General features: G+C 53.1%; 64 protein-coding genes and 1 tRNA gene (1 of these 65 running past the window's edge). 36 read left to right on the top strand and 29 right to left on the bottom strand.

What is annotated here, in order from left to right; translation table 11 throughout:
- Positions 1-15: 15 nt before the first annotated feature.
- Positions 16-600, bottom strand: a complete 585-nt coding sequence (locus NL64_RS08835) for a hypothetical protein (protein ID WP_253277069.1) — start codon at positions 598-600, stop codon at positions 16-18.
- A gap of 591 nt (positions 601-1,191) precedes the next feature.
- Positions 1,192-2,148, bottom strand: a complete 957-nt coding sequence (locus NL64_RS08840; RefSeq protein WP_034147759.1) for a tyrosine-type recombinase/integrase — start codon at positions 2,146-2,148, stop codon at positions 1,192-1,194.
- Between the two features lie 542 nt (positions 2,149-2,690).
- Here NL64_RS08840 and NL64_RS08845 point away from each other — a divergent pair.
- A complete protein-coding gene (locus tag NL64_RS08845; protein WP_034147760.1) occupies positions 2,691-2,909 on the top strand; it encodes a hypothetical protein in 219 nt (72 codons plus the stop codon).
- Positions 2,910-3,027: 118 nt separating this feature from the next.
- Here the strand turns inward: NL64_RS08845 and NL64_RS29145 are convergent, their stop codons facing one another.
- Positions 3,028-3,330 (bottom strand): integrase, encoded by a 303-nt coding sequence (locus NL64_RS29145; RefSeq protein ID WP_216594565.1) that lies wholly within the window; start codon positions 3,328-3,330, stop codon positions 3,028-3,030.
- A 717-nt stretch (positions 3,331-4,047) separates the two neighbouring features.
- Here NL64_RS29145 and NL64_RS08860 point away from each other — a divergent pair.
- Positions 4,048-5,283: a sulfotransferase family 2 domain-containing protein gene (locus NL64_RS08860; RefSeq protein ID WP_080757904.1), complete on the top strand. Its 1,236-nt coding sequence runs from the start codon at positions 4,048-4,050 to the stop codon at positions 5,281-5,283.
- The gene (gene cysC, locus NL64_RS08865; RefSeq protein WP_034147763.1) at positions 5,280-5,870 is read left to right on the top strand and encodes an adenylyl-sulfate kinase; all 591 of its coding nucleotides are present in this window, start codon (positions 5,280-5,282) and stop codon (positions 5,868-5,870) included. Before NL64_RS08860 ends, cysC begins: the two co-directional genes overlap by 4 nt.
- Positions 5,871-6,629: 759 nt before the next feature.
- On the opposite strand, the gene NL64_RS30060 is transcribed toward cysC, so the two are convergent.
- The gene (locus NL64_RS30060) at positions 6,630-6,830 is read right to left on the bottom strand and encodes a hypothetical protein (protein ID WP_155292738.1); all 201 of its coding nucleotides are present in this window, start codon (positions 6,828-6,830) and stop codon (positions 6,630-6,632) included.
- A 193-nt stretch (positions 6,831-7,023) separates the two neighbouring features.
- Entirely contained in the window at positions 7,024-7,308 is a 285-nt protein-coding gene (locus NL64_RS08875) for a DUF6555 family protein (RefSeq protein WP_034147765.1), read from the bottom strand.
- Positions 7,309-7,667: 359 nt separating this feature from the next.
- Between NL64_RS08875 and NL64_RS08880 the strand changes: the two genes are divergently transcribed.
- Positions 7,668-7,862, top strand: a complete 195-nt coding sequence (locus NL64_RS08880; protein WP_034147766.1) for a hypothetical protein — start codon at positions 7,668-7,670, stop codon at positions 7,860-7,862.
- A 149-nt stretch (positions 7,863-8,011) separates the two neighbouring features.
- Positions 8,012-8,467, top strand: a complete 456-nt coding sequence (locus NL64_RS08885) for a DUF2214 family protein (RefSeq protein ID WP_034147767.1) — start codon at positions 8,012-8,014, stop codon at positions 8,465-8,467.
- Positions 8,468-8,685: 218 nt separating this feature from the next.
- On the opposite strand, the gene csrA is transcribed toward NL64_RS08885, so the two are convergent.
- Positions 8,686-8,880, bottom strand: coding sequence for a carbon storage regulator CsrA (gene csrA, locus NL64_RS08890; protein ID WP_007938114.1), 195 nt, complete (start codon positions 8,878-8,880; stop codon positions 8,686-8,688).
- A 250-nt stretch (positions 8,881-9,130) separates the two neighbouring features.
- On the opposite strand from csrA, the gene NL64_RS08895 reads away from it, so the two are divergent.
- Positions 9,131-9,496 (top strand): hypothetical protein, encoded by a 366-nt coding sequence (locus NL64_RS08895; protein ID WP_034147768.1) that lies wholly within the window; start codon positions 9,131-9,133, stop codon positions 9,494-9,496.
- Between the two features lie 119 nt (positions 9,497-9,615).
- On the opposite strand, the gene NL64_RS08900 is transcribed toward NL64_RS08895, so the two are convergent.
- The 3 genes from NL64_RS08900 to NL64_RS08910 all read right to left on the bottom strand — a co-directional run bounded on the left by NL64_RS08900 (position 9,616) and on the right by NL64_RS08910 (position 11,849).
- A complete protein-coding gene (locus NL64_RS08900) occupies positions 9,616-10,305 on the bottom strand; it encodes an endonuclease (RefSeq protein WP_034147769.1) in 690 nt (229 codons plus the stop codon).
- Positions 10,306-10,309: 4 nt separating this feature from the next.
- Positions 10,310-10,600, bottom strand: a complete 291-nt coding sequence (locus tag NL64_RS08905; protein ID WP_034147770.1) for a DUF1654 domain-containing protein — start codon at positions 10,598-10,600, stop codon at positions 10,310-10,312.
- 160 nt (positions 10,601-10,760) lie between these two features.
- Entirely contained in the window at positions 10,761-11,849 is a 1,089-nt protein-coding gene (locus tag NL64_RS08910; protein WP_034147771.1) for an asparaginase, read from the bottom strand.
- A gap of 352 nt (positions 11,850-12,201) precedes the next feature.
- Between NL64_RS08910 and NL64_RS08915 the strand changes: the two genes are divergently transcribed.
- From NL64_RS08915 to NL64_RS08950, 8 genes are all read left to right on the top strand, one after another.
- Positions 12,202-12,657: a hypothetical protein gene (locus NL64_RS08915; RefSeq protein ID WP_034147772.1), complete on the top strand. Its 456-nt coding sequence runs from the start codon at positions 12,202-12,204 to the stop codon at positions 12,655-12,657.
- 192 nt (positions 12,658-12,849) lie between these two features.
- Positions 12,850-13,806 (top strand): sugar ABC transporter substrate-binding protein, encoded by a 957-nt coding sequence (locus tag NL64_RS08920; RefSeq protein WP_034147773.1) that lies wholly within the window; start codon positions 12,850-12,852, stop codon positions 13,804-13,806.
- A gap of 55 nt (positions 13,807-13,861) precedes the next feature.
- Positions 13,862-15,415, top strand: a complete 1,554-nt coding sequence (locus NL64_RS08925; RefSeq protein ID WP_034147774.1) for a sugar ABC transporter ATP-binding protein — start codon at positions 13,862-13,864, stop codon at positions 15,413-15,415.
- Positions 15,412-16,389, top strand: coding sequence for an ABC transporter permease (locus tag NL64_RS08930; RefSeq protein ID WP_034147775.1), 978 nt, complete (start codon positions 15,412-15,414; stop codon positions 16,387-16,389). Before NL64_RS08925 ends, NL64_RS08930 begins: the two co-directional genes overlap by 4 nt.
- A 3-nt stretch (positions 16,390-16,392) precedes the next feature.
- Entirely contained in the window at positions 16,393-17,412 is a 1,020-nt protein-coding gene (locus NL64_RS08935) for a LacI family DNA-binding transcriptional regulator (protein WP_034147776.1), read from the top strand.
- A 24-nt stretch (positions 17,413-17,436) separates the two neighbouring features.
- Entirely contained in the window at positions 17,437-18,354 is a 918-nt protein-coding gene (rbsK, locus tag NL64_RS08940) for a ribokinase (RefSeq protein WP_034147777.1), read from the top strand.
- Positions 18,351-18,755, top strand: coding sequence for a D-ribose pyranase (gene rbsD / locus NL64_RS08945; protein WP_034147778.1), 405 nt, complete (start codon positions 18,351-18,353; stop codon positions 18,753-18,755). Before rbsK ends, rbsD begins: the two co-directional genes overlap by 4 nt.
- Before the next feature lie 43 nt (positions 18,756-18,798).
- Complete coding sequence (locus NL64_RS08950) at positions 18,799-19,827, top strand: nucleoside hydrolase (protein WP_034147779.1); 1,029 nt, start codon at positions 18,799-18,801, stop codon at positions 19,825-19,827.
- Between the two features lie 3 nt (positions 19,828-19,830).
- Here the strand turns inward: NL64_RS08950 and NL64_RS08955 are convergent, their stop codons facing one another.
- Positions 19,831-20,040 (bottom strand): hypothetical protein, encoded by a 210-nt coding sequence (locus NL64_RS08955; RefSeq protein WP_034147780.1) that lies wholly within the window; start codon positions 20,038-20,040, stop codon positions 19,831-19,833.
- A 133-nt stretch (positions 20,041-20,173) separates the two neighbouring features.
- Here NL64_RS08955 and NL64_RS08960 point away from each other — a divergent pair, with 133 nt between their 5' ends.
- Both NL64_RS08960 and NL64_RS08965 read left to right on the top strand, forming a co-directional pair.
- On the top strand, positions 20,174-20,479 hold the full coding sequence (locus tag NL64_RS08960) for a hypothetical protein (RefSeq protein ID WP_034147781.1): 306 nt from the start codon (positions 20,174-20,176) through the stop codon (positions 20,477-20,479).
- 167 nt (positions 20,480-20,646) lie between these two features.
- Entirely contained in the window at positions 20,647-20,967 is a 321-nt protein-coding gene (locus tag NL64_RS08965; RefSeq protein WP_034147782.1) for an I78 family peptidase inhibitor, read from the top strand.
- Between the two features lie 71 nt (positions 20,968-21,038).
- Here NL64_RS08965 and NL64_RS08970 read toward each other — a convergent pair whose 3' ends face one another.
- On the bottom strand, positions 21,039-21,251 hold the full coding sequence (locus NL64_RS08970; protein WP_003179963.1) for a cold-shock protein: 213 nt from the start codon (positions 21,249-21,251) through the stop codon (positions 21,039-21,041).
- 291 nt (positions 21,252-21,542) lie between these two features.
- Complete coding sequence (locus tag NL64_RS08975) at positions 21,543-21,845, bottom strand: hypothetical protein (RefSeq protein ID WP_034147783.1); 303 nt, start codon at positions 21,843-21,845, stop codon at positions 21,543-21,545.
- Between the two features lie 373 nt (positions 21,846-22,218).
- Here NL64_RS08975 and thrS point away from each other — a divergent pair, with 373 nt between their 5' ends.
- The 9 genes from thrS to NL64_RS09020 all read left to right on the top strand — a co-directional run bounded on the left by thrS (position 22,219) and on the right by NL64_RS09020 (position 29,675).
- On the top strand, positions 22,219-24,141 hold the full coding sequence (gene thrS / locus NL64_RS08980) for a threonine--tRNA ligase (RefSeq protein ID WP_034147784.1): 1,923 nt from the start codon (positions 22,219-22,221) through the stop codon (positions 24,139-24,141).
- Positions 24,141-24,692 carry a translation initiation factor IF-3 gene (gene infC / locus NL64_RS08985; RefSeq protein WP_172668659.1) on the top strand — a complete coding sequence of 184 codons (552 nt, stop codon included), beginning with the start codon at positions 24,141-24,143 and terminating at the stop codon, positions 24,690-24,692. The genes thrS and infC overlap by 1 nt, the downstream gene beginning before the upstream one ends.
- A gap of 60 nt (positions 24,693-24,752) precedes the next feature.
- On the top strand, positions 24,753-24,947 hold the full coding sequence (rpmI, locus tag NL64_RS08990; RefSeq protein ID WP_002553160.1) for a 50S ribosomal protein L35: 195 nt from the start codon (positions 24,753-24,755) through the stop codon (positions 24,945-24,947).
- 28 nt (positions 24,948-24,975) lie between these two features.
- Complete coding sequence (rplT, locus tag NL64_RS08995) at positions 24,976-25,332, top strand: 50S ribosomal protein L20 (RefSeq protein WP_007905879.1); 357 nt, start codon at positions 24,976-24,978, stop codon at positions 25,330-25,332.
- 109 nt (positions 25,333-25,441) lie between these two features.
- Positions 25,442-26,458 carry a phenylalanine--tRNA ligase subunit alpha gene (pheS, locus tag NL64_RS09000; RefSeq protein WP_034147785.1) on the top strand — a complete coding sequence of 339 codons (1,017 nt, stop codon included), beginning with the start codon at positions 25,442-25,444 and terminating at the stop codon, positions 26,456-26,458.
- 26 nt (positions 26,459-26,484) lie between these two features.
- Positions 26,485-28,866, top strand: coding sequence for a phenylalanine--tRNA ligase subunit beta (pheT, locus tag NL64_RS09005; protein WP_034147786.1), 2,382 nt, complete (start codon positions 26,485-26,487; stop codon positions 28,864-28,866).
- 3 nt (positions 28,867-28,869) lie between these two features.
- Positions 28,870-29,172, top strand: coding sequence for an integration host factor subunit alpha (ihfA, locus tag NL64_RS09010; protein WP_002553164.1), 303 nt, complete (start codon positions 28,870-28,872; stop codon positions 29,170-29,172).
- Positions 29,153-29,509 (top strand): MerR family transcriptional regulator, encoded by a 357-nt coding sequence (locus NL64_RS09015; protein ID WP_003179985.1) that lies wholly within the window; start codon positions 29,153-29,155, stop codon positions 29,507-29,509. Before ihfA ends, NL64_RS09015 begins: the two co-directional genes overlap by 20 nt.
- 89 nt (positions 29,510-29,598) lie before the next feature.
- A tRNA-Pro gene (locus NL64_RS09020) sits at positions 29,599-29,675 on the top strand.
- A gap of 89 nt (positions 29,676-29,764) precedes the next feature.
- Here NL64_RS09020 and NL64_RS09025 read toward each other — a convergent pair.
- From NL64_RS09025 to NL64_RS09060, 8 genes are all read right to left on the bottom strand, one after another.
- Positions 29,765-30,877, bottom strand: coding sequence for a tyrosine-type recombinase/integrase (locus tag NL64_RS09025; RefSeq protein WP_034147787.1), 1,113 nt, complete (start codon positions 30,875-30,877; stop codon positions 29,765-29,767).
- Positions 30,877-31,089 carry a hypothetical protein gene (locus NL64_RS09030; RefSeq protein ID WP_034147788.1) on the bottom strand — a complete coding sequence of 71 codons (213 nt, stop codon included), beginning with the start codon at positions 31,087-31,089 and terminating at the stop codon, positions 30,877-30,879. Before NL64_RS09030 ends, NL64_RS09025 begins: the two co-directional genes overlap by 1 nt.
- Before the next feature lie 42 nt (positions 31,090-31,131).
- The gene (locus NL64_RS30065) at positions 31,132-31,281 is read right to left on the bottom strand and encodes a hypothetical protein (RefSeq protein WP_155292739.1); all 150 of its coding nucleotides are present in this window, start codon (positions 31,279-31,281) and stop codon (positions 31,132-31,134) included.
- Positions 31,278-31,667, bottom strand: a complete 390-nt coding sequence (locus NL64_RS09035; protein ID WP_034147789.1) for a DUF7694 domain-containing protein — start codon at positions 31,665-31,667, stop codon at positions 31,278-31,280. The genes NL64_RS30065 and NL64_RS09035 overlap by 4 nt, the downstream gene beginning before the upstream one ends.
- Before the next feature lie 49 nt (positions 31,668-31,716).
- On the bottom strand, positions 31,717-32,091 hold the full coding sequence (locus tag NL64_RS09040; RefSeq protein ID WP_034147790.1) for a hypothetical protein: 375 nt from the start codon (positions 32,089-32,091) through the stop codon (positions 31,717-31,719).
- 73 nt (positions 32,092-32,164) lie between these two features.
- Positions 32,165-32,449: a hypothetical protein gene (locus NL64_RS09045; RefSeq protein WP_034147791.1), complete on the bottom strand. Its 285-nt coding sequence runs from the start codon at positions 32,447-32,449 to the stop codon at positions 32,165-32,167.
- Positions 32,446-32,772: a hypothetical protein gene (locus NL64_RS09050; RefSeq protein ID WP_034147792.1), complete on the bottom strand. Its 327-nt coding sequence runs from the start codon at positions 32,770-32,772 to the stop codon at positions 32,446-32,448. The genes NL64_RS09045 and NL64_RS09050 overlap by 4 nt, the downstream gene beginning before the upstream one ends.
- Positions 32,773-33,158: 386 nt before the next feature.
- Positions 33,159-33,590, bottom strand: a complete 432-nt coding sequence (locus NL64_RS09060) for a hypothetical protein (RefSeq protein WP_034147794.1) — start codon at positions 33,588-33,590, stop codon at positions 33,159-33,161.
- Between the two features lie 307 nt (positions 33,591-33,897).
- Between NL64_RS09060 and NL64_RS29455 the strand changes: the two genes are divergently transcribed.
- A complete protein-coding gene (locus NL64_RS29455; protein WP_172668655.1) occupies positions 33,898-34,569 on the top strand; it encodes a DUF2971 domain-containing protein in 672 nt (223 codons plus the stop codon).
- Between the two features lie 27 nt (positions 34,570-34,596).
- On the opposite strand, the gene NL64_RS09065 is transcribed toward NL64_RS29455, so the two are convergent.
- Positions 34,597-34,959 (bottom strand): hypothetical protein, encoded by a 363-nt coding sequence (locus tag NL64_RS09065; RefSeq protein WP_034147795.1) that lies wholly within the window; start codon positions 34,957-34,959, stop codon positions 34,597-34,599.
- A gap of 223 nt (positions 34,960-35,182) precedes the next feature.
- Here NL64_RS09065 and NL64_RS29150 point away from each other — a divergent pair, with 223 nt between their 5' ends.
- From NL64_RS29150 to NL64_RS09095, 5 genes are read left to right on the top strand one after another with little or no spacing between them, the layout of a single operon-like run.
- On the top strand, positions 35,183-36,478 hold the full coding sequence (locus NL64_RS29150; protein ID WP_080757909.1) for a DNA circularization protein: 1,296 nt from the start codon (positions 35,183-35,185) through the stop codon (positions 36,476-36,478).
- Entirely contained in the window at positions 36,471-37,478 is a 1,008-nt protein-coding gene (locus NL64_RS30475; RefSeq protein WP_052321225.1) for a phage baseplate assembly protein, read from the top strand. The genes NL64_RS29150 and NL64_RS30475 overlap by 8 nt, the downstream gene beginning before the upstream one ends.
- Entirely contained in the window at positions 37,385-37,762 is a 378-nt protein-coding gene (locus NL64_RS09085; protein WP_253277070.1) for a baseplate J/gp47 family protein, read from the top strand. The genes NL64_RS30475 and NL64_RS09085 overlap by 94 nt, the downstream gene beginning before the upstream one ends.
- 8 nt (positions 37,763-37,770) lie before the next feature.
- Positions 37,771-38,361 (top strand): YmfQ family protein, encoded by a 591-nt coding sequence (locus tag NL64_RS09090; RefSeq protein ID WP_034147798.1) that lies wholly within the window; start codon positions 37,771-37,773, stop codon positions 38,359-38,361.
- Between the two features lie 3 nt (positions 38,362-38,364).
- A complete protein-coding gene (locus tag NL64_RS09095; RefSeq protein WP_216594567.1) occupies positions 38,365-39,315 on the top strand; it encodes a hypothetical protein in 951 nt (316 codons plus the stop codon).
- A 261-nt stretch (positions 39,316-39,576) separates the two neighbouring features.
- On the opposite strand, the gene NL64_RS09100 is transcribed toward NL64_RS09095, so the two are convergent.
- Together NL64_RS09100 and NL64_RS09110 are read right to left on the bottom strand one after the other, a co-directional pair.
- A complete protein-coding gene (locus NL64_RS09100; RefSeq protein WP_034147799.1) occupies positions 39,577-40,689 on the bottom strand; it encodes an acyltransferase family protein in 1,113 nt (370 codons plus the stop codon).
- Positions 40,690-41,020: 331 nt separating this feature from the next.
- Positions 41,021-42,466, bottom strand: a complete 1,446-nt coding sequence (locus NL64_RS09110; RefSeq protein WP_034147801.1) for a hypothetical protein — start codon at positions 42,464-42,466, stop codon at positions 41,021-41,023.
- A 346-nt stretch (positions 42,467-42,812) separates the two neighbouring features.
- Between NL64_RS09110 and NL64_RS09115 the strand changes: the two genes are divergently transcribed.
- Both NL64_RS09115 and NL64_RS09120 read left to right on the top strand, forming a co-directional pair.
- The gene (locus NL64_RS09115; RefSeq protein WP_034147802.1) at positions 42,813-43,238 is read left to right on the top strand and encodes a cell wall hydrolase; all 426 of its coding nucleotides are present in this window, start codon (positions 42,813-42,815) and stop codon (positions 43,236-43,238) included.
- 41 nt (positions 43,239-43,279) lie between these two features.
- Entirely contained in the window at positions 43,280-43,747 is a 468-nt protein-coding gene (locus NL64_RS09120; protein WP_052321227.1) for a lysis system i-spanin subunit Rz, read from the top strand.
- A gap of 178 nt (positions 43,748-43,925) precedes the next feature.
- On the opposite strand, the gene NL64_RS09125 is transcribed toward NL64_RS09120, so the two are convergent.
- Both NL64_RS09125 and NL64_RS30070 read right to left on the bottom strand, forming a co-directional pair.
- Positions 43,926-45,803, bottom strand: coding sequence for an acyltransferase family protein (locus NL64_RS09125; protein ID WP_253277071.1), 1,878 nt, complete (start codon positions 45,801-45,803; stop codon positions 43,926-43,928).
- Between the two features lie 490 nt (positions 45,804-46,293).
- Positions 46,294-46,440, bottom strand: a complete 147-nt coding sequence (locus NL64_RS30070) for a hypothetical protein (protein ID WP_155292740.1) — start codon at positions 46,438-46,440, stop codon at positions 46,294-46,296.
- Positions 46,441-47,914: 1,474 nt separating this feature from the next.
- On the opposite strand from NL64_RS30070, the gene NL64_RS29460 reads away from it, so the two are divergent.
- The 3 genes from NL64_RS29460 to NL64_RS09140 all read left to right on the top strand — a co-directional run bounded on the left by NL64_RS29460 (position 47,915) and on the right by NL64_RS09140 (position 50,274).
- Entirely contained in the window at positions 47,915-48,958 is a 1,044-nt protein-coding gene (locus NL64_RS29460; protein WP_080757913.1) for a YaaC family protein, read from the top strand.
- 12 nt (positions 48,959-48,970) lie between these two features.
- Entirely contained in the window at positions 48,971-49,495 is a 525-nt protein-coding gene (locus NL64_RS09135; protein WP_034147804.1) for a hypothetical protein, read from the top strand.
- A 107-nt stretch (positions 49,496-49,602) separates the two neighbouring features.
- The gene (locus tag NL64_RS09140) at positions 49,603-50,274 is read left to right on the top strand and encodes a DUF2971 domain-containing protein (protein ID WP_034147805.1); all 672 of its coding nucleotides are present in this window, start codon (positions 49,603-49,605) and stop codon (positions 50,272-50,274) included.
- A 151-nt stretch (positions 50,275-50,425) separates the two neighbouring features.
- Here NL64_RS09140 and NL64_RS09145 read toward each other — a convergent pair whose 3' ends face one another.
- From NL64_RS09145 to otnC, 4 genes are all read right to left on the bottom strand, one after another.
- On the bottom strand, positions 50,426-51,262 hold the full coding sequence (locus NL64_RS09145) for a restriction endonuclease (protein WP_034147806.1): 837 nt from the start codon (positions 51,260-51,262) through the stop codon (positions 50,426-50,428).
- Positions 51,263-51,708: 446 nt separating this feature from the next.
- Entirely contained in the window at positions 51,709-52,656 is a 948-nt protein-coding gene (locus NL64_RS09150; protein WP_034147828.1) for a DUF2971 domain-containing protein, read from the bottom strand.
- A gap of 183 nt (positions 52,657-52,839) precedes the next feature.
- Positions 52,840-53,049 carry a hypothetical protein gene (locus NL64_RS09155; protein ID WP_034147807.1) on the bottom strand — a complete coding sequence of 70 codons (210 nt, stop codon included), beginning with the start codon at positions 53,047-53,049 and terminating at the stop codon, positions 52,840-52,842.
- Between the two features lie 298 nt (positions 53,050-53,347).
- Positions 53,348-53,597 carry the 3' end of a 3-oxo-tetronate 4-phosphate decarboxylase gene (gene otnC / locus NL64_RS09160; protein WP_034147808.1) on the bottom strand. 389 nt of this gene lie beyond the right edge of the window, so the window shows 250 of its 639 coding nt (coding positions 390-639); its start codon lies off the right edge, out of view; its stop codon occupies positions 53,348-53,350.

The raw sequence follows: 53,597 nt of genomic DNA on the forward strand, positions 1-53,597 counted from the left end.
GTGTTCGCCGGCCCCTTACGCAGTAGGGGTATCGAAGTGGCCAAGGTCTTTCGCATTGCCATACCTTGAAATCCGGGCAACAAAGCCTAACCCGCTGAAGTGGACGTATACGCCACGCGGGAGTCTTGCTCGCAGTTTTCGAGAGCCCTTGAAAATCAGGTTGAGGCTCTTTGGGACTACCGTGCAATGCTCGGGTGAGTACGTTGTGTTCAGCGGGTCCAAAATGTCTTTGTCCAGCTCGGCGTCAGCCTCGAACGCGTAGGGCTGCATGGAGTACCACGCTGCGAACTCTTGATAGTCCCACCACTTGATACAGACACTGCAACCTTCATAGGCAGCGGCCTTCTTGGGGCCGTAGGAACGCCGCATCATGTTGGACCAAGTTTTGTGTGGGGTGCCCTTGCCTGTCTTGAAGTAGGGCATACCCATGGCCTTACGTCGATCCCGACTGTTATAGCCGACGCCGTAGGTCAACTTCTTATCCTTAGGTGCTCCGAACAGCGGCAGTTCTTCCCCGAGGGTGTAGTCGAGGCGGACGCCTGCCAGTTGTGGCAGTACGTAGATGGTCTTAACACGGTCATGCATGAAATCTTGGTTCATTGATACCTCCATAGGTTGAATTTTGGGCGAAAAAAAACCGACACGTTGGTCGGCATCATCGGCAGCATTTCTCTCTACAGAGGAGTAAATGAACTCAGCTTTCGGATGTCGTCGACCTCGAGGTTGGTTTTGCTTTCATTGCAATGGTCATGGCTATTTCTCATGGTTTGCATTGACCGTCGGTGGTGGTCAGCCAGTTTGCAGACAAAGCAACACCGATCATCTGGCACTGTATGGGTGCGGGACGTATTCGGTATGTTTTGTCGATTTGAGAATTATCAGTCAAAGTGCCATCACTTGTCAAGCGTTATTTCTTGCATGTGCCAGCTGAATGCTGTAGGCGTACCGCAAAGACGATGGTTTAGCCGCATCTAATATCCCGCTCGTACGAAACCAATTTTCAGCGGAGAGAAAGCATCCTGCTTAGTCCAGTCAGCGATGTAAGCCCGTAAACACTGGACTGAGCGACAGTTGTTCCTCAGAACATGACGAATCCAGTGCAGGTTATGCTGGGGTTTATCGATGGTTTCTAACGAGTTTTCGGGGCTGCCAACCTTTCAGTTAATCGAGGCTGGCGGCCCATCCGATTGGTCAATCAATAAGGTGCAGAACATCCCTGACATTCAAATGGGAGTACCGGGCAACGGATCGTGTATCCCGGTGGCCTGAGACGATCATGATCTGTGCGTTGTTGAAGCCCTTCTTGGCGACATTGGTGATTCTGGTGTGCCTGAGCTGGTGCAGCCGGACACTACTGTCTAAGCCAGCCTTGACTCGTGCCAGTCGCACTGCCTGAGATACGGCATGTGGAGTGACCGGGAAAATCAGGTTGCTCGGGTGATGTTCTACAGTGGCGCACAATTGGGCGATCTGAAGGATTTCCACTGCACGGTGGGTGAGGGGGACTGACCGTGTACCGTTCTTTCCATCGATCACATCGGCAATTCGATCCTTGAGGTGCAGGCAGTCTTTGGTCAGCTTCAGGATTTCAGAGCGCCGCATGGCAGTCTCATATGCCAGTTCGACAATGGGTTTCATGATGGGTGACAGCTTCGCCAGTAACCGCTCAAGCTCGCTTACACTAATCACCTTGTCTGAAGACCGATCAGGTTTGGGGAGTGCGATATCACTGACAGGGTTCTGGATGTCGATCAGTAGCCCGCGTTTGGCGAACCTGTAGAAGCGGGACATGAATGCAAGTTGCGTCCTGCATGTGGACGGCTTCACCTTCTTCAATCGCATAATCTTGAAGTCATTGATCATCTGCGGCGTGATTTCGTGAATGGGCTGCGTGAAGTGTCTGCCCAGATGCTCCACGACTTTCAGTGCGTGGTCGTAGCTGCCTTTCCCCTTGAGCATGGCTTCGCAGTAGGTCATGCCCAGCGTATAAATGGTGTGGTGCTTGCGATCCATCGTCACGGCTTCGAGCTGGTTCGCCCATGACTCTGCTTCAGCTTTGTTGCTGAAAGTTTTCGACTGGGGAGGTTTGCCCTTTATCCGTACCTGAGCATTCCAGTTGCCGGACGGAAGTAAGCGGAAATTGGCCATTTTTGACGCCTCATAATGTGAATGGGCGTTCTGTGAAACCCTTGAGCACCAAGGCTTGCAGCTTGCTCAAGCAGACATTGACATGGTGGGGGTCGTTGGTTCGAGTCCAATCGCGCCTACCAAACAAAATCCGCTCTGCTGGGCGGTCTAGAAGGGCTCACCGAAAGGTGGGCCCTTTTTTGTTGTCTGGTGTTTGAGAAAACGTTGGGAATATTTTGGGCAAACGTCCACCGCGCTACATCTTCAGGTCGGCTTTTACCTTCATGTAAACCAGCGCGTCATCACTGTGCCCTGCCTGGTAGTATTCGCGCTCGGCCCATCACAATCTCCAAGTGCACGGGCTTTTAGTAGTTTTGCGTCTTCCCGGGCGATACCGCCCACCTCCATCTTTTTGGCTGCCACCATGAGACGCGGCAACCGAGCCGTAATTTGGGTAATGACTTTTTGCCATAAAGAGGTTGGGCTAACCGTTCGTCGGGGCTCGCGCACGATCCGCAGATTGAAAAGTCGATGAAGTAGCCAAAAAAAAAGACAGGTTTCTTATGCGATCACTAATCCTCGATTTGCCGAATGGGCGTGAGCTCGCAAATGAACTTGATCTTGCAATCGAGCAGATGATGGCCATCCCGGTCGAACTAGTCGGTGGCGAAGATTGGCTGGCGGCCTCCACCAGGCAGCAGCAAGCTTTCCAAAAATGGCGAGAGTATCTTCAGCTCATGGCTGATGGACGGGTACGCGTGGAGCCATTAAAGGTCGCCTGAATTTTGGCCCACCTGTAGTTAGCCAGAGTATGTACAGCGAGTATGCGTGAGAAGTTCGGCAGCACTGTTGGGGGGGGGGGCTACTCGACCTGCCGGTAACCTGCGTAACGCGCGAGCATCATGATGAATGGCTCACCGAAAGACCTTTTTTGTCGGATGGCGTTTGGAAAAACGTTGGAAACGATTTTGAAAAACGAACCACCTTTTCAAATATCAAGTCTGCCTTCACCTTCATATAAGTCATCTCGTCTTCACCATGGCGAGCATGATAGTGCTCGGGCATTTTCTCGTCGGCGTGCCCCATCAAACCCTGCATGAACTCCTGCTCGAAACGTTGCTGCTTGTACAGCCAGGCACCGATTGCGCGGGTCTCATGGAAGGTAGGGTTCTTAACTGTCGGCAACTCGTCGTAGGCCTTCAAAGCGTCTGGCGCTTGGGTGAAGGAATTGGTCAGGAAGCCCCTCCGTCACCGCGTTCCAGTGTAATTTTGCGTCGAGTTGAGGCCGTTTACTTGCCTTCGGTGAGTGGTAGACCAACTACGGGCAGACGACTGGCGAGTCCATGCACTCCAAAACCGCCTCCCGCAGCGCCTGGCCTGTGAAAATCTCCAGGTGCGCGGGTGGTCTGGGCAGTGATCAATGAGCCGCTGTACTGACAGGTTTCGGCTCGAGAAGCAGGAGAGTCCCAAGATCGTTCTGAGCGCTGACCGGATATTTCGAGATGAGCTTCGCATCACCTCGATATTTTCCGCATTGCTGGTTGGCCTCAGCGTTCATTTCCAGCCGCTTGAAGATGTTTGCCGATCTGGCGCAGCTGAAGGTCCAATTCTTCTACTTTGTTCTCAAGCATTCGCAGCTGATGCCGATAGATTTCGGATGGAGCCGGGCAGCCAGGCCGAGCGCTTGTCTTTCGATTTCGTCGGAAGCCATCGAGAAACCCTTTGGCTTTGAGGGCTCCATCAAGTCAAGGCTGTCAGGTATGAAACGATGGGCGGACAGTCACCAGTGCGCCAAGTAGGACTATTGTAGTAATTAAGGGTAAAGAGCGTGGAGTTAGAAGTTTGTAAGATCTTGGAAGTGCCTAGAAAACTTGCTACGAATTTTTTAAATTTTGACCGAGATTTTGATCGGTTGACTACATGATTAATTTGATTTCTAGATTTTGGTTAACAATGAACAAGCCACTTTATTATCTTCATATTCCAAAAACCGCCGGTACATCATTAACGTCATTTTTAGATGCGCAATTTGACCGCTCTCAGATATGCCATGCTCAATTGCTTCCAGAGCTTTTCAACTTGGATAGTGACTCCATTTCCAAGTATGATTTTTTTCGCGGGCATCTATGGTTTGACTTGAATAACTATGTGGGGAAGGAGCTCAACTACATAACGATGTTGCGAGATCCTGTGCAGCGTACGATTTCGTGGTATTCACATGTCAAACGTGACATAAATGCCTATCGCCATGATCGCGTCGTGGAAGAAAATTGGTCATTGTTCGACTTTGTTACTGATAAAGAAACTCACTGGGATATGGTGAACGCTCAAACTATATTTCTTGCCGCGGATCTGGATTTTGAGAAGCTTGCTAATGATCCAGTCGGTTATGGTAGGGCTGTTATAAAGAGTTATGCTGCACGTAACAATGATCGAGAACTTCTGGATTTGGCGAAATCCCGGCTTGAAAAGTTTATGTTCTTTGGTATCGCCGAGCGAATGAGTCAGTCATTGCAATTGTTGTCACACGCCTTGGATGTTTATCCGAAATTTTCCCGGCAAAAATTGAATGTGTCAGAAAATCGACCATTGGATGATGAGATTTCAAATGAAACAATTCAAGCCATAAGAGAAATTACTTCGTTGGACCAAGAGCTTTACGATTGGGCAGTGAAGACTTTTGAGTCTAGGTATGACGAATTGGTGAATTCGTTACTCATGCATAATTATATCTCTAGCCCCAAGCACGCGGACAAGGCTTGTAATATTCAACTGTCTGCGGTGGAAAGGAAGGCGCTGCAAATCAATACAATATCCTTCCCGGATGCTGTTGAGCAGGGCGCTCATTTTGAAGTTGAAGTCGAGGTAACCAATAACTCGAAATACCGTATCCAGAGTAGTGGTCCCTATCCTGTTAATATTTGCTACCACTGGATAGATCCGATCACAGATGAGGTCATTATCTTTGATGGGGTTAGGACCAAGATTGAGCCGACTTTGCTTTCAGGGGAAAGCCTCAAACTTAATGTAGAGGTTATCGCTCCTGAACGGTTAGGACTATCAACTCTCCGGCTGACGTTTGTTCAGGAAGGAGTGTCGTGGTTTGATGAGTCGCAGAGTGCGATTTTTTCGGATATTGAGGTTCTTGTAAAATGAAAACAAGCGGGGAAGACCTCACTTGGCATTTGGGAGCCTTGACCCGGGAAGATCGGGAACTGCATTTGGGGCAGCAAGCCATTACCGTTTGGCTCACAGGGCTTAGTGGGTCTGGAAAATCATCCTTGGCTTTTGCCTTAGAAAAAAAGTTATCAGCGCAGGATAAAAGTTGTTTTGTTCTAGATGGTGATAACGTTAGGCACGGTCTTAATAAGGACTTAGGATTTAGTCTGTCCGACAGATCGGAGAATATAAGGAGGATAGCTGAAGTTGCCAGGCTCATGAATGATGCTGGCCTGATAGTCATCGTAGCGATAATTTCTCCGATGATTGAAGACCGGGCTTTAGCGGTCGAGATAATTGGTGTCGATCGCTTTCATGAGGTTTTTGTAAGTACTCCTCTCAGTATCTGTGAAGAAAGAGATCCCAAAGGACTGTATCGAAAAGCGCGCTGTGACTCTTTAGAAAACTTTACGGGTATCTCTTCGCCTTATGAACCACCGTTGGCACCCGCTTTAGTTATAGATAACACCAGGCTATCTGTGGAAGACAATGCAAACAAAATCCTCCGATACTTGAAGGGATAGTGCGTTCGGTCTTTATAAACGACGTTTTTGTCGGGATCCATGTTTCACTCCAGCTTAGGAGTTGCCTTGACGAGGAGGGGCCGTTGGTTCGGTTTCAATGGTGCCAACCCAAAAAAATCCGTTCTGCTTATCTATAAGGGCTTACCGAATGTGGGCCCTTTTTTGTGCTTCCGATTTACTGCGGAGCGTTCGTATATATCGGCTTCGTTCAGGTATGAAGGTCTCTTCGCCGATGACGCGTCTTTCTTTCGAGTTGGGCCGTTAACGCCGATTTCAATTTCAGTACCTCGTCAGTGAATTTTTGAACTGTCTCAAGGTCGTATCTCCGACTTTTGCCTTGAGCACATCAAATGAAGCGTGTAGTAATAATGTTCATGACCCTTTCAACGACGCTGCTCGTGGCTGGGTGCGGCCCTCGTTGGGATGAGGGGGATAGATACGGTCGTGATCGTGGCTATGATCATGATCGTGGATACGACCGAGTGCATGACCGAGATTATGACGATTATCGAGGTCACGATCGTAGGTATGATCGTCGCGACAATGATCAGGGATATGAGCGCAATCGCGATCATGATCGTAACGATAGAGACGACTAGCCCGCGCTGATCTACCTTTCGCTTTCCGAGTTGAGACGAGTTGCGATGGTTGAAGAACGGTCGTACATGATTGCGGATATCGCAGTTTCCGTCATCTGATAGAGCGTAGCGTTCTTGCAAACGACGAGGACTGGGTGCGGCAGGATGAGGCGCAGATGACTCACGGTCGATTTCCGGTTTTCCCGTTATTATCAGCTCCTTTCGAAAAAATATAGAGTTCTTCTTCCAGATACATAGCAGCCGGACTGGGTGCCCCGGCTGCAATCAACTCTAGCTCTCTGGATACAGCTATAAGTCGTCTGCCATCCCTGAATTCAGAATCTTGTGCAGAAGACTGGGCATTTTGCTTTGCGCCTGACATGCTGGCTTCCTTGTTTGCGCTTGAAAAGTCATGAATACCGCCAGGCCGTTGCTATTTCAATCCTTTGAGTTGTCTTAACTGAGACATTTTGTGACAGCAAATCAATCAAGTTTGGACAACTGAGCGGCTTCTATTGAGTCAGGCTCAGTTCGGCACGGGTTGGGTGCGAATTACTGTTCGAGATACATCCGGGTTACTCGATACTTTTCACGCCTACCGTGTTCCGCGCCAACTTTGCTCTTTCGCTCCAGGTTATGGTGTGGCTCGCCTTATTCCACCGAACATTCCTTATCCCGCGACGTAGGGCTTTTTCAACGACGTCGAAGATATTGTGAATAGTGAAAGTGGCACCTGCGCACTCGCCGTGATGAAGCAGGGCCGTCTTCCAGGCCTCAATGTCGCTCATGCCTGATCTTTCGATAACCATGACTTTCTTAAATCCATTGGCCACAAAGTGGATCTCGTAGAGTTCTGTCATTACTCAGCGTCCTGCTTACATGCTTCCATATGCGAAACATTATCATTTGCTGCGGGTTTTAGGTACTGTGCCTGATCAATGAGATGTATTCCGACGACATTGAACTGTGGGCATTGATTCGCATCCAAGCAAAACGGGCGACCACGCGTCAACTGCGAATACTCAAGCGGGAGAACATTGATGGGGAGGCGAGCGATGATCAAATTTTTTGCGGCTTACCTGTCTGTTTGCCTTCTGCTGCAATGGACTGTGGTTGAGGCATCTCCCTGGATCGCCTCTCATGTCCTTCTGAGATGGATCCTCTAACGCAGCCGTTCAGGCGTAAAATGGGCGTGCTACCTCATGTAAAGGAGTCGAATATGATCTCCGACCAGTTGAACCAACAAGCACCCGAAACAAAAGCAGTGTGGGATCAATATTTCTGCGCGGCGTTGATTGCCGAAAGCAATTTGACTGCGCCCGTCGTAGGCGGGGCTACGCACGACGACAGACAGAATCTATTGATCGAGAGAGCCAAAGCGCTCGCCGACAAGATGATGGAAAACAGAAAATAACCAGAGCCCAGCCATCGCGCTGGGCTTTTCACATCGGGAGTATTTCGAGGTTACGTCGAGAGATAACGAGTGGCATCGCGGTGCAAAGCGCTAATTCATGGGCTACTACTGACAGGCTGATTCAATCTCATCCTGGCAGGAGCGTCGCGATGCTGACTCACTGGTTTCTTGCGGCAGTTCATCTTTTGGCATTTGCACTGGGGTTCTGGGCCGTTCTTGCTCGTGGCACGGCCTTTCGGCGTCTGGTTGACGGAGTGGGTCAAGCTCGCAGCGTGTTGGTCGCGGATAATATTTGGGGAATCTCTGCGCTTATCCTGCTCGTGACCGGTGGCATGCGCGCCTTTGGCGGGTACGAAAAAGGCAGCGATTACTACCTGCATCAACCGTTGTTCCACCTCAAAATGACGTTGTTCGTCCTGATTCTGCTACTTGAAGTTGCACCGATGGTGACATTGATCAAATGGCGGGTTGCGCTGGCGCGGGGTGCGGCTATCAATTCCAGGCGAGCAAAGCTATTCGCGCGTATCAGTCATATTGAGGCGCTGCTGGTGTTGCTGATGGTTGTTGCGGCTACGGGAATGGCGCGGGGCGTTGGGACCGCTTAGGCAACTGGCATCAGGCACTTCCTCGGTGTTGCGCGGAAATGTCTGACAGTCATGACTTGCGGCTTGCCGCTAATATGGGTCTGCCTGCAACACAGAGAGGGATGGCGTGGATCACCCAGCATTGGGCCGAGCGAACATACGAAGGTTAGAGCGGCGATTGAATCTTTAGCCAGCCGTCGTTCCGGGGCGAACGGGCTGGCTACTGACTGCAGCAGGATTCAAGGGGTTTGCGGTTTGTCCGGTGCGGTCAAGCCAGCCTGAATGCGCTGATAGATTTCTTCGCGATGCACCGCAACGTCTTTCGGGGCGTTGATGCCAATCCTGACTTGCTGGCCGCTTACGCCCAGGATGGTGATCGTAATGTCATCACCAATGTTTATGCTTTCACCGACTTTGCGGGTGAGTATCAGCATGGTCTTCTCCTTGATTGCTTTGTGGGGCACCTGATTCGGACAGTGCAGAGGTCGGTGGTATGTATAGATTAGTGCGAAGTCTCACGGTTTGGGTGCCTCTTTCTGACGCGCAGATGCAGCATTAATTCCCAAGGCGTAACTATACAGAGGCTGCAACCATCATTCTCGTTGTTTTAAGCCCATTTTGCGGCGCTCGGGAAGTATTCATGAATGATAAAATCCCCGCTTTAAGCATTCAGAGGGAAACGCTGTGCGCAAAATGATCATGGTAATCGCGGTAATGGCGCTGGCGGGATGTGGTGAGGGCAAGAGCGTCGATGCACCGAAGCCACAAGTGGCAGCGGTCGTCGCGCCAGCACAGGTTTCTGGACCTCAATGGGATCTCGAAGTGCGAGGGGCAACCCCTCAGGCTGTCAGCGATCTCAGTGGCTGGTTGATCGAGCACAGTTTCATGTCCAGCGTCGTCAAGGAAGACGGCAAGGTGCGGATTCTGATGGGGCCTTACAATTCGAAAGCAGAAGCAGAGGCCAAGCAGGCCGAGGTGGCGGCAGCCATTACCAAGGCGAAAAAGCAGAACATCGAGTTGCTTGTTCTTGAGCGTCCAACTGCCCAGTAACGAGTACGCTGGTGCTTTTTAGCCCAGTCGTTAAACGTGGCGCCAGAGCACAGCTAACGGCTAGAAAGGACAAAGGCCCCGGGTGGTAAACCCGGGGCCTTGTTGTTTTTAGCGGCAGCTCAGCCGCAAGCTTTCATGTCCACCGGGCCGACGAAATCGTTGCCACGCCCCATGACGCACGCCACGCTCTGGTTACGCTGACGTTCCCAGGCCTGAACCGGATAAGTCTTGTTCCAGGCGTCGTACAGTTGCCGATCCTGTTTCGACAGGCGCAATCCATATTGTTTGCTCATGTAGAAATAAGTCCGGGCGATCATGCCGCGAATGGATGGGCGCGGCATGACCTTTTTCGCCTTGAAGTCGACCTGAGTCAGGCACGAGCCGTACTGGCCGGATTGCTCCGGCAACCAGCCGAAACTGAAGTTGCTGCGATCGCCATTGACCTCGCCGATGCTGGGTACAAGGTTATGCAGATCGGCCTCGGCTTTCTGATAGGTCGGATCGTACCGGGTGCAGTTCTTGCGTCCGCCTTCTTGCCAGCATTGGCGCTGATGACCGATCTGCCAGGCCGGAACGATGTGCTCCCATTCAATACGAGAGGCGCGCTTGGCATTTTTGCGCGGGACATAGCCGCATGCTGCGAGGTTTACCTTGTTGCCGGTGTATTTGCAGCCGCAGTAAAACTCGGTGGATTGTGGTGCATATAGCTTCCAGGCGACTTTCTTGGCTTCGTTAAAGGTGCGTGGTGCATCAGCCTGGGCGCCCATGGCGAACAACAGAAGCATTAAAGCAAAACAACGGACACTCATTGACTCAGTCTTCCTTCGGCACAACCCAGAAAATCTGCACGCCGCCATCGTCGCGATAGGCGAGGGTAACGTTGTCGTTCTCGTCGATTTCTTCGAGCAAGCGTTCCCACTCATCCACGGGTTCGTCTGGAAGACGGAAGACCAGGGCTGCCTTGGCTTTTTGAGCAGTGGGGGAGTTGATGATTTTCTGAACGCGCAGGCCCATGCGTACATAGGAGTCAGGAGAGGCAGAGGTTGTGTCCACGGAATTATCCTTATTAAGCTGTACGTGCATACAGTATTTAACTGTAGGCATTTTCGCAACTGCTTAAAATTCAAGAAAATCCTCTGACAGCACCTTTTTCATTTTGGTGTAGGACGGTGGAATTTTTTTTGTCGGATGTGAAGCGCGAGCGTGCCATTAAAGCGGGCGATACGGTGCCCGACCGGAACCGGTCGGGCGAGGGTGGGGCTAATCAGTATTCCCAGAACATCCGTTGCAGCTCTTTGCTGTCATTGGTCTTGGTCAGTGCGACCATGGCCAGGATGCGCGCCTTCTGCGGATTCAAATCATGCGCCACGACCCAGTCGTACTTGTCGTCTGGTTGTTCGGCGTTACGCAGTACGAAACCACCAGCGTTGACGTGGGAAGATCGAATGATTTGCACGCCGTCCTTGCGCAAGGCCTGCAAGGCTGGAACGACTCGCGAGGAAACCGAGCCGTTTCCAGTGCCTGCGTGGATGATGGCCTTCGCGCCTGACTGAGCCAGCGCCTTGTAGGCGGTATCGCTGACGTTGCCGTAGGAGTAGGCGATTTCCACGTCAGGCAGGCTCTTGATGGTTTTGATGTCGAATTCTGAATCCATGGTGTGACGCTTGGCGGGCAGGCGGAACCAGTAGGATTTACCTTCAACCACCATCCCGAGCGGGCCCCAGGCACTTTTAAACGCCTCGGTCTTGATGTTGATCATTTTGCTGACGTCGCGACCCGACTGGATCTCATCGTTCATGGTCACCAGTACGCCTTTGCCACGCGCATCTTTACTGCTGGCAACGGCCACGGCGTTGTACAGGTTAAGCATGCCATCGGCCGACATCGCAGTGCCTGGACGCATGGAGCCGACGACGATGATTGGCTTGTCGGTTTTTTCTACAAGGTTCAGGAAGTAAGCGGTTTCTTCCAGGGTGTCGGTACCGTGGGTAATCACGATGCCATCGACGTCCTTGCTGTCGGCCAATTCCGCCACGCGACGACCCAGTTGCAGCAAGTTCTCGTTGGTAATGCTCTCGGAGGCGATCTGCATGACTTGTTCGCCGCGAACATTGGCCAGTTGGCTCAGCTCTGGAACGCCGGCAATCAATTGTTCGATGCCGACTTTCGCCGCTTGATAAGTCGCGCTGTTCGCAGCACTGGCGCCTGCACCGGCGATGGTGCCGCCAGTGGCGAGGATGACTACGTTCGCCAGTTTCTGTTGGGTTTCCACTTCTTTTGCTTGAAGGGCAGTCGGCAGGAGTAGCAGGAGGGCCAAGGCGCCCGGAACAAAGGTCTTGAAAGCAGATGTCATTATTTTTCTCTTCTAGTAGTGAGACGGTGCTGATGCAAGTTCATCTAGATGCGCCCCAGACGGATCTGAACGTTTGGGGTGCAGGAGAGGAGCAGGATCTGTACCAGTCACACACGGTGTTGAGAAAAATGTTTAACTTATTGATTTGTTTGTTTATTTAAACCCGCCCGTCACTTCGTTATCGCATTTCTTCGTCCGGGTTTCCGACTGTGTGCAGCTTTTTCGTTCGGTACTCCGAAAATGAATGGGGGGTCTGTTTGAGCCATTTGTTTCAGCGGGTGAAAAACTGTCGTTAAAGAAACCCGTGCCCAAGTCGATGATCCTTTAAAGGATGTTTTTTTCAGGAGTTCACATGTCGTTTTCTGTTGGTCTTCCAAATGCTGCTGGCATCACCATAAGCGGCAAGTCGGCCGCAACGGTCCGTGCATTGAGCGACGCAACAGCTGATGCGGCTGCTCAAGCGCTGAGTACAAAGGAAAGTGACGGCAAACAAGTCAGGACCGGTCCTGTTGGTTTGGATAAAACTGCAGGAACTGAGGAGCCGGCCAACGACAACACCAGCATCGCGGTGAAAGTCTTGCTCAAGCGCCTGAAGGAGTTGCAAGAACAACTGCGTCAGCAACAGCAACAATTGGCGGCGGCTCAGTCCGCGGCCTATTCCACGCCGGAAGCCAAAATGACGGCGGTGTCGGCAATTCAAGGGCAAATAGCTGAAACCAACGGCGCCATCCTGCAAGTCAGCGCCAGCCTGATCAAAGAGGTGACCAACGGAGCCAGCACTGGATCGATGGTCAATACGACGGCGTAAGGTGAATGCCGGTTCTCGCAATGAACTGCACGGCTTTTCTGGCCGTTGACAAATATCAGCAGGGTTCGCATAGTTCGGTTTACGCAAACGTTTGCGCGGCATCAGCTGTGGATTAATAGTCCTCAATGACGGTCGTGAAACTTTAGCGAGTACAAGCGTTGCTCACAATAATCATAAGACCGGAGTGAACCCATGAAGCTGCCATTCGCTGGACGTCTTCTCGCTGTCGCTATGCTGGCTGCCGCTGCCGCCGCGCTACCTGTTTCTTCGGCCTTCGCCGAGAGTCCTGAAAAACCCAAAGTCGCGCTGGTCATGAAATCCCTGGCCAACGAATTCTTCCTGACCATGGAAGACGGTGCCAAGGCCTACCAGAAAGACCATTCCGGCGAATTCGAGCTGATTTCCAACGGTATCAAGGACGAGACGGACACTGCCAACCAGATCCGTATCGTCGAGCAAATGATCGTCTCTAAAGTCGATGCATTGGTCATCGCGCCCGCAGACTCCAAAGCCATGGTGCCGGTGATCAAGAAAGCGATTGATGCCGGGATCACCGTGATCAACATCGACAACCAACTGGACCCGGCAGTGGTCAAAAGCAAAAACATCAACGTGCCGTTCGTAGGTCCGGATAACCGCAAAGGTGCGCGTTTGGTGGGCGAGTACCTGGCCAAGCAACTGAAGGCCGGTGACGAAGTCGGGATCATCGAAGGCGTGTCCACCACTACCAATGCCCAGGCCCGAACTGCAGGCTTCAAGGATGCGATGGAAGCCGCGCAGATCAAAGTGGTGTCCGTGCAGTCCGGCGATTGGGAAATCAACAAGGGCAACCAGGTTGCCTCCGCCATGTTGAGCGAATACCCGCAAATCAAAGCCCTGCTGGCCGGTAACGACAGCATGGCGGTCGGTGTGGTGTCTGCCGTGCGCGCTGCGGGCAAGGCCGGCAAAGTACAGGTGGTCGGTTACGACAACATCAATGCCATCAAGCCGATGCTCAAGGACGGCCGCGTGCTGGCCACTGCGGACCAGTTTGCTGCCAGGCAAGCCGTATTCGGCATCGAAACTGCGCTGAAAATCATCAAGGGCGAGAAAGTCGACAGCAGCGCCAACGGCGTGATCGAAACTCCGGTAGAGCTGGTTACCAAGTAATCCTCTGGCGACACAATGGCGCTCGCCCGACCGGGCGAGTGCATGGAGAGTTTTTATGTCAGTTTCTGCCCCGAACGCGGTCCTTTCGGTCAGTGGTATCGGCAAGACCTACGCCCAACCGGTCCTGACCGGTATCGATCTGACGCTCATGCGCGGTGAAGTGCTGGCGCTGACCGGTGAGAACGGCGCTGGCAAAAGCACCCTGTCAAAAATCATTGGCGGGTTGGTTACTCCGACCACCGGCCAGATGCAATTCCAAGGGAAGGATTACCGCCCTGGTAGTCGCACCCAGGCTGAAGACCTGGGTATCCGCATGGTCATGCAGGAGCTCAATCTGTTGCCGACGCTTTCGGTGGCGGAAAACCTGTTTCTCGACAACCTGCCCAGCAACGGTGGCTGGATCAGCCGCAAGCAACTGCGCAAGGCAGCAATCGAAGCCATGGCTCAGGTCGGGCTCGACGCCATCGACCCGGACACCCTGGTCGGCGAGCTGGGCATCGGTCACCAGCAAATGGTCGAGATCGCCCGCAACCTGATCGGCGATTGTCATGTACTGATCCTCGACGAGCCGACCGCAATGCTCACGGCCCGTGAAGTCGAAATGCTGTTCGAGCAGATCACCCGCCTACAAGCGCGTGGCGTATCGATCATCTATATCTCCCATCGTCTTGAGGAGTTGGCTCGCGTGGCCCAGCGCATTGCCGTGCTGCGCGACGGCAATCTGGTGTGCGTCGAGCCGATGGCCAATTACAACAGCGAGCAACTGGTCACGCTGATGGTTGGCCGCGAACTGGGCGAGCACATCGACATGGGGCCGCGCAAGATCGGCGCTCCAGCATTGACGGTCAAAGGGCTGAGCCGCTCCGACAAAGTTCGGGATGTGTCGTTTGAAGTCCGCGCCGGTGAAATCTTCGGGATTTCCGGTTTAATTGGGGCAGGGCGCACAGAGTTGTTGCGGCTGATCTTCGGTGCGGACGCTGCGGACAGCGGCACCGTAGCGCTGGGTTCACCCGCGCAGGTGGTCAGCATCCGCTCACCGGTGGATGCGGTCGCTAACGGCATCGCACTGATCACCGAAGACCGCAAGGGTGAAGGCCTGCTGCTCACACAATCGATTGGCGCCAACATCGCGCTGGGGAACATGCCTGGCATTTCCAGCGGCGGTTTCGTCAACAATGGCGACGAGGCTGCTCTGGCCCAGCGTCAGATCGATGCCATGCGTATCCGCAGTTCTGGTCCGGCGCAATTGGTCTCCGAGTTGTCCGGTGGTAACCAGCAGAAAGTCGTGATCGGCCGTTGGCTGGAGCGTGATTGCTCGGTACTGCTGTTTGACGAACCCACCCGCGGCATCGATGTTGGCGCCAAGTTCGACATCTATGCACTGCTCGGTGAGCTGACCCGCCAGGGTAAAGCGCTGGTGGTGGTCTCCAGTGACCTGCGCGAATTGATGTTGATCTGCGACCGCATTGGCGTGCTGTCGGCGGGGCGCCTGATCGACACCTTCGAGCGCGACAGCTGGACACAGGACGAGTTGCTTGCCGCCGCTTTTGCCGGCTACCAAAAACGTGATGCGCTGCTCAACGAAGCAGCGCCTAGGGATCTTCCATGAATACCGCATCTTCCGCCGGCAAACGCAGTGGCAACTTTTACGGCCTCGGCACCTATCTGGGCCTGGCCGGTGCCTTGCTGGCGATGGTGGTTCTGTTCTCGGTGCTGAGCAGCCACTTCCTGTCTTACGACACGTTCAGCACCCTGGCCAACCAGATTCCGGACCTGATGGTCCTGGCGGTCGGCATGACGTTTGTCCTGATCATCGGCGGCATCGATTTGTCCGTGGGCTCGGTGCTGGCGCTCGCCGCATCGACGGTCAGTGTGGCGATTCTCGGATGGGGATGGAGCGTCCTGCCGGCGGCGTTGCTCGGTATGGCGGCGGCCGCACTCGCCGGCACCATCACTGGCTCGATCACCGTGGCCTGGCGGATCCCGTCGTTCATCGTGTCCCTTGGCGTGCTGGAAATGGCTCGTGGCGTGGCGTATCAGATGACCGGTTCGCGCACGGCCTACATCGGCGACGCGTTCGCCTGGTTATCCAACCCGATCGCCTTCGGTATTTCGCCCTCGTTCCTGATTGCGTTGCTGATCATTTTCATCGCCCAGGCCGTTTTGACCCGCACCGTGTTCGGTCGCTACCTGATCGGCATTGGCACCAACGAAGAGGCCGTGCGCCTGGCGGGGATCAATCCGAAGCCCTACAAGATTCTGGTGTTCAGTCTGATGGGATTGCTGGCCGGTATCGCCGCTTTGTTCCAGATTTCTCGCCTGGAAGCGGCGGACCCAAATGCCGGTTCCGGTCTGGAGCTGCAAGTGATCGCAGCAGTGGTAATTGGCGGTACCAGCCTGATGGGCGGCCGTGGATCGGTCATCAGCACGTTCTTTGGCGTATTGATCATTTCCGTGCTGGCGGCCGGTCTGGCGCAGATCGGTGCGACCGAGCCGACCAAACGTATCATCACCGGCGCGGTCATCGTGGTCGCGGTGGTACTCGACACTTATCGCAGTCAGCGCGCAAGCCGGCGGACCTGAGTCATGGCAACGATCAAGGATGTAGCGGCGCTCGCGGGGATTTCCTACACCACGGTGTCCCACGTGGTAAACAAGACGCGGCCGGTCAGCGAGGAAGTGCGGATCAAGGTCGAGGACGCGATCAAGACCCTCGACTACGTTCCCAGTGCCGTGGCGCGATCCCTCAAGGCCAAAACCACTGCGACCATCGGATTGCTGGTGCCCAATAGCCTCAACCCGTACTTCGCCGAACTGGCCCGAGGCATCGAGGATTACTGCGAACGTAACGGCTACTGCGTGATCCTGTGTAACTCCGATGACAACCCGGACAAGCAGCGCAGCTACCTGCGCGTGCTGCTGGAGAAGCGCATCGACGGGCTGATCGTCGCATCCGCTGGCGGTGATAGCGGGTTGGCGCAAGGTCTGGCGGCTGTGCGTACGCCGATGGTGATTGTCGACCGTGGGCTGGAAGGTGTCGATGCGGATTTGGTGCGTATCGATCACGAATACGGCGCCTACCTGGCGACCCGGCACTTGCTGGAGTTAGGCCATCGGGATATCGCCACGATCAGCGGGCCCGCGACGACCAGCGTGGCGCAGATGCGTCTGGCCGGATTTTGCCGTGCACTGGAAGAGGCGGGTATCGAAGTGCCGCGCGATCGCATGCTGGAAAGCGACTTCACCAGCACCGGCGGTTACAGTGCCGCCGCGACCCTGCTGGAACGCAATCCGCCGAGCGCCATTTTCGCCGCCAACGACATGATCGGCATCGGCGTGCTGCGTGCCGCCGCCGAGCGCCATATTCTTGTACCGACGCAATTGTCGGTGATCGGCTTCGACGACATCCAGATGAGCCGTTACGTCTACCCGGCATTAACCACGGTGGGCCAGTCGATCCTGCAGTTGGGCGAGATGGCGGCGGAAGTCCTGCTACGACGGATTGGCACGCCAGCGTTGGCCACCGAACATCGAATCGTGACCCCCAGCATCGTTTTGCGCGAATCAACCGCGCCGGTGGCCGGTGTGTTTGCCGAATACCGTTGAAATCGAATTTATGAGTAGTGATGTATGCCAGCAAAAGTAGTGGTAATAGGCAGCCTGAACATGGACCTGGTGACCCGGGCGCCACGGCTGCCACGGGGTGGCGAAACGCTGATTGGCGAATCCTTTGCCACGGTCTCGGGCGGCAAGGGTGCGAATCAGGCTGTGGCCGCCGCGCGATTGGGTGCGCAGGTGTCGATGGTGGGTTGCGTGGGCAGCGATGCCTACGGCGAGGCGTTGCGCGGGGCGTTGCTGGCCGAGCAGATTGATTGCCAGGCCGTCAGTATCGTGGACGGTTCCAGCGGTGTGGCGTTGATTGTGGTCGATGACAACAGCCAGAACGCGATCGTGATCGTCGCCGGTGCCAACGGTGCACTGACGCCTGCGGTGATTGGCTGCTTCGATTCAGTCCTGCAGGCAGCCGATGTGATTATCTGTCAGCTGGAAGTCCCGGATGCCGCGGTCGGCCACGCGCTCAAGCGCGGTCGTGAACTGGGCAAAATCGTGATTCTCAACCCGGCGCCGGCCAGTCAGCCGTTGCCGGCGGACTGGTACGCGAACATCGATTACCTGATTCCGAACGAAAGCGAGGCGTCGGCGCTGAGTGGTTTGCCGGTGGATTCTCGACAAACCGCGGAAGCCGCCGCGACCCGTTTAATCGAGATGGGCGCTGGCAAGGTGATCATCACCCTCGGCGCTCAAGGGTCGCTGTTTGCCGATGGCAAAAGTTACGCGCATTTCCCGGCGCCGACCGTTAAAGCGGTAGACACCACGGCGGCCGGCGATACGTTTGTCGGCGGTTTCGCTGCGGCACTGGCGAGTGGCAAAAGCGAAGCCGAAGCCATTCGTTTCGGGCAAATCGCCGCGGCGTTGTCAGTCACCCGCGCAGGTGCACAACCCTCGATTCCAACCTTGTCCGAAGTGCAGGCGTTTAAAACACCATGAAAAAGACACCTTTGCTCAACGTCGCGTTGTCGCGACTCATCGCTTCTTTGGGCCATGGGGACAAAGTGGTCATCGGCGATGCGGGGCTGCCGGTACCGCCGGGCGTTGAATTGATCGACCTGGCCTTGACCCACGGTATTCCGGATTTCGTCAGCACTTTGAAAGTGCTGCTCAGCGAAATGCAGGTCGAAAGCCACGTGCTGGCGCAAGAGATTCTGGAGAAAAAACCTTCGGCATTGGCCGCATTGGAAGAGTTGCAGGCCGAGGGTGCGCTGGGTCAGCGCGAGCTGCTCAGTCATGAACAATTCAAAGTCCTCAGCCGACAGGCTCGGGCAATCGTGCGCACCGGTGAATGTCAGCCGTACTGCAACATCGTGTTGATCGCCGGAGTCACGTTCTGAATCGCTTCTGTCTCACTGTTCTACCCTGCACAAGGAGTGCGCCATGTACCGCTATGCTCAGAAACTGCACCAACTGCTCCGGAGTCTGCTGCTTTTGTCCGTGATGACTGCCACCGGCGCCCAAGCGGCGCAAAAGATCGACCTGATCATCGACACCGACCCCGGCGCCGACGACGTGGTTGCCTTGCTGTTTGCGCTGGCATCGCCGGAAGAACTCAATATTCGCGCGTTGACCACTGTCGCTGGCAATGTGCGTCTGGACAAGACCTCGCGTAACGCACGACTGGTTCGTGAGTGGGCAGGGCGCGAGGAGGTGCCGGTCTACGCCGGTGCGCCGAGGCCACTGACGCGCACGCCGATTTATGCCGAGGACATCCACGGCGAAGAAGGTCTTTCAGGCGTTGCTGTGTATGAACCGAAGAAAGGTTTGGCCGAGGGCAGCGCGATCGATTACTTGATCGACACGCTGAAGGCCGCCAAGCCCCACAGCATCACCATTGCCATGTTGGGGCCGCAGACCAACCTGGCGCTGGCGTTGAATCAGGAGCCGGACATCGTTCAAGGCATCAAGGAAGTCGTGGTCATGGGCGGCGCGCACTTCAATGGCGGCAACATCACGCCGGTGGCGGAATTCAACCTGTTCGCCGATCCGCAGGCTGCTGAAGTGGTACTTAACAGCGGTGTGAAACTGACCTACCTGCCGCTGGACGTGACCCACAAAATCCTCACCAGTGACGCTCGCCTGAAGCAGATTGCTGCACTCGACAACAACGCCAGCAAACTGGTGGGCAGCATTCTGAATGAGTACATCAAGGGTGATATGGAGCACTACGGCATTTCGGGTGGTCCGGTGCATGACGCTACCGTCATTGCCTACCTGCTCAAGCCGCAGTTGTTCAGCGGTCGTTCGGTCGGCGTGGTGGTCGACAGTCGCGAAGGCCCGACCTTTGGTCAAACCATTGTCGACTGGTATGACCGCCTCAAGGCTCCGAAGAATGCCTTTTGGGTTGAAAGCGGCGATGCTCAGGGTTTCTTCGATCTGCTCACCGAACGGCTGTCGCGCCTGAAGTAAGGCTTACGCACGTTCCGATTGCCCGGCGACGTGATTGTTCGGGTGTCTCGCAAAAATCTGCTTGATGAAGGACTGGGCCGCTTCAGTGCCCAGTTCCTTGACCAATAAGTCGATACTGATGATTGCGAGCTCTTCCGGACTGCCGGGGCTATAAGAGCTGTGGCCCTCTGACCACTTGGCTTTGATGTCGGCGTCGATAATTACTGTGGTCATGGTGCGCTCGTGCAGTCGGGGGGAAGTCTGAATGCCGAGTTAACCATTTCATGGGCCTTTTGGCACTCCGACTTAGGCATGATTGGAGGGCTATGCGACACTTGGTCTTTGATGGCTTTTCAAGGACTGCGCTGTGCAGATCGATTTGAACACACCTGATGGCTTGACCCTTGAGGCCGTGCGTCAACTGCTGGCCGCCGCCAGTGACAGTGAGCACACCCAGTTGCGGGTGACCAAGGGCGGTATCGCCTATATTTCATCGGGCGTCGTGGGCGGCACCGACATCGACGGCTTGCTGTTTCGCCTGGAGACTTGGGCCAAGGGTTCCGGCTACGTCGGGCGGGTGGCCGCGAGTGACGAGGTCTGGGTCATGCAGATCTTCAACGCGCTGAAGCAGAACTGGCCGAAGCCGGCTTTCGACTACATTGACATCTATTGAGTGCGGCTCATATTCAGTCACGATTGAAGTGTGAAGGGCGGGGCGATACTCAGGCAAACTTGCCGTTTGCCCGCAGCGACGTCCAGGTTGCCAGAACGCACTGTGAAACCAAACGCCGGATTGGCGGTCGCACGATTTCAGCTTAACTATCGAAAAAAGGAGGCTTCATGCCTTGGAAGCTCGCGTCATTGGGTACTTTGATGGCTCTTGCCACGCTGGCCGGTTGCAGCACTGGGTCAACCGAGTCGGCAACTGACCCTGTAACGACGACTGACACAGGTCACAGCCGTTGCGAGGCCAAAGCGGCCGAATTCGCCATTGGCAAACAGGCTTCGCCTGAACTGCTGGAGCAGGCGCGTACGCGCGCTGGCGCGCAAAACGCACGGTTCCTTCAGCCAAATGACATGGTGACGCTGGAATATCGCTCCGATCGCCTTAATCTGAACACGGACGCCAATCGGGTCGTCGTTCGCGTCAACTGCGGCTGATTGCTCGGGCTTTTGTGTTACCCATAAAAAACCCCGTCACATGGACGGGGTTTTTTTAGTGCGCCTGGAAATTACTCTGGGCGAACTTGAGCAGCTTGCATACCCTTTTGGCCTTTCTCAGCCACGAAGGAAACGGTTTGGCCTTCTTTCAGGCTTTTGAAACCGTCGCTTTCGATAGCTTTGAAGTGTACGAACAGGTCGTCACCGCCACCTTGAGGAGTGATGAAGCCGAAGCCTTTTTCATCGTTGAACCATTTAACGGTGCCGGTTTGGCGATTAGACATGGTGTATCTCCAAGAAACATATATTTTCAGTAGTACTGTGCTGCTCAGGCCAACTGGGCACACCCGGGTATCATAGTCGAAATGTTCGCTTTGGGAGCCCCCCGCAGGTGCTGTTTGCCCTACAGTCGCACATTCTTTGTTGCCCGATATGGCTGAAAGCCCCGTTTTAAAAGGCTTTCAGCCGAAAGTAAAGACAATAAAAAAAGCTGTAAAACCTGCATAAATTGTACGAAAGGGCCTGATTGGGCGTCTTTTTATCGGCAAATCATGGTCCGACAGCACTGGGATGGGTTATTTCGCCTCTTTATTGGAGGCCTTGCATTTTGCAATTTTGCCCAGGGCCTCTTTCTTTAATGCGTCACTTGCAGTGTTGTTCATCAAAGCCGAAATATCGCCGGCCGGGTACGACTTGATAGCGTCGGCGCCACAGGCACAGTGGGATTTCGCGGCTGGCGTGCCAATCTTCTCCGCGGCCGCAGGAACGCACTGAGCCATGTACTTCTCTCGCTCGCCTTTAGGCCATTCTGCATGAGCGGCCAGTGGCAGCAGGAGAACGATAGGTGCGACTACAGCGAACAAACGATTCAGACGCATGCCGGGATGCTCCTTGTGGGTGAATGTCTTGTTATCTGAGGGGGAAGCGGGGATCAAGTTCAGCACTCTGGCATAAAAACGCCAGATTTGCCCCGTTACAAACCCTCTGCACCGCGACGACCGTTCATCTGTGCTAGCATGCCCCGCTCAGGCTTTTGCAGGCTTCGGTCGACCTTCAGTCCCGGATGCGGCAACTGCCCGAATAACCCTGATTTGAATCCCAGTCACTCTGGTTCGGTTTTCCGGTTGGCCGCAAGGCTCCTGCCGCTGTAAGGCAGGCGTTCGTCATTGAATGGCCTGGATCGGATCTTGTACTGGCTCATCCCAACCCACGTGACCTTTGGTAGGGGTCACCACTAGGAGAGGAGGCGCCATGCCAACTATTACTCTTCCCGACGGCAGTCAACGTTCATTCGATCACCCGGTTTCCATTGCCGAGGTCGCCGCATCCATTGGTGCAGGTCTGGCCAAAGCCACTGTGGCCGGCAAGGTCAATGGCAAGCTGGCTGATGCCAGCGACATCATCGACAGCGACGTTACGCTGCAAATCATTACGCCAAAGGATGAAGAGGGGCTGGAGATCATTCGCCACTCTTGCGCCCACCTGGTTGGCCATGCAGTAAAGCAGTTGTACCCGACGGCCAAAATGGTCATCGGTCCGGTCATCGACGAAGGCTTCTATTACGACATCGCCTTCGAGCGTCCTTTCACTCCGGACGATCTGGCGGCTATCGAGCAGCGCATGCAGCAGCTGATCGAGAAAGATTACGATGTGATCAAGAAGGTCACTCCGCGTGCCGAAGTGATCGAAGTGTTCAAGGCTCGCGGCGAAGACTACAAGTTGCGCCTGGTCGAGGACATGCCGAACGAGCAGGCCATGGGCCTGTATTATCACGAAGAATACGTCGACATGTGCCGCGGCCCGCACGTGCCGAACACCCGCTTCCTGAAATCCTTCAAGCTGACCAAGTTGTCCGGCGCGTACTGGCGCGGCGACGCCAAGAATGAGCAATTGCAGCGCGTTTACGGCACCGCTTGGGCCGACAAGAAGCAGCTGGCTGCTTACATCCAGCGTATTGAAGAAGCCGAGAAGCGCGATCACCGCAAGATCGGCAAGCGCCTTGGCCTGTTCCACACCCAGGAAGAGTCGCCGGGCATGGTGTTCTGGCATCCGAACGGCTGGACTCTGTACCAGGTGCTTGAGCAATACATGCGCAAGGTTCAACGCGACAACGGCTACCTGGAGATCAAGACTCCTCAAGTCGTTGACCGTAGCCTATGGGAGAAATCCGGGCACTGGGCCAACTACGCCGACAACATGTTCACCACTCAGTCGGAAAATCGCGACTACGCCATCAAGCCAATGAACTGCCCTTGCCACGTGCAGGTGTTCAACCAGGGCCTGAAAAGCTACCGCGAGTTGCCAATGCGACTGGCCGAGTTCGGTGCCTGTCACCGTAACGAGCCATCGGGTGCATTGCACGGCATCATGCGTGTGCGTGCGTTCACTCAGGACGATGCCCACATCTTCTGCACTGAAGAGCAGATGCAGGCCGAATCCGCCGCGTTCATCAAGCTGACCATGGACGTTTATGCCGACTTCGGCTTTAAAGACGTCGAAATGAAGCTGTCCACTCGTCCGGAAAAACGCGTCGGTTCCGACGAATTGTGGGATCGCGCTGAAGCCGCATTGGCCGCAGCCCTTGATAGCGCAGGCCTGCCGTACGATTTGCAGCCGGGCGAAGGCGCGTTCTACGGTCCGAAGATCGAGTTCTCGCTGAAAGATTGCCTCGGTCGGGTCTGGCAGTGTGGTACCCTGCAGCTCGATTTTAACCTGCCTGTCCGTCTGGGAGCCGAATACGTCTCCGAAGACAACAGTCGCAAGCACCCGGTGATGTTGCACCGGGCGATCCTGGGCTCCTTCGAACGTTTCGTCGGGATTCTGATCGAGCACTACGAGGGTGCATTCCCGGCGTGGCTGGCTCCGACCCAGGCAGTGGTGATGAATATCACTGATAAACAGGCAGATTTTGCCGCTGAGGTTGAAAAAACTCTCAACGAAAGCGGATTTCGTGCCAAGTCTGACTTGAGAAATGAAAAGATCGGCTTTAAAATCCGCGAGCATACTTTGCTCAAGGTTCCCTATCTCTTGGTTATCGGAGATCGGGAAGTCGAGATGCAGACTGTCGCTGTGCGTACTCGTGAAGGTGCTGACCTGGGCTCGATGCCCGTCGCCCAGTTCGCTGAGTTTCTCGCGCAAGCGGTTTCCCGGCGTGGTCGCCCAGATTCGGAGTAATTATTATTAAGCGTGAAATGAGACAAGATAAACGAGCTGCACCGAAGGCCCCGATCAACGAGAATATCTCGGCACGCGAGGTTCGGTTAATTGGTGCTGAAGGTGAACAGCTTGGGATTGTGTCAATTGAAGACGCGCTTCTTAAGGCTGAAGAGGCCAAGCTGGATCTGGTGGAGATTTCCGCCGATGCAGTACCACCTGTTTGCAAACTGATGGACTACGGCAAATCGATCTTCGAAAAGAAGAAACAGGTTGCTGCGGCCAAGAAAAACCAGAAGCAGATTCAGGTCAAAGAAATCAAGTTTCGTCCAGGGACGGAGGAAGGGGATTACCAGGTAAAACTGCGCAACCTGGTACGTTTCCTGAGTGACGGGGACAGGGCCAAGGTATCCTTGCGATTCCGCGGCCGTGAGATGGCCCACCAGGAGCTGGGGATGGAACTCCTCAAGCGAGTTGAAGGTGACTTGCTCGAGTACGGTTCGGTCGAACAGCATCCTAAGATGGAAGGACGCCAGCTGATCATGGTCATCGCCCCGAAAAAGAAGAAGTAATCAACAGGGCACGGCAGGCCTTCTGATTATGTTTATCAACTGAATGCGGAGTATCCGAACATGCCAAAAATGAAGACCAAAAGTGGTGCTGCTAAGCGGTTTCTGAAAACTGCTAACGGTATCAAGCACAAGCACGCTTTCAAGAGCCACATCCTGACCAAAATGTCGACCAAGCGTAAGCGTCAACTGCGCGGTAGCAGCTTGCTGCATCCGTCTGACGTGGCAAAAGTCGAGCGCATGCTGCGCCTTCGTTAATTTTAGTCAAGAATAGAGGAAGTAACTCATGGCTCGTGTAAAGCGTGGCGTCATTGCCCGTAAACGTCACAAAAAAATTCTGAAACTTGCTAAAGGCTACTACGGCGCTCGCTCGCGCGTATTCCGTGTTGCCAAGCAAGCGGTAATCAAGGCAGGCCAATACGCCTACCGTGACCGTCGTCAGAAAAAACGTCAGTTCCGCGCTCTGTGGATCGCTCGTATCAATGCTGGTGCACGTATCAACGGTCTGTCCTACAGCCGTTTCATCGCCGGCCTGAAAAAAGCGTCCATCGAGATCGACCGTAAGGTTCTGGCTGATCTGGCAGTGAACGAAAAAGCGGCGTTTGCTGCGATTGTCGAGAAAGCTAAAGCCACCTTGGCTTAAGTACCCCCGACAGTCACCCGGCCTCACCTTCGTGGGGCCAGGTGTTAAACGTCATAAATAGGGGAAGAGCCTTCAAGCTCTTCCCCTATTTTGTATCTGGAGTCTGTACATGGAAAACCTGGATGCGCTCGTCTCGCAAGCTCTAGAGGCTGTGCAAAGCGCTGAAGATATCAATGCCCTGGAGCAAATCCGGGTTCACTACCTTGGCAAGAAGGGTGAATTGACTCAGGTGATGAAGACCCTGGGGAATTTGCCGGCAGAAGAGCGTCCGCAAGTCGGTGCGCTGATCAACGTTGCCAAGGAGCGTGTCACAGACGTTCTCAATGCGCGCAAGGCATTGTTTGAAGAGGCCGACCTGGCCGCCAAACTCGCTGCCGAGTTCATTGACGTGACCCTGCCTGGCCGTGGTCAGACCTCCGGTGGTCTGCACCCGGTTACCCGCACTCTGGAACGCATCGAGCAGTTCTTCACCCACATTGGCTACGGCATTGCCGAAGGCCCTGAGGTCGAAGACGATTATCACAACTTCGAAGCGCTCAACATCCCAGGTCATCACCCGGCCCGGTCGATGCATGACACCTTCTATTTCAACGCCAACATGTTGCTGCGCACCCATACCTCACCGGTACAGGTCCGCACCATGGAGTCGAAACAGCCGCCGATCCGCATCGTCTGCCCAGGCCGTGTGTACCGTAGCGACTCGGATATCACCCACTCGCCGATGTTCCACCAGGTCGAAGGCCTGCTGGTCGATCGCGACATCAATTTCGCCGACCTCAAAGGCACCATCGAAGAATTCCTGCGGGTGTTCTTCGAGAAAGAACTGGCCGTGCGTTTCCGTCCTTCGTACTTCCCGTTCACCGAGCCATCCGCTGAAGTCGACATGGAATGCGTGATGTGCAGCGGTAAGGGCTGCCGCGTCTGCAAGCAAACCGGCTGGCTGGAAGTCATGGGCTGCGGCATGGTTCACCCGAACGTGCTGCGCATGTCCGGGATCGACCCGGAAGAATTCTCGGGCTTTGCCTTCGGCATGGGCGTTGAGCGTCTGGCCATGCTGCGTTACGGCGTGAACGACTTGCGTCTGTTCTTCGACAACGACTTGCGGTTCCTCGCGCAATTTCGCTAGTCGTAACGAATTTTTAGGAGAGCAGGATGAAATTCAGTGAACAATGGCTGCGCGGCTGGGTAAGCCCGCAGGTAAGTCGCGATGAGCTGGTTGCTCGTCTGTCGATGGCCGGTCTTGAGGTCGATAGCGTTACGCCGGCCGCCGGTGTATTCAGCGGCGTGATCGTGGGCGAGGTGCTGAGCACCGAGCAGCACCCGGACGCCGACAAGTTGCGCGTGTGCCAGGTCAGCAATGGCTCGGAAACCTTCCAGGTAGTCTGCGGCGCACCAAACGTGCGCCCGGGCCTGAAGATTCCGTTCGCCACCATCGGTGCCGAACTGCCGGGCGACTTCAAGATCAAGAAAGCCAAGCTGCGTGGCGTTGAATCCAACGGCATGCTGTGTTCGCAAGCCGAGCTACAAATCGGTGAAGGCAACGACGGCCTGATGGAATTGCCGGCCGATGCGCCAGTGGGTCAGGATATTCGTGAATACCTGAACCTGGAAGACGCCAGCATCGAAGTCGATCTGACCCCGAACCGCGGTGACTGCCTGTCTTTGGCTGGCCTGGCCCGTGAAGTCGGCGCGTTGTATGCCGCTCCCGTCACGCGTCCGGTAGTTTCTTCCGTTCCAGCCACGCACGATGAAGTGCGCTCGGTTGAGGTGCTGGCGCCTGCTGCCTGCCCGCGTTACCTGGGTCGTGTGATCCGCAACGTCGACCTGTCCAAGCCTACGCCGCTGTGGATGGTAGAGCGCCTGCGTCGTGCCGATGTGCGCAGCATCGATGCTGCCGTCGACATCACCAACTACGTGATGCTGGAGCTGGGCCAACCGCTGCACGCTTTCGATCTTGCCGAAATCAATGGCGGCATCCGCGTGCGCATGGCTGAAGAAGGCGAGAAGCTGGTGCTGCTCGATGGTCAGGAAGTCAGCCTGCGTAGCGATACGCTGGTGATCGCCGACCACACCCGCGCGTTGGCTATTGCCGGCGTCATGGGTGGCGAGCACAGCGGCGTCAATACCGCGACCACTCGCGATGTTTTCCTGGAAAGTGCGTTCTTCGATCAAATCGCTGTTGCCGGCAAGGCCCGTTCCTATGGCCTGCACACTGATGCCTCGCACCGCTACGAGCGTGGCGTGGACTGGCAACTGGCCCGTGAAGCCATGGAGCGCGCCACTGGCCTGCTGCTGGAAATCACTGGTGGCGAAGCCGGCCCAATCATCGAAACCGTGAACGAACAGCACTTGCCGTCGATCGCGCCGGTGACCCTGCGCGCTCAACGCATCACCCAGATGCTGGGCATGGAAATGGACTCGGCTGAAGTTGAGCGTCTGCTCAGCGGTCTCGGCCTGACCATTACCGCTGACGGGGCGGGGCAGTGGCGCGTAGAAGTGCCAAGCCACCGCTTCGACATCAGCCTGGAAGTCGATCTGATCGAAGAATTGGCGCGTCTGTACGGCTACAACCGTCTGCCGGTTCGTTACCCGCAAGCGCGTCTGGCGCCACAAGCCAAGGCAGAAGCGCGTAGCGACCTGCCGGAACTGCGTCGTCTGTTGGTCGCCCGTGGTTATCAGGAAGCGATCACCTACAGCTTCATCGATCCGAAACAGTTCGAGTTGTTTAATCCGGGTGTAGAGCCGTTGCTGCTGGCCAATCCGATTTCCAACGACATGGCTGCCATGCGTTCGTCGCTGTGGCCCGGTCTGGTCAAGGCGCTTCAGCACAACCTGAACCGTCAACAGGACCGCGTGCGTCTGTTCGAAAGCGGTCTGCGTTTCGTCGGCCAACTCGATGGCCTGAAACAAGAGCCGATGCTGGCCGGTGTGGTTTGCGGTAGCCGTCTGCCGGAAGGCTGGGCGCAGGGTCGCGACACCGTAGACTTCTTCGACATCAAGGCTGACGTGGAAGCGGTGCTGGGCTTCGCCGGTGCGCTGGATGCATTCACGTTTGTACCGGGCAAACACCCGGCGTTGCACCCGGGTCAAACCGCGCGCATCGAACGCGAAGGTCGTCTGGTGGGCTTCATCGGCGCTATCCATCCTGAATTGTCGAAAAACCTGGGTCTGGATCGTCCGGTGTTTGTTTTCGAGATGGTTCTGGCAGAAGTGGCATCGGGCAAAATGCCTAAATTCCACGAGTTATCGCGCTTCCCTGAAGTACGTCGTGACCTTGCACTGATTGCGCACACAGACGTTGCAGCTACGGCTGTACTGGACGTAATCCGTGAAAATGCAGGCGAATGGCTGACAGACCTCAGGCTATTTGACGTGTATCAGGGTAAAGGCATTGATCCTGATAGAAAAAGCCTCGCAGTCGGCTTGACCTGGCAGCATCCATCGCGCACTCTTAATGACGATGAGGTGAATAATGCGACGCAAAACATCCTCACCTCGCTCGAACAAAGGTTGAACGCCACGTTAAGGAAGTGACGTATGGGGGCTTTGACGAAAGCTGAGATGGCGGAACGTCTGTATGAAGAGCTGGGCCTGAACAAGCGGGAAGCCAAGGAATTGGTTGAACTGTTTTTCGAGGAAATCAGACACGCTCTTGAAGACAACGAACAAGTCAAATTGTCCGGTTTCGGCAATTTCGACCTTCGGGACAAACGCCAGCGGCCTGGCCGCAATCCGAAAACGGGAGAAGAAATCCCGATCACGGCTCGCCGTGTGGTCACCTTTCGTCCAGGGCAGAAGTTGAAGGCCCGAGTTGAGGCTTATGCTGGAACCAAGTCATAACGACGAGCTACCCGTCATCCCAGGCAAACGCTACTTCACCATTGGTGAAGTTAGCGAGCTGTGTGCAGTAAAACCACACGTGCTGCGCTACTGGGAGCAGGAGTTTCCTCAACTCAACCCCGTCAAACGCCGCGGAAACCGCCGGTATTATCAGCGCCAGGATGTGCTGATGATCCGGCAGATCCGCGCGCTTCTTTACGATCAAGGGTTCACCATCGGCGGCGCGCGCCTGCGTTTGTCCGGTGATGAAGCCAAAGACGACACAACCCAATACAAGCAAATGATTCGCCAGATGATCGCTGAGCTCGAAGATGTTCTGGTAGTTCTCAAGAAATAAAAACCTGCTTTTAAATACTTCCAGTTTTCAAAAGCTTGCGATATATTCTTGAGCGTTCCTCGAGATGAGGAACAGGTTTCACGCCTAGTCGGGGCGTAGCGCAGTCCGGTAGCGCACTAGCATGGGGTGCTAGGGGTCGAGTGTTCGAATCACTCCGTCCCGACCATTATTCCTGAGTAAAATCAGACACTTAAGCCGATCAACTAGATCGGCTTTTTTGTGTCTGCGCAAAACCCGCGCAAAACTGGCGCAAAACTACCCGGTGATTTCGCTGATATTCAGGTCCGGGATTGCCTCTGACCAGACGATTTCGGCATGGTCGCGCTGGTAGTTTTTGGTCATGCTCTCGCTGGCGTGCCCGGCGATCTTCTGCCCATCCTTTCCGGCTTTTTGATACAGGTGCAGCGACAGTGCTCGCACTTCGTGAAAGCCCGGCATTTCCTCTTCCTTCCACCCTTTGTAACAACCCGCCGATTCCCGAGCCTCCTTGAAGGCCCGCGTCAAATAACGTTCTTCGACCTGCGTCCAGTGATCCTTCGTCTGCGCCTGCTTCTGCTTTTTGCGATCGGGCCGGCGGTGAATGAGGTAAGGCGAGACGATGTCATCCCTGCATCGGCTGATCACAGCCTGGAGTTCTTCGGTCACCTTGAACCGGATCCACGCCGCGTCACTGGCCTTTGCTGTCTTCTGCTGCACCACATACAAAAAACCTTCTCGAACACCATCGAACCGCATATTCAAGATGTCCGTCCGGCGCTGCGCGGTGATAAGTGCCAGGTCGATAGCGTTCTGCAGCCAGAACGGAGACTTCTCTCGGATGGCTTTCAGACCTTCGACTGTGTGCCGCTTGCGCTGCTTCTTCTCGATTCGGTTGATGGTGCTGGCCGCCGGGTTGTCCGGGCACAGGCCTTTGGCCGCTGCGTGGTTGAAGATGTCGATCAGCAGGGCGCGGCACTGGTTGGCAGTGCGCGGAGTGAGTGCGTCCAGCATCTCCGCGATCATGCGGATCGTGATCTGGTCGACCGCTTTGCCATCGAACTGTTTCCGGAAACGGCGGAAGTGCACGGCGTACAGGCCCAAGGTCCCTTTTGCCAGTTCCCTTGGCGGCAGTACGTCGCGTTCGTATGCGTCCAGGAAGCCGGCGAACGATTCCGATATGCTGCCCATCACGGCGCCGACCAAGTCCGCGCCGCGCATGAACTCCAGATTCAACTGCTTCGCGGCATCGATCGCTTTGATCCGGTCAGAGCCGAACTGGAACCACTTACCGTCGGTTGGCCGGCGGTAGCGATAGGTCGAGCGCCGCGAATCAAAGTACAGGTTCTGCGGGAGGCTCTTGTTCGCCTTGTTGCGCGGCCGTGGGACCATCATGCAGCTCCTTTCAATACCATCGCGACCAGATCATTGCCGTCTGACCGGCTGAACGCTGTCCAATCAACGTACCAGAGTTTGCCGATCTGCTCGCCGGGCACTTGCCCATTGCGGATGTGGTTGCGGATCGCTTGCGGGCACTGCGGGGTGCCGTTTTCCCCCCAGCGACGGCGCTGGAATTCACTGATTTTGATCAGCTCTTTTTTCATGTGATGCTCCATGCCGCGCGTGGCGGCAGAAGGTGGATAGGGTTACTTGCGGCGCTGGAAGTCAGTGCAGCGGACGATCACGGTCTGAGCGCCCCGGGCGAGCGCCGGCATGGTGCTGAAGGGAAGGTGGCTGCAATTGCGGTGGGCGTGCACGCAGCTGGCGCACAACCCACCTTTGGGTTGGTGGGTCATGGCTTCCTCCACTTGAAAGGCAAGTCCGTCGGCGGGAAGAACAAGTGGCGCATGTTTGCGACGTTCACGATGTCGCGATCAGCCGGGAAGACCTCGATGGCATCCCGATCGCCTCGACCGCATTCGCGTTTCAGGCGCATCAGTTCGTCCCACGTCACCTGATCGACCCAACTGTCACCGTTATGAGCCGAGCGGCAGACGCTCATGCGCTGGTATTCGTTCGGCTCGGTGTAGATCTGCACCAGGAAGTGCCGCGACCGCCAAACCTCGACCAGGTCGGGCGGCCTGAAGTTCTCCCATTGATCGGCGGGAACCTGCTGCAGGTAGGGCGGCAGTTTGGCGTTTTCTTTCTCCAGCATGCGGCGCTGTTGTCTGGATGGAGTCATCACCGCGGCCCCTTGTAGCAGTACACGTAGGCGAACCAGGCGAGGGCGATCATAGTAGGTGCGCTCCTGCTTCGAGTAGGCCGTCGCGGTCTTCGCGCAGGTTGTCGCGCTCATGCCTGAGTTCGTCGCGCTCCCTGACCAAAGCCTTGATGGCGGTCGAGATATTCCGGTGGCCGAGGGTGATGGTGATGGCCTGTGCTTCGTCGAACAGCTTGACCTTTTGGTCTCGGTCGTCCGCTGCTCGCGCGGCCAGCTCCTTTTCGTGGATCTTGAGGCAACGCTTGCAGGTGACGTGGCGCCAGTCATTAGTGAGCTGCTCGTCGGTCATTACGCCATCGGTGCCGCAGTAAACGTGTTCTGGCGGATCCTGATCGGCCTCGGTGCCGCCATCCCACGGGTACAAGTGAATCGCTCGCTTGCTCATCCGATCACCGCCTTTATGGTCAGTACCAATGGAAGCCAGAAGAAGAGGGCGCAGCCGGCCATGCTGGTGAGGATCATGGCTGCACTCCGTTGTACCGCTCCCAGCCCTCGCCATATTCGAAGCAGTACGTCGCTGGCCAACTACCGCGAGTACCTTCCGGGACGAAGTGGAACCAGCTGTCATACGTACCGTGCGCCGGCGTTGTTTTGCACCACACGTGAATCGGGCCACCGAGTTGCCATCGAGGCCTTTCCTTCACCGCCTCGGCCATGAACTGTTCCAGATCGTGATGGCCGCGGCTCATGACGATGTAGGTATCCTCACCGACTGATTCGATATCGAGGGGGTAGGCCTTCATGGAGTTACCTCGCGGCGTGCCCACCAGCAGACCGGGCCATCGTCGGTGTCGTGAATCGCCAAGCAGAACCATCCTTCGCCATCAGGACGCTCAGGCTCCCAGTAACTGAAGTCCGGGTCGCCGGCTTCGAAGTAGCGATCGGCAACTGCCTCTTCGGCGTATTCGAGGCGCACTTGGGTAACGGTCAAACCCTGCTCCGCTACCCAGGCCTTGCACTTGTCGCCGTCACCCTCGTCGAAGTCGGGCATGTCCGGATGTTGGAACGAGCCCATTTCGTCGCGCACGACCGGGGCTGGCTGGATCAATTTGATTTCTTCAGGCATGACTTCGTCCTTGCCGCTATAGCGGATGACTTTGAAGGGGAGGGGGTAACCGCTTATCGGGCGGCGTTGGTGAGTCGATGCATGTTTGTCACAGCAACGGCGGTCTACTACATTTGAGCAAACAGTCTAAAAGGGGCAGTTCATGACTTGTTTGATTTGTGGTGAGCCTGCAGTGTCAGTTAATGCTGACGACTATTTGGAAAGGGTTTGCCTAAAGTGTGGACAATACAGAGTCACCGGTGCGGCGCTTCTGCTGATGAAAGCCTACAACTGGCGATTCGACCTAGAGCTGGTTCGGAGGTGGATCTCCGAGAGCCAGGAAGCCGGACTTATCCCAACGATCGATTCGCACCAGGCAGCTTGCCTGATCGACGTCTAGATTCGCTTCATGCTGTTTCTGCCTCAGTCTGACGGAACACAGAAAGCGAGCCAGCCTGGTCACGCACCGCGCGCATGCCTTCCTCGTCGTAACCCCAGATGTTGCTGTCGTTGAATCGTTCAGGACCGAGATACCCTGGATGCAGCTGCTTGCCGGTGCAGATGTAGTCGCGAAATTCTTTGACCAGGTCCTTCAGCGTGCCTCCGTGGCTGAAGCCGCGCCATCTCCCTCCCCATACCGTGTCATGGGTGAATATGCGCTTGCCGGTGTAGTCGTCGATGAACCAGACCTTGCCGCGGTTATCGACCTCCATACTGGCGTAGCGATTTACCGTCTGGCTGTAGAAGAAACGGCGACCATGGTCGGCGATGATCCGGATTGCCTGGTTGACCTGATCGGCGCGCTGACGCTTCAGAGCGAGTTTGTTTTCTTTGGGCATGGGGCGTCCTATGCCGGGTCATGCCCGGGCGGTGGAATTGAAAGGTGGGCTACATCTGGTGTAGTCCGCTAACCATGGGGCAAGTGCTATGCGTCCCGATGATTCCGGTATCAATCGAACCGGAGAGCTGCCGCATGAAACGACTGAATGAGTGGATGAACCTGATAGCTGCCGTGCTTCGCCTGATCAGTTTGATCATCCGTACTGGCTGGTTTTGATACTGCTGCAAACGCTTCCGTAAGTAATGGACAGGAAGCTATCTCCCCAGTTAGCGTGTCTTAAATTGAGGATATCAGTGAGCGGCTATATGGAAATACCCAATACCATTCGTTTGTACTATTTTTCTGGTGTCGAATTTGGTCTGGAAAACGTCAGGCGAAGTCGTCTAAAAATTTCGAGGCTGATGCAGTTAAATGATCCATTTGAAATGGGGAGTATCAATTTTTCAACTAGAGATCTGAGATATGGCTTTCAGAAACTTAAAGAATTTTATGCCGAGCACTTAGGCCTTATTTGTTTTAGTCGATCCTACAAAAGTCCAGTTCAATGGGCGCATTATGCCGATAAACATAAAGGCGTTTGCCTCGGTTTTGACGTGACAATCTCTCGTTGTTCGCCCGTCGATTATGTGCAGGAACGGCTTGATTTGCGTGTGTTAGCAGCCTCTGGTGAAGTGCCAATGAGCCAAGTTCTAATGACTCTGTGGAAAACTAAATTTTCTCATTGGTCATATGAGGATGAGGTAAGGCTAATGCTGCCACTAAATGAGTTTCCTGTAGACGGTGGCTATCATTTTCATCCTATGGGTGACTCTTTAAAGCTCAGGCAGGTGATAGTTGGTTGTGAGTCGTTTTTTACAAGGGCTCAAGTGCAAGATGCGTTAGGTGAACAAAGTTCTGACGTTGAAGTTTTCAAAGTCCGTCCAGCATTCAAGACATTTAAGATGGTCCGAAACCGAAATAAGAGTCTGTGGAATTAGCGGCTCAGCGCAATAGGCGAGGGCGGATCAGGCAGCCGCAGTTGACTCGGGCGAGTAGTCCATCCAAGAAAGCTTCGTTGGCGACTTCCGCCTTACATCGCGCTGAGGCAGCTTGATCTTCGCTCTGATGATCACATCACGACAGCGCCCGAGCTTGCGGATCCGCTCTGCGTATTCAGCGGCGTACTGCGGGGCGTCAAACATGCTGCTGAGCTGAGCGACCCGCTTGCCATCCATGATCTTGATAACGCGATCTTCGACAGCCTGGAGCCACTGGCTCATCGACAGTTCGATCCGTTGACCTTTCTCAATCTTAAAGTCGCGAACCTTGCGCTTCGCCTCTTCGCGGGCGAAGTGTTCATTCATTCCGAATACGGCAAATGTGCTCATGGCATTACTCCAACTTTTCGAGGGCTTGCTGTAGGAGTTCGTTCACGGAAAACTCGCGCTCGTCATTGCTCATTGCTCGCCTGATTAGCTTGCAGGCTGCGTCAGCGTCATCCCTGAGGTCGTGCAGGCAGCCTTCTGCGTCATCCGCGCATTCTGCTGCGAACTCAAGGTCTCGAATGGTCTCCAGAAGATCGTCGCGCTCTGCACTAGGATCTAGCCCACCATCAGCTACCGCGCCGCGACTTTTCGCGGCGTGGCTTTTTTTGTGGAAAGTGCGGACAGCAGCCACGGTCGGCGTCAAGCCGTGCACGAAACTGCGCGGCGCGACACTCCCTACACCGAAGACCTGGGTCGAAAGTCCCGCGAGTTTTCGGTTATCGGTTATCTGCTCGGCAAGGACTACCACCTAAACCGAGACGAATTGATCAAGGCCTGCGAGGTCGCGGGACCCGGTGCATTGGTTCACCCGTATCGCGGTGAAATGAATGTTGTTTGTCGTGGACTCAACGTCAGCGAGACCGCTGCGGAAGGTGGGAAGTGCACAATTGCACTGACGTTCCTGGAAGCAGGGGAGGCGGCATACCCATCGGCAAACGTTGATAGCGTCAATGCGATCAGCGCCAAGGGCAACATCGTCACCGCTGCGGCAGAAAAAAGCTTTGTGTCTGACTTCCTGACCACAGGGTTTCCCGCCTACGTCGCAGAGTCTGCTGCTTCTGGGCTGGCCGCCCTCGGTGAGTACATGGCGGCGCCGGGTTTTAACTTCTCCGGTGACTTGAAAGCGGCGTCTGACTTTTACCTACAAGCGCGGGGGCTTGTATCTGACGCCTCCGGACTGGTCCAAAAACCATTGAGTATGGCTAGCCGGGTCACAGGTTTGATCGGCTCAATCCGCACAGCTTTTGGAACCAACGCTTTCAGCATGCTGACCAGTTTGTTTGATCGTTCGCCGACGACCTACTCAGGCAGCACGACGACTCCAAGTCGCCAGCAGCAGGCCACCAACGCAACGGCGATGAATGCACTGGTGCGCCAGGTGGCTGTAGCCGAGGCCGCCAAGGCTGCGGTCGTCACGCAAACTCCGCAGGTTACGGCGATGGGCGCCACGCAGGCTGCGGCAGGTACCACGCGGGCAGCGACAGTAGCAACTCAGACGGCGCCTGGTGTTACACAAACAATCCCCGTTCCAACCGTTTATGACAGCTACCAGGCAGCGATCAAGGTTCGTGAGGATTTGGTCGACAGATTGGACGCAGAAAGCGAAGCCACGCCTAACGATGAAATGTACGTCGCATTGTCCGACTTGCGTACCAGCGTGGTTCAGGCCGTGCCCAACCCTGAGCAAAACCTTGCCCGGATTGTTCAGTACGTGCCGCGAGAAACGCTTCCTTCCTTGCTGGTGGCTTACCAGATCTACGGTGACGCCGGCCGTGCCGATGACATCGCTACTCGCAATACACCGCGACATCCGGGGTTTTTAACGGGCGGACAACAGCTCGAGGTACTTGCAGATGGATGACTTGGAACTGCTCGTCAATGGGATGAAGTACGCCGGCTGGACATCGCTTGCCGTGACCCGGGCGATTGATGCGGCAACCACGGCCTTCACGGCAACGCTCACCGAGAAATGGGAGGCTGGCAACAGATCGACCGCACAGGTAGAGCCTTGGCCCATCCTGCCGGGCGATGCATGCGAAGTTCGCTTGGCCGGCTTTCCGATGGTGATTGGCTATGTCGATATTTTCAAACCGTCCTACAGCGCGAACGACCACACAATCAACGTGCAGGGCCGAGACAAGGTTGCCGATCTGGTGGATTGCAGTGCCGTGCACGCGCCGGATGAATGGAAAAACATCGACCTGCTCAAGTTTGCGCAGATCCTCGCGACCCCATTTGGTGTGACGGTTAAGGCGGATATAGCCATAGGTGAGCCGTTCCAGATCTGCAAGCTTCAACATGGCGAAACTGCGTTCAAGGCGATCGAGCGCTACGCCCGGCAGCGCAAGGCACTGTTAATGCCCGACGGCGCTGGCGGGTTGTTGATCACCCGCGCAGGCGTTCGGCGCGCAACCACTGCGCTGGTGCAGGGTGAAAACATCCTCAATGCCAGTGGCACGATCGATCATAGTCAGCGGTTCAGCAGCTACCAGGTGAAAGGCCAGACGAGTTACAGCCCAGACAGCACCGGAGAAACTGAGGCGCACATTCAAGGCGGCGTTACCGACAGCGGCATTAAGCGCTATAGACCGATGCTGCAGGTCGCCGAGATCGGCGGCACATCCGCGAGCCTGCTCGATCGCGCTACGTGGGAGGCCAATAGCCGCATCGGCAAGTCTGCGGCTGCCAGCGTTTCGGTTTATGGCTGGCGCCAAAGCCCAGGCGGCGCGCTGTGGGAGCCCGGTTTGCTGGTGTACATACGGTCACTGTGTTGTTTGTTTGTGACGAGGATGACGACATTATCCCGTCTCCCGCGAAGGTGGCCGAGGTCCAGGCGTACATCAACGCTCGCGCACCGGTAACAGCAGAAGTCTTCGTCGCGGCGCCAATCGCCGACCCGCTGGCCATGACAATCAAGCTCACGCCGAACACCACTACCGTTCAGAACGCCGTCCGTGCCGAACTGGCCGACTTGATTGATCGCGACTCTGCACCTGGTGGGACGATTTTGATCAGTCGTCTGCGTGAGGCTGTGTCTCTGGCTGCTGGCGAGAACAACAACCAGATCGTCACGCCGACAGTCGATGTCACGCACGCCACTGGGCACATGGCGATTCTGGGCACCCTTACCTTCTCCAGCTTTTAGGAGGCGTAATGCCGACAGCTGCTGAATATAGGGAGCAGCTCAAAGCGCTGCTTCCCCCTGGCCAAGCCTTCCCGCGCGATCCTGGCACCACGCTTCATGATCTTCTCGATGGGATGTCGATTGAACTTGCGCGTCTCGACGGGCGAGCCAGCGTTTTACCGCAAGAAGCGATTCCATCTAGTTCTCTTGAGCTACTTCCGGATTGGGAGCGGGTAGCGGGGCTCCCTGACAAATGCTCAGGTGTTCTGGAAGAGACTTTGCAAGGCCGCCGCAACGCACTGCTGGCAAAGCTGACCAGTACCGGAGGCCAGTCCATCGACTACTTCATTGAGCTGGCCGCATCACTTGGCTACACGGTGACGATCGAAGTGTTTCGCCCGTTTCGGGCGGGCATGTCACGAGCCGGGGACGCCCTGACCAATGGCCCATGGGCGCACACCTGGCTCATCAGGGCGCCGGAAGTAAGCGTGATTCAGTTTCGAGCCGGCCTTTCTGCCGCCGGTGAGCGCTTGCGCACATGGGGTAACGACACCCTCGAATGCAAAATAAATCAATTGAAGCCCGCGCACACGATCGCGCTCTTCGCCTATGGAGATTGACGCATGCACAGAATTGATGGGCCTGGCGCCACGGTTGATAATAAGTTCACTGAAGGCGACCCGGTTGGTGGCGTTCCGGCAACGGTGGTTACCGACGACTTTCTGAACGATGTGCAGGAAGAGCTCATGACGTTGCTTTCTGCCGGGGGCGTCACTCCAGTCAAAGGCACCCAGGATCAAGTCCTGCAGTCGATTCGAAAAATCAGTTCAGGTGTAGTTGGCCAGGTGCGAAACCTCAAATGCTTCGTTTCTGCGGCGTCTGCAACTGCGACATTCACGGCAGATGAAGTGATTGTCGAAACTGCGCTTGGTGGGCTGCGTTACTGTCTTCCGAGCTTCAACAAAACCATCAACCTTGGCACAACGGGCGCGGGAGGCATGGACACTGGCACCGCCCCGATAAGTGGTTTCGTCGCGATCTACGCCATCCTGAACCCGGTTACCGGTGTTTCTGCGCTGCTTGCCGTAAACGCGACTGCGGTCGTTGCTCCAGAGGTTTATGGTGGCGGTAATATGCCGGCTGGCTACACGGCATCCGCACTGCTGGCTGTAGTTCCAACCAACGCAAGCTCGCAATTTATTGCATGCTTCATTGAAGATCGGGAATGCATGTTTCCCCAGATTCTGGTTGCAAATACTGCTGTGCAGATTCCGTCCTTTACCGCCCTGTCGATAGCGTCGGCGACTCCAAGGAATGCAAAGTCGGTTTCAGGGTTCGCTACAGTCGCTGGAACAAACACTACTAACGCCCAATTAGTTTTGTCATCCGCGTTGGTCGGTATTGGCCAGTTGCAAGTTGGTGGCAATAGCACGTACGGTGGTATACAGAATGTAAGCGCATCCCCTTTCAATAGTCTGAAAATAATCCTCAGTCAAACTATTTACTGGTTTTCTACCGCCGGCTCTGGGACTTACGGTGGTGCTACCGTTTACATTTCTGGCTATAGATTCTGAGGTGTTATGATGATTATACAGTTAAATGAAGAGAATGAAGTCGTTATGTATTTCGCCTCTCCCCAAGATCCTGATGTTTATTCAAATCTTGAAGAGGTTGAATCAAGTGATCCGAGATACCGTGATTACTATAATCGAGTTGGTGGCTCGACGATCGGAATGCCGATTCCAGAATAAAAAATGCTGGTGGCCAAGCAAACAGTGATGCTTGACCACCTCTCTATTCTGAACTGTGCCACTGGCATTCGGCAACACTGAAGGCTATAGGGTTGTAGCAAGATCTCTGCGATCGGTCCTGTTTTTGTAGGCCTTTCTTATGGCACGTTGAATTGGGGCTTCGAATAGCTTGTGGCTACCAAAACTGAGTATGAGCAACACGCCAACGAACGAAATGAACATTATCGGACTGTAATAGATGGAGCGCGCGAATCCAAGTCGGTCGGTGATTCCTGCGAACACTATCTGAAGTGGAAAGTGAATCAGGTACGATGAATAGCTGATATCGCCAATAAACGAGAGCGGTTTCAGAAGGTTAGGGGAAGCCATGTTTGCGCATGCCAGTGCGCAAACCGACATTGGAAATGCTAATCCCATAAGGACATACATATTCAGAGTGGCGCTTTGGTTGATGTATGACCAAGCTAAAATTGAAAAAATAGTTGTAATAGCTAACAGAGTCTTTGAAGTTAAAAAACTCCGCGCTGCATTCAGTAAGAAGAATGCCATCCCGCCGCAGAAGAAGGTGAAGATGCCGCTGCCAAGTTTATAATTAACTGGGTAAGTGTAATATCCAATTATTATCAAGATCGGAACGATTAGGTATTTTGCTCTGCCCAATAAGCAAGTGGCGAAAAACAGGGCATACAATAGTATCTCAACTGACACTGACCAAATCGGGGCGTTGAATGACCAATCCTTTTCGAGTCCCCATGCCGGGATCAAGAAAATATTCAAAATTCCGTGATAAAAGTCATTGGTTTGGTATACAAAAAAATCCCAATGGAATCGAGTGTAGATATATTGGAGGATCACGACGCTCGCTAATGTGGCAATGTGCAGTGGGTAGAGTCGGCTGAATCGGTCAACGAAAAACGTTGCTGCACTAATTCGTTTCTCGGAAATAACTTTTGAAAACAACCAGAAGAATACGAAGCCAGAAATACTGAAAAAAAGCTCTACCGCCAAAGAACCGCGAGTATAGAATGTTGAAAATAGATTAAAAAAAGGCTGGCTCTCGATATTGAAATTGCTTGTTGCCCCGCCAACGTAGAAAAAGTGCTGCCAATGCCAAAAAACGACTGAAAGAGCGGCTAGCCCTCGTACTATGTCAAGTGTAAACAGTCGTTCCGGTATGGCTGGTTTGATTTTTATCATAAGATTCCTCGAGGCAGATAGGTTTTTGGTGGTTTATCCAATAGCCGCTAAATGCGGCTGTCGGAGATACAGATGCCAATAACTGCACGTTGCTGCAGATCCTCCCGAACGCCGGCGCCTAAGCTCGCGTTTTTGCGACGTTTAGTCAACATGGCATACAACGGTACAAGATCGTCGGTAGTAGGCGCGTCGCGGCGTTGATTGTTCAAATCGGTCACGGATTTGGCCAACTAAGCTTGGCACGCTGGAGTCCGGAGTTCCATACGGTCCACACTCCAGGTTCTCTTTGAGTCGCTGGCTCCTGTTCTGGTCCGAGACGTCGGCCAAATTGTTACCACCTGCCTTGATAGAGGTCGGAGAAAGAATATTGCAAGCTGACCAAGGTGGTGGTCGAAATAGAGAAGAACAGTGTTGCTGAGATCGCTAGCGTTAGACTAATTAAAAACCAGTGTCTATGAAGCAAGTTTTTTATTGAATCGGGATCGCTCGTGAACGCGATGGAGCAATAGATGGCAAGGTGGATGGCAAGGAAGAAACGAGTTTCAATTGCTCCGGGGATAATCATGATGGCCGGCAGCAAAACCAGAAAACCCCAAAAAACGCTCTTGATTTTTTGTTCGACTTTGGCCTGTTTTGTAAGAATTGTCATTGTTATGATAAACAAGCCTGAGAAGACAATCAGGAAGTTAAATATGGCCAATGCATTTCTCTTTGCCGGTTCCCCAACTGTATAAACTTCACCGTCGCGTAGATCCAGCCCGTTGACGATGTGTCGACCATAGATGCCAGCAAAGTCCACCGGATTTTCCAACGCCAACTCGAAGTAAGTGCGAAGTCCGAACGGCTCGCTACCAATTTTGTTGTCGGAAAACAATCGCTCTCCGGCTTTGTCCATATAGTATTTTGTTGGAGGTGATGTTGAGTCGATCGATGTTTCGTACCTTTGTAAAGTAATTCCCCATAGCAACTGGCCGGCAAAGAGTGAGCGGTTGTATGGAGATGTGGTAATCACCATGGGTGATAGTGAATCATGATTTTTATAGTTAATTACCACCTGAGGTATGCTGGCAATCCCAGCGCCTAGGAGAAAGAATAAGATTGTAAAAGACCTGGTGCCCGCGGAGTGCTTGTGATAGATAGCAAGCGCTAGAGCCAAAACCAGTAGTCCTGCGGGAAATAGATAGATGGTGCGAGTGTTATAGGCACCATAAGCAAGTAGGCCCGATAATATTAGCAAGGAGTATCGCTTTAATTTTGTGCTCGTGCGAATAGATGAAAGTGCGCAGGCCGATGCGCTTATCATCATTGCCAAAGAAGGTAAATCGCTCAACGTATAGATTATGATGCCAGGGAACAATATAGCTACGAGCAGCGGTGTGATTAGTCGACGCAGGAAGGAGGCACGACCTCCGAATACTTGCAAATAAAATTCTGGTACAGCAATAGCGAAAAAATAGCCATACACCAGTGATGAAATAATTCTATAAGGATAATGTCCAAGTACTCCTAACGCTTCTGAAAAAATCCTAATTGGAGCTAGAAGCGTAGGATAGAAGTAACCTCTCATGCTGTTTTTTGGGAAATCAAATAGTATCTCCGTTGAGCTAAGCCGCCAATAGTCAGCCGCATCCCAAGGGAATGCCGTTACTCCCTTAATTGAATGCAGAAGCATGAATATAAAAATTGCCGCCAAAAAAGCTGCCATTTTTTGGTGTTTAACCAGTAATCGTGCGTGATCATTTTGCGTTATTGATTGGCTATATTGCAGTTGGCTCATGTGGCACTCTGATTTATTTGTTTTATTTGGTCTGAATCAAGGCTTCCTTAGTTCGCGCCTAACTTCAATTTGATGTTATTCGAAGGCCACCACGACCAAGACGGTGGAGGCTCGTAGCAGCCAGGTTGGTTCGCTGGTGTCGCATCACAGCGAACTGTATAGCCTTTTTTGCCGATTTCTCGACCGCCTTCGCCAGTGCCACGCTCACTGTACGAGGAGCAGCCACCAAGCAAAGCAGTAATCAAAAGAATCGTTGTGTATTTCATAGATGCCTCCATGCGTGGAGCGCATAGCTTACCTATTGAGTCCCGCCTAATGCGGGCTTTTTTTCGCCTGGAGAAAAGCGATGACCGTTTCTGAAAAAGACCGCGACATTCTCGCCCGCACGCTGTGGGGCGAGGCTCGCGGCGAATCATTGGCTGGACAGATAGCTGCGGCTTGGACCATTCGCAACCGGGTGAACGACGGCAAGACCAAGTCGTGGTGGGGGGAGGGGTATGCCGGCGTGTGCCAGAAGCCGTACCAGTTCAGTTGCTGGAACAAGACCGATCCAAATTATCAGTTTTTGATCGGCGTGAAGCAGATCCCACTCCGCGAGCTGGCTCAGGCGCGTATTGCTGCTGACCAGGTAGTTGATGGAAAGGTGCCCGATCCCACCGGTGGGGCGACGCACTACTACGCGCTGTCCATGAAGAAGCCACCAAATTGGGCGGCTAATGCAAAGCAGACCCTGAAGCTCGGCGGGCACGTCTTCTTCAAGGAGGTGCCTTGAGCCCGCTGGCGTGGAAGGTTGCCGGTGCACTGGCGCTGGTGATGCTCGGGGCCATGAGCGCCTGGACTATTCAGGGCTGGCGATACGGTGCCCAACTTGCCGAGCAGTCGCGGTTGCACACCGACACCCTAAACCAGCTGGCCATTGTCGGCGCCGCTGCGCAGAAGGCCGAGCAGGACAAACACCTGGTGCTCGAGCAGCGCCTGGCGGCCAGTGACAAATCCCACCATGAGACTTTGACCAATGCCCAAAAAGACCAGTCTCGCCTTCGCGATCGCCTTGCCACTTCTGATTTGCGGCTGTCAGTCGTCCTCGCCCAAGGTTCAGCCAGTGGCTGTCCAGTGCCTGCCGCCACCGGCGCCGGCGGCGTGGATCATGGAACCGTTCGTGCCGAACTTGACCAAGCGCATGCTCAACGAATTGTCGCCATCATCAACGAAGGCGACCAGGGATTGATTGCCTTGGCGGCGTGCCAGGCTTACGTAAAAGCAATATCAACTTCGAGGTAAAGAAATTTTGATAGAGTTACCCAGGAGCCACAGCTTTTAATTTGTGCGACCCTTAACTTAAAAGTATTTGTTTTTCGCAGTTGGGTAATGATTAAGGTCGAGTTATCAGGCTGCCTGTTCGTATCATTTGAGCTGCCTGGCGATAATCGCCAAGGCAGCTCAAATTGATCAGCAGATTTTAGTTAATGATTTGAGGCAAAATTTCTTTTGCAAAATGCTTCGATCCTGCTGGAGTGAAGTGGTGAATGTCGTAGTAGTAGGGCGTTTCATCAGCGCTTGCCATAGGGCATTTATCATTTGGACATATGATCTTGAAAATATCTACGAATTTAGCGGTCGTGGCTGCTACGACTGCGGCAACCGCGCTTGTGCTGTTTGTGATCGTCGGGAGTTCTAGTTCATCGGATGACGTCATGTCATTTTCTCCAGCTTCGATCTTTTTAATTACTAGCAGGGGGACACTTTGTTTGTATATTGGTGATGTGCCGAGGACGACTGTTTTAATTCCTAAATCAGACAGCTTGTCGATTGTTTTCTTGAGTTTTTCTATAACGTCTGGGGCTGGCGGCCAAATAGCGCTCATGACGACAATCGAAGGGTGAACTTGTTTGATTATCTCAAAATCATGGTCGTTGGATGCTCGGCAGTTTGGTCGCAAATATGCATCGATATCTAATATCGGTGGGCAGCCCGAAGATGTTAGTGCGCCTACGAAATAACCTTGTTCTTCAAGTAATGGTTTTAATCCAGGGTATAGATGAATGGCATGACTATCGCCCCATAGCATGACGCTTTTTTGACCGGTTTTTGGAATGCATCCAATGCGAAGTGCATCGGTTGAAATTTGTTCAGGTCGGAGAAAGCACGTACCATCAAGAAAGTCTTTCGCATAGTTGTATTGAAGCATGGTGACGGCATTTGCAGTTCTATCGGAAGGTGGTTGAGGGAAGCCATCCTTTACCGTTACGTAGCCTGAAATTAACACAACACAGACCAGCGATGCGGCCGATATTCCCAGCAACCGAAGCGGGCGCCAGCTTTGTTTTGCCTTGCGAAATGGCTGTTCGATAAGAATGTAATTCAACGCTGCCAATACTAGACATAATGCAAAAACGCATGCTGCACGTATTTTTGGGTCGGTTGTTGGGAAAAGACGATCTGCAAAAACGATTATTGGCCAGTGTACTAAGTATAAAGAATAAGAGATTTTCCCTATAAATCTCAATGGTTGAAATGAAAGCGCACGACCAACGATATTTTCTTGTCGGCAGCCAACTATCAGCAAAGCAGCGCCAAGGCATGGAAGTAAAGCCGCAATGCCAGGGAATTTAGTGGTTTCTTCATAGAGGAAGAAACTCGCCCCAATCGCAGCTATCCCAATTGATGCCGATGCCAAGCTTACTTTTGAGCTTCGAATAATGGGGCAACTAGGAAGTGCAATCAAGGTCCCGATTAAGAGTTCAAATGCCCTCGAAGGGAGTAGGTAGAAAGAACTTGGTGGATCTACATGTAAGAGGCTCTGCGAAATTATTAGTGAAGCAAGTAGGCTGCCCGCGATAATCACGTTTAGCCAAAATCTCCCCAATTTCATGGCGGCCAGTGCAACTAATGGGAAGAAGATGTAAAACTGTTCCTCTACTCCTAGCGACCATAGGTGTAGCAACGGAATTTCGTTAGCGCTGGGGGAGAAATAATCGAGACTACTATAAAAGAATATGTTGGCGGCAAACAAGGCAGACGCAATTGTAGACTTTGCATAATGAACAAGTTCGATGGGGTATAAAAATATGTACGCTGCAACTGAGGTTAGTGCAACTACCGATAGGAGTCCAGGTAAAATTCGCCTGGCTCGTCTTACGTAAAAATTGGCAATTGAAAATTCTGACTTGCCTATCTCGTCAAATATGGTTTTCGAGATTAGGTATCCAGAGATTACAAAAAATATATCGACTCCGGTATACCCGCCCGGGAGGAAACCTAGTTTCAAGTGGAATAGTACTACTCCGAGCACGGCGAGTGCTCTAAGTCCATCAATGTCAGAGCGGTAGCGCAACATCAAAAAGCCCCTTTGTGCTCGGCAAATTGCTGAGGGTAAGTTGGTAAAACTAATTATTGAACTTATAGCAAAACGACTATTTTTTCTGACAGACTGTCGACGGTGAGTGGGTGGTACTCGCCGAGCAACATGTTTGCGGAAGGTAAGAGACAAACGGCCCTATATGATGAAATTTTTTGGTTTTGTGCATTTCCATCGCGGTAACTCCTTGGATTTGATGGTCTAGTGTAATCAATTGGCCGGTTCAGTGGCAGCGGTTCCGATGGTGAATCGACTCGGTCAGACGAACAGCTAGAGCTAGGTAGTGGTTTTTTCCGTGCGATTAGACCATCCAAGATTCCGCGCAAGGGTTCAGCTTCACGTCCGTGGGCCCTCGCCGAAATGTCCAGATCGTAAAGTTGCTTGCGGAGTTTGGCCGATTCTCCGGATCGCTCCCGCAAATTTGTCATGGCTTCATCTCGCTGGTGGATCGCTTCGGTATGCATTTCCACTAGTTTAAAATCTTCTCCCGAGCCTGGCGCAGCTGCAGGGTCAGTTCCTCGACATCATTTTCATAAATTATCAACTGATGTCGGCAGGTTTCGAGTGTCGGGCAGTCAAACCAATCGCTGGCGTCTTCAATTTCGTAGGGATCCATGGTCGCGTCTTTTGGGTACTGTTTGGATATACAGTAATCGAAGCGCGCTCATTGGGCGAGGGCGACGAGCAGTTGGATTTGGGTCTTTGTGTTCGGTCGGCAGGACGCCATAGGTGGGATTTTCTACGGGGAATTCTTCCCCAAAACGCAACCGTTTGGACCAATGTTTATTGGGTTCTAAAGAGTCGCAAAAGGTACTGATTTTTGTGGCTGATTTGTAGCTCAAGGCCATGATTATAAAGGCCTTTGGCGATTCCTATACGGCATCGCAGGCTTTGACACCGCAATTGACCTGCTGGGATGGTGTGAAAGGCGGCGTGTCGTGCGCAAAACCTCCTCTGGAGGCCGCGAGTTTCCGTTTGCATAAGCACAAAAAAGCTGGTGTTTTGCCACCCGTAGAAGTGGTTGTATTCTTTTAAAAACAATAGGTTAGGCTGCTATAGTCCCCAACATGGGGTGCTAGGGGTCGAGTGTTCGAATCACTCCGTCCCGACCATATTTTTCAATGACTTAGCCCAGATCGGACACGACTGGGCTTTTTCATTTGTAGGTTTCGGCTGTTCCGGTTGCCAATTGGTTGCCAATTAAGATTGGTTTCGCGGTTTGAGTATTTATGGCGAATGAGCGAAAGGGGGTAAAACCCAAAACGGCCGGTAATGATCTGGCTCGCATCGGCGCCGTGCCTTTGATTGCACGTCCGCTTGAGTGGGGGGTGAAGTGGATCTGCGAGCTTGATGGCTGAGGACGATCTGCACCATGCCACAGGCCGGGACTTGAACTTGGTCGTGTGGAGCGGATGCGACAGTGGGTGCGATCTGTAGGACTTGAACTGCGACCAAGGGATTATGAGTCGCCGACTGATGCACCGAGGCTAACAAAGTCTAGGCTAGGTAGGGTAAGGATACAATAGCCTTAAGCAGTTGATTATGCGTAGGTTTGGCTAGTTTCGGGTAGGTGGATAAAGCTGGGCACTGTACCGCTGCTGTACCTCTTGTCGAGTGGTTTGCCTCCAGGCGAATAACGACAAATGCCCTTTAGCACTTTGTCGATACCCATGAGGTCTCAGATCCAACCCAAGGAAATGCAGGCTACTGCCCGACTATGAATCCCACCGCGCTGGACTACCTTACCCAGCAACTGGCATCGTTCATTCTGCGGATAACTCAACGCAACGATCGATGCATCGTTTGCTGAGCCTTTGAGTAGGTGAATCGTTCAGGGTTATTTAGACATCCGACTGACTGTTTCTGGCCGATTTTTGCCCGTCGCGAAGGGCAGAAATCGGCCAAAAGCTGACATTAGCCTCTCGCAATTTCGCGGAGCCCCCTCGATGCGCGCATTATTCACAGTCGTTAGACGTGTCTTCACAATGCGAGTCCAACTATAGTGCCAACTGGCGATCACTCAATTTCCGCCCGCAGTCGCAACGGAAATCCTCAAATCCTAAGGATTGCCTTTTACAAGGATTGGTTTTATGCCTTTGCTTTACATAAATGGGAGAGTCGCTGGACCGCACAAAGCAACCACTAACCCTAATCTTGGCTCTCGAACCGTTTTGACTGATAGCCACTGGGAGTATGTATCCCTTTGGTTAAGACGCGAACATAAATCGAATGCTCTGTTGTATTGGCAACAAGCTCATGCATTCGCACAAGCAGCTGAAGGTATGCCAGTATCGTCGGCCCCGCTACTTCTGTACTATTCATTTATGAATGCTACAAAGGCACTTCTATCTGCAAAGTCAATACCTTTCGATGAGCACCACGGCATTCGATCGCACAATATGCGGGGAGCGTCGAGTAAAATTGCGCTATCTAATGAGGGGGTGAGAATTCTGCAGCGTGGAATTGCACCAGCACTATCGCAGTATTTAAATGAAACAGAAAGTAGTACCACACATAGTATGGAGGCACTGCTATTCAATTTGCCCTGTATTCATAGAACCTTTTGCTTGACTTATAAAAATCAAAAAGATTTATTTGTTCCGCTTACTGATTGTCGCTTACAATTTGATCCAGTAACATGCACTGCATATTTCTGCGGTAAAATATCTAAAGATTTCGCCGGTCCTGAATCTCTCCGAAGATTACCACCGTCACTTGTAACTGACTTAGAGTATAACGACGGCAGATCAATCAGATCGACCGCCACCGCCATATTGACACGTCCCGAAGCGATAACCGCGGTAGAGCGTGCGTCCGTAGCATCCCTGTTGAAAGACCTTCGTCCAGATCTGAACTATATTTTTGGTGCTCAGACGCTCTGGTATGCTAAAGCGATCGTTCCAGGTCCCGCTCGTTTAAAAAGATCTCCTTTAACTTGCACTCTTCTTGCTATGCATCGGTTAAGCGAAATCTGCCGCTATAGACCGGTAGAGCTTGCCTCTTTTTTGAACGGACAAAAAAACTGGCTTCTCACGGAGTTTATCCGGATGTCCCCTAGACAGTTTTTGGATGAGATTTCTGCCGAATTAACCGGCCAGCAATTTATGCTGCCAAATGTTCGCCCATCAACTTAGAGTAGGCGTTAAATGAAAATTTACCTTGCATGCGGTCTAACCCATGTCCCCCGTAACGAATTCGAATCTTATGTAGAACTCTTACATAAAATGGCTGAGCATATGGCTATCAACTTTAAAGCAGACGTAAAATATGCTTTGAAAGATAGCGATCCTCAGCTTGCGCATAAACCTTTTGAGGATCGTGCGCGATTATGCTATTTGTGGGATAAAGAAATGGTGGAGTGGGCGGACGTCATTATTGCTGAAGCTAGCTATCCCTCTACAGGACTTGGTATCGAGTTGCAGTTGGCATGTTCGCAAGAAACACCGATTATTCTTTTTTTTAAACTCGAAGAAAAACATCGAGCCCCTCCTATTGATTACAAAACGCCTGACAAAAAAGAGCATTCGCTTCAACTTGGCGAGGGTTATGTTTCATTAATGGCTCTTGGACTTCCTAGCTTATTCAGAATCCATCCGTATGTTGATGTTGAGCATGCGCTTGCAGGTTTGAACTCTGCATTAGAGATCTTGAATAGGCCCGCAGAATTATGAAAACGCTTGAATTTACATTTAAAGGGCGATCTAAGATCATGATCGAGAAAACGATTGAAGATTGGATATTTAGACGCTAGCTCATATTTATCACAAGGTAGTAGCACATGCTGTATAAATACCTTCCACCCGAACGAGTAGACATAATTGAAAGTTGTAGAATTAGATTTACTCAGCTGCTTTCACTGAATGACCCTTTCGAGCATTGCCTCTTGATAGGTAGGCACGAATATACTTTAAGCGAGAAAGAAAGTAGCGACATAACTAAGTTTGTATCGCTGTCCAGAAACAACTCAAATTTGCTGATGTGGTCTCATTATGCTGACTCACATAAGGGGTTTTGTATTGGTTTCACAAAAAACGATAACTATTTTAAGAAGGCTCTAAGTGTCAGATATCGGCGCTTTCGCAGTAGTTTTAATGGTGTTGATATAAATATCACCAAATCTGTAAATATCACCAAGCAAATTGCTTTGGAGAAAGCAATAGATTGGGCATATGAGGAAGAGGAGCGACTATTTATTGATGACGTAAAACTAGACGCGTTAAAGTGCGGTACAGATATGTGGGGGCGTGACATTTTGCTTAATTCATTCCCACGCCAAAGCATCTCTGCCATTTATTTGGGCTTGAGGGCTAGTCCTGAGTTAGAGATCGCTATTACGCAAGCGGTTATGAAGCATGAGCTCGACATACAAATATTCAAAGCTAGGCGCAGTACTAGCGAATTCGGAATTTCTTTTGAGGATGTGTCCGGCAGATATTTAAATGGTAAGTAAGTTGGTGTCGTCGCCAGACACTAAATTAATGACAGTGAGTATCGCTACCCGTAATAATAAAAAACCTCTACTATTGTATAATGGGGCATATCCCGGCGCGAGCACCTAAATTAGATCTCTGCGCTCGGTCGACGTGCCGATGGCCGGTGAGTCAGCGATGATAAATGCCATCCTCCAAGGGCGGCCCGTCAAAAGTGACACCGCTGATGGAATCCCGTGGTTCAAAGATTGATCCTCCAAATATCGCGTCAAAATCAGCTTCCACATCCCGTAGATACTCCAAGATGATCTCCAATAGACCTCGGAATGTGTGGCAGTGCCATTCGATGTGTGGAGTTATAACTGCGAGAACTCTGGCTTTAAACTCATCCAGATCTGTCGGTACGTCCAGCAGCGTGCCTGTTCGTAATACTGGCGCCATGGCCATGTAATTGAACATGGATAAAGCCATTAGAGACGCACTACTTTCATTTCTCAAGCGATCAAACTTTTCTTGGTCTTGAGGGCTAAGATTCTCGTAAGCACGGTCCCGCAAACTGTTGCAGGGCTCGATGTACTGAAGCGGGTTGTCCGCAGCATCACCGACAAGGGGGCAGAAATACCTTTTCCACCAGGCTTCAAAATATCGCTGCTGAAACTCCAGATACGTCATTCCAATAATGTTTGTGTTATCCGTGTACCGCTTGGCACCCTGCTGAAGCCCATGCTTCGAAATGATGAATCCGATATTGGCACCGGTCTCGTGCATAACCGTTGTGAACGAATGAACTACTGATTGGGGAATGGCGCTGCCCCAATTTTTGCATTCCACGATGTATCTGATCCTGTCCACGCTCCGGACGTCGACCGCCGTGACATCCACATTCACCGAGCCACGGGGCGTTTCGAGATCAACCTCTACGTCAGCAGATAAGCCGACATTACGGAAAATTCGCTGCACACCATTTTGAAGGTCTCGCCAGTCGTTTGGGAACGGATCGTCGATCACACCTGCGTCTCCTGTGTACGTTTGTAATAAGGTAAACCAATAGGACGCGCGGACGTCGTCTACCGATGTTTAATTATAGGACCGCATTACCCTTTTGAAACGTACATGTTGCCTTTTTGCCATTGTTGAAGCGGGCGACCCACTGGCCTCCGTGGTTCTTTTTCCTGCCTTTCCTGAATGACTCCAAAAGGCCCAGAGTGTGTAAAAACGCTTCGTCAAAATTGAAGTACAAGCGTCTACGTTAAATCTGAAATTTATCGGCACGTCAGCAGATGTGGATTTCGCTGAGACGCGCGATTTTTAGTCCGGTTTTGAGTGCCCGTCGCGTTCGAAAATGTTTTTACACAGCCTCGGCCGATAGTAGCCCTCTACCACCGGCAGCTTCCACCCAATAGTCAATCCTGACTACACCCAGGAACAACTAGTGTGCTGATAGCGCTTAGACCTTATTTTCTACCGATATCTCGGAAGTTTGCTATGTACTGTTCGAGTATTCCCGCATGCGCTAACATTCGAAATGAGTTTCTGTGAGCTGCATTTTCCTCATGACTTTCATTGATGCTGCACCATGAGCAAATTTTTGAATCAGTGTTGGTTTTTGGCTCCTTACACGAGTTGCACCGCTCATTGTGTAGAACTATTTCCTTACCATCAAAAATGTGGGTGTGGCATTTGCTATCTAGGAAAAACGGGGTTGTTGAGCTCTTGCCAATATGCTTCTCATAATAATTACATCCTATAGATACTGAAATGTCTTTTATTTTATTTTTCAGGTCTTGTGATGCTTTTGAACCTACCACCAAGGATGTTATGAGGCTCGACGGAAAATACAGCAGCATAAAATTTTCGTTTATTCTTTCGATGCTTTCTTCATCAACAATTAAACGTCTTTCCTGTTCGTAACTCCAGCATGTTTGCTTAGTATAGTAAGCGGTGCTACCTATTGCTTGTTGGAGCCATCCAATATGTCTAGGCTTAGATAGTGCGTATGCACGATCCAGCATGCCCTGCATGCCGTCGCGAGGTGTTTCTCGATAGTCAATGTCACCGAAGCTAGGGTCGGAGCCTTTTGACTTGAGCCACTCATCGAATGCGGCTTCATTTATTTCGGCAAGAAAGCCTTGAGAATTTGATGCGTAATGCGCCCACATGGGAGTTATTAATGGAGACTTAGAAAAGCAGGTAACTGGCTGTTGAGTCACCATGGAAATCATTTCGTTGTAATATGCGAGAATTTCCGGACCTTGATTGTAGTCAATGGTTAAAAAGAATTCGAACGGATCATTGTAATCTTTTAAATAAGAAAATTTTAGACTGCAGTTTCCATTGGGTAGTAAAAGCTTGTCAGCGATTTCAGGCCCCATGTATTTGTATAGATTCTTGTTGTCTTCCATGATTGATTTGACCTCGGCCAACCAGACTTATGATTTATTCATGACGCCAGAATGCCACCCCTCCACGTCTGAAGGGAAGATAAATCCAATGCACGAATTTCACTAGATTTGTGGATATGCCCAAGTGACTGCTTTTGGCCGTTTGCTGTCTGTCCAGAATGTTTGAACACGCAGCGACAGCAGTCATTCCGGGGTCATCATCAGTGCTAGTGTCATCTTGATGAACTCTTCGTTTCGGTCTATCGCAGCGAGAGCGCCACGAACATTTTCCGCAATTTCAGAGGCCCCGCGTTTCTCTACCCAGTTTGTAAGCTCCATGATGGCGGCTTCTAAGGCAAGCTGGTTTTCGTTGATCTTGAACAGCAGGGAAGGCAGCAGGTCTGAGTTTGGCATTGTGTTTCCTCCGTGAAGAGGAAAGGGTAGCAGGAGGTTGTATCAACAGGTTGAATCCGCGCCCGATCACCTCAGTTCGGCGCGGGAGCGGCCCGACACAATATTTGAGATGCCCATTGCTCCGCTGTTTGGAAAAGGCCGAAGCGACATCGCGACCATAATGAGTGCGTGTGAAACGCATTAGAGCGGGTTCGCCTCGACAGCCACTTCAGGGATGAGCTGATTTGGCCGTGTGAGTAGCGAGGCGAACAACTAGGCATTCGCTCAATAGAACACCTTGCCTTAGTCCTCAGCAGGGTTACCACTTAACCGAGAAGACCTGTCGCAGATCTTCAATAGCTTCTTCGGCCAATGGCGCAGGTTTAGGATTGCTCATCATCCAGAGCTTGGCCGTTTCTTCAAGTTCCTCCAGCGCAAAGCTCGCTTTCGAGACAGAGCTTTCCCAAACAACAGGACCCAAGCGCTCCAGCATGACGCCCCGAACGTTGTTGGCCAATTGCGCCACTTGCGCTGCCACGACGGGAGAGCCGGGACGCTGATAAGCGATT

Source organism: Pseudomonas fluorescens (genome assembly GCF_000802965.1).
GTDB lineage: Bacteria > Pseudomonadota > Gammaproteobacteria > Pseudomonadales > Pseudomonadaceae > Aquipseudomonas > Aquipseudomonas fluorescens_A.

What these genes read in the sequence shown, in the direction of transcription:
- NL64_RS08835 (WP_253277069.1), bottom strand. Translation starts at nt 600, where the DNA reads ATGAACCAAGATTTCATGCATGACCGTGTTAAGACCATCTACGTACTG.
- NL64_RS08840 (WP_034147759.1), bottom strand. Translation starts at nt 2,148, where the DNA reads ATGGCCAATTTCCGCTTACTTCCGTCCGGCAACTGGAATGCTCAGGTA.
- NL64_RS08845 (WP_034147760.1), top strand. Translation starts at nt 2,691, where the DNA reads ATGCGATCACTAATCCTCGATTTGCCGAATGGGCGTGAGCTCGCAAAT.
- NL64_RS08860 (WP_080757904.1), top strand. Translation starts at nt 4,048, where the DNA reads ATGATTAATTTGATTTCTAGATTTTGGTTAACAATGAACAAGCCACTT.
- cysC (WP_034147763.1), top strand. Translation starts at nt 5,280, where the DNA reads ATGAAAACAAGCGGGGAAGACCTCACTTGGCATTTGGGAGCCTTGACC.
- NL64_RS30060 (WP_155292738.1), bottom strand. Translation starts at nt 6,830, where the DNA reads ATGTCAGGCGCAAAGCAAAATGCCCAGTCTTCTGCACAAGATTCTGAA.
- NL64_RS08875 (WP_034147765.1), bottom strand. Translation starts at nt 7,308, where the DNA reads ATGACAGAACTCTACGAGATCCACTTTGTGGCCAATGGATTTAAGAAA.
- NL64_RS08880 (WP_034147766.1), top strand. Translation starts at nt 7,668, where the DNA reads ATGATCTCCGACCAGTTGAACCAACAAGCACCCGAAACAAAAGCAGTG.
- NL64_RS08885 (WP_034147767.1), top strand. Translation starts at nt 8,012, where the DNA reads ATGCTGACTCACTGGTTTCTTGCGGCAGTTCATCTTTTGGCATTTGCA.
- csrA (WP_007938114.1), bottom strand. Translation starts at nt 8,880, where the DNA reads ATGCTGATACTCACCCGCAAAGTCGGTGAAAGCATAAACATTGGTGAT.
- NL64_RS08900 (WP_034147769.1), bottom strand. Translation starts at nt 10,305, where the DNA reads ATGAGTGTCCGTTGTTTTGCTTTAATGCTTCTGTTGTTCGCCATGGGC.
- NL64_RS08905 (WP_034147770.1), bottom strand. Translation starts at nt 10,600, where the DNA reads ATGCCTACAGTTAAATACTGTATGCACGTACAGCTTAATAAGGATAAT.
- NL64_RS08910 (WP_034147771.1), bottom strand. Translation starts at nt 11,849, where the DNA reads ATGACATCTGCTTTCAAGACCTTTGTTCCGGGCGCCTTGGCCCTCCTG.
- NL64_RS08915 (WP_034147772.1), top strand. Translation starts at nt 12,202, where the DNA reads ATGTCGTTTTCTGTTGGTCTTCCAAATGCTGCTGGCATCACCATAAGC.
- NL64_RS08920 (WP_034147773.1), top strand. Translation starts at nt 12,850, where the DNA reads ATGAAGCTGCCATTCGCTGGACGTCTTCTCGCTGTCGCTATGCTGGCT.
- NL64_RS08925 (WP_034147774.1), top strand. Translation starts at nt 13,862, where the DNA reads ATGTCAGTTTCTGCCCCGAACGCGGTCCTTTCGGTCAGTGGTATCGGC.
- NL64_RS08930 (WP_034147775.1), top strand. Translation starts at nt 15,412, where the DNA reads ATGAATACCGCATCTTCCGCCGGCAAACGCAGTGGCAACTTTTACGGC.
- NL64_RS08935 (WP_034147776.1), top strand. Translation starts at nt 16,393, where the DNA reads ATGGCAACGATCAAGGATGTAGCGGCGCTCGCGGGGATTTCCTACACC.
- rbsK (WP_034147777.1), top strand. Translation starts at nt 17,437, where the DNA reads ATGCCAGCAAAAGTAGTGGTAATAGGCAGCCTGAACATGGACCTGGTG.
- rbsD (WP_034147778.1), top strand. Translation starts at nt 18,351, where the DNA reads ATGAAAAAGACACCTTTGCTCAACGTCGCGTTGTCGCGACTCATCGCT.
- NL64_RS08950 (WP_034147779.1), top strand. Translation starts at nt 18,799, where the DNA reads ATGTACCGCTATGCTCAGAAACTGCACCAACTGCTCCGGAGTCTGCTG.
- NL64_RS08955 (WP_034147780.1), bottom strand. Translation starts at nt 20,040, where the DNA reads ATGACCACAGTAATTATCGACGCCGACATCAAAGCCAAGTGGTCAGAG.
- NL64_RS08965 (WP_034147782.1), top strand. Translation starts at nt 20,647, where the DNA reads ATGCCTTGGAAGCTCGCGTCATTGGGTACTTTGATGGCTCTTGCCACG.
- NL64_RS08970 (WP_003179963.1), bottom strand. Translation starts at nt 21,251, where the DNA reads ATGTCTAATCGCCAAACCGGCACCGTTAAATGGTTCAACGATGAAAAA.
- NL64_RS08975 (WP_034147783.1), bottom strand. Translation starts at nt 21,845, where the DNA reads ATGCGTCTGAATCGTTTGTTCGCTGTAGTCGCACCTATCGTTCTCCTG.
- thrS (WP_034147784.1), top strand. Translation starts at nt 22,219, where the DNA reads ATGCCAACTATTACTCTTCCCGACGGCAGTCAACGTTCATTCGATCAC.
- rpmI (WP_002553160.1), top strand. Translation starts at nt 24,753, where the DNA reads ATGCCAAAAATGAAGACCAAAAGTGGTGCTGCTAAGCGGTTTCTGAAA.
- rplT (WP_007905879.1), top strand. Translation starts at nt 24,976, where the DNA reads ATGGCTCGTGTAAAGCGTGGCGTCATTGCCCGTAAACGTCACAAAAAA.
- pheS (WP_034147785.1), top strand. Translation starts at nt 25,442, where the DNA reads ATGGAAAACCTGGATGCGCTCGTCTCGCAAGCTCTAGAGGCTGTGCAA.
- pheT (WP_034147786.1), top strand. Translation starts at nt 26,485, where the DNA reads ATGAAATTCAGTGAACAATGGCTGCGCGGCTGGGTAAGCCCGCAGGTA.
- ihfA (WP_002553164.1), top strand. Translation starts at nt 28,870, where the DNA reads ATGGGGGCTTTGACGAAAGCTGAGATGGCGGAACGTCTGTATGAAGAG.
- NL64_RS09015 (WP_003179985.1), top strand. Translation starts at nt 29,153, where the DNA reads ATGCTGGAACCAAGTCATAACGACGAGCTACCCGTCATCCCAGGCAAA.
- NL64_RS09025 (WP_034147787.1), bottom strand. Translation starts at nt 30,877, where the DNA reads ATGGTCCCACGGCCGCGCAACAAGGCGAACAAGAGCCTCCCGCAGAAC.
- NL64_RS09030 (WP_034147788.1), bottom strand. Translation starts at nt 31,089, where the DNA reads ATGAAAAAAGAGCTGATCAAAATCAGTGAATTCCAGCGCCGTCGCTGG.
- NL64_RS30065 (WP_155292739.1), bottom strand. Translation starts at nt 31,281, where the DNA reads ATGACCCACCAACCCAAAGGTGGGTTGTGCGCCAGCTGCGTGCACGCC.
- NL64_RS09035 (WP_034147789.1), bottom strand. Translation starts at nt 31,667, where the DNA reads ATGACTCCATCCAGACAACAGCGCCGCATGCTGGAGAAAGAAAACGCC.
- NL64_RS09040 (WP_034147790.1), bottom strand. Translation starts at nt 32,091, where the DNA reads ATGAGCAAGCGAGCGATTCACTTGTACCCGTGGGATGGCGGCACCGAG.
- NL64_RS09045 (WP_034147791.1), bottom strand. Translation starts at nt 32,449, where the DNA reads ATGAAGGCCTACCCCCTCGATATCGAATCAGTCGGTGAGGATACCTAC.
- NL64_RS09050 (WP_034147792.1), bottom strand. Translation starts at nt 32,772, where the DNA reads ATGCCTGAAGAAATCAAATTGATCCAGCCAGCCCCGGTCGTGCGCGAC.
- NL64_RS09060 (WP_034147794.1), bottom strand. Translation starts at nt 33,590, where the DNA reads ATGCCCAAAGAAAACAAACTCGCTCTGAAGCGTCAGCGCGCCGATCAG.
- NL64_RS29455 (WP_172668655.1), top strand. Translation starts at nt 33,898, where the DNA reads ATGGAAATACCCAATACCATTCGTTTGTACTATTTTTCTGGTGTCGAA.
- NL64_RS09065 (WP_034147795.1), bottom strand. Translation starts at nt 34,959, where the DNA reads ATGAGCACATTTGCCGTATTCGGAATGAATGAACACTTCGCCCGCGAA.
- NL64_RS30475 (WP_052321225.1), top strand. Translation starts at nt 36,471, where the DNA reads ATGGATGACTTGGAACTGCTCGTCAATGGGATGAAGTACGCCGGCTGG.
- NL64_RS09090 (WP_034147798.1), top strand. Translation starts at nt 37,771, where the DNA reads ATGCCGACAGCTGCTGAATATAGGGAGCAGCTCAAAGCGCTGCTTCCC.
- NL64_RS09095 (WP_216594567.1), top strand. Translation starts at nt 38,365, where the DNA reads ATGCACAGAATTGATGGGCCTGGCGCCACGGTTGATAATAAGTTCACT.
- NL64_RS09100 (WP_034147799.1), bottom strand. Translation starts at nt 40,689, where the DNA reads ATGATAAAAATCAAACCAGCCATACCGGAACGACTGTTTACACTTGAC.
- NL64_RS09110 (WP_034147801.1), bottom strand. Translation starts at nt 42,466, where the DNA reads ATGAGCCAACTGCAATATAGCCAATCAATAACGCAAAATGATCACGCA.
- NL64_RS09115 (WP_034147802.1), top strand. Translation starts at nt 42,813, where the DNA reads ATGACCGTTTCTGAAAAAGACCGCGACATTCTCGCCCGCACGCTGTGG.
- NL64_RS09120 (WP_052321227.1), top strand. Translation starts at nt 43,280, where the DNA reads ATGCTCGGGGCCATGAGCGCCTGGACTATTCAGGGCTGGCGATACGGT.
- NL64_RS09125 (WP_253277071.1), bottom strand. Translation starts at nt 45,803, where the DNA reads ATGTTGCGCTACCGCTCTGACATTGATGGACTTAGAGCACTCGCCGTG.
- NL64_RS30070 (WP_155292740.1), bottom strand. Translation starts at nt 46,440, where the DNA reads ATGGATCCCTACGAAATTGAAGACGCCAGCGATTGGTTTGACTGCCCG.
- NL64_RS29460 (WP_080757913.1), top strand. Translation starts at nt 47,915, where the DNA reads ATGCCTTTGCTTTACATAAATGGGAGAGTCGCTGGACCGCACAAAGCA.
- NL64_RS09135 (WP_034147804.1), top strand. Translation starts at nt 48,971, where the DNA reads ATGAAAATTTACCTTGCATGCGGTCTAACCCATGTCCCCCGTAACGAA.
- NL64_RS09140 (WP_034147805.1), top strand. Translation starts at nt 49,603, where the DNA reads ATGCTGTATAAATACCTTCCACCCGAACGAGTAGACATAATTGAAAGT.
- NL64_RS09150 (WP_034147828.1), bottom strand. Translation starts at nt 52,656, where the DNA reads ATGGAAGACAACAAGAATCTATACAAATACATGGGGCCTGAAATCGCT.
- NL64_RS09155 (WP_034147807.1), bottom strand. Translation starts at nt 53,049, where the DNA reads ATGCCAAACTCAGACCTGCTGCCTTCCCTGCTGTTCAAGATCAACGAA.